This window comes from Nonomuraea candida, assembly GCF_000725485.1.
In the GTDB taxonomy this organism is placed as follows: domain Bacteria; phylum Actinomycetota; class Actinomycetes; order Streptosporangiales; family Streptosporangiaceae; genus Nonomuraea; species Nonomuraea candida.
Window position 1 is genome coordinate 1 of record NZ_JOAG01000053.1, and the last position, 55773, is coordinate 55773.

The following is a 55773-nucleotide window of genomic DNA, read 5'->3' on the forward strand; positions in this document are numbered from 1 at the left end:
GGTTGTGGAAGATCACCCGTTCTACTGGATCTCCGTTCTTCTGTCCCGGTTTCCGTGAACCCTTGACGTCCCACCTCAAGCGTTAACTAACCGGCATTGGGGCTAGAGCAGCTCGGCCTTGAGGGTGATCGTGGTGCCGGCCAGGGCCTTGCTGACCGGGCAGTTGGCCTTGGCGTTCTCGGCGGCCTGCTGGAACTGCTCGGCCGTGATGTTCGGAACCTGCGCCTTGACCGTGAGCGCGATCCCCGTGATGCCCTCACCCGGCTGGAACGTCACGTCGGCGCTGGTCTGGATCGACTCCGGCGGAGTGCCGGCCCCGGCCAGGCCGTGGGAGAGCGCCATCGAGAAGCAGGAGGAGTGGGCGGCGGCGATGAGCTCCTCGGGGGAGGTCTTGCCGTTGGCGGCCTCGGCCCTGGAGGGCCAGGAGACCTCGAACGTGCCCACGCCCGAGGTGTCGAGCGAGACGGTGCCGGAACCGTCGAGCAGGGCGCCCTTCCACTGGGTCGTGGCGGTGCGGGTGGTGGCCATGGTGGTGCTCCCTCCGTTGCGGACTTCCGACGATAGCGCGGGCCTCGAAGGCTCTTGAAAGGCGGTCATCCGGCTCTACATTTGGCGCGAATAGTGTCATGCTCGGGTCGCGGCGCACGTGCCGCCTTGGTCCGGATTACACGGGAGTGTGGTGCCAGTGGAGGCACCGTACGACGACCGCCTGCTGCACCAGCGGGTGGTCGGCGGCGATGAGTCCGCGCTGGGCGAGGTTTATGATCGGCTCTCCTCGCTGATCTTCGGTCTCTCCCTGCGGATCACCAGGGACCGGGTGATCGCAGAGGACATCACTCAGGAGGTGTTCCTGGTCTTCTGGGAACGGCCGCTGGCCTACGACCCGGACCGGGGGACGTTGCGCGCCTGGCTGGCCACGATCGCGCACCGCCGGGCCGTCGATCACGTGCGGGCCGAGGAGCGCAGGCGGGTGTCCACGCTGGGACCCAGGCTGTTCGAGCGCGAGCCGGCGCGGCTGGAGGACACCGTGCTGACCGCCGACGAGGCCCGGCGGGTGCGCCGGGCGGTGGTCGCGCTGCCCGACGGCTTACGCCAGGCCGTCGAGCTGGCCTATTTCGGCGGAAGGACGTACCGGCAGGTCGGCGAGGAGCTCGGCGTGCCGGAGGGTACGGCGAAGTCGCGCATCCGGCTGGCGCTGCGGCGCCTGGCGGACGCGCTGGCGGAGGAAGAAGTGTGATGGACGCCCGGCTGCCGCACACAGTACGGGCGGACCTATGCGCGCACGGCACGCTCCGGTCGGACGCGCCCGCGCAGGAAGAGGTGTGATGGACCCCGTCGAGCGTCTCTACCTGGACGCGCTGATGGAGGACCAGGAGGTGCCGGCCCACTCGCTGCGGCCCCAGCTCCTGGCCGGGGCCCGGGCACGGCGCCGGCCGGCGGCTCCCACCGCCGCCTGGGCGGAGCCGTACGCCGCTCGCGTGGCCGCCATGGACGCGCTGCTGGCCTCGGCCGTGGACGACGACTGGTCGCGGATCATCGTCGAGGGCTGGACGCTCCAGGAACTCGTCGCCCACCTGGCCGCCAAGGACGGTCTCCTGGCCGCCTCCGTCGGCGCCCCGGTCCTGGGCCCGCCGATCGGGGTGACCGACTCGGCGAGCCGGACGAGCGACGTACAGGCTTATGAGCGGGCCCGCAGCCCCGAGCAGACGAGGAGGGACTGGCGCGCCCAGGCCGACGCGCTCTGCCGCCATCTCGCGGACCTGCCCGCCACCACCCTGGCCTCCCTCGACGGCATGGAGACCGTGGTCGGCGACCACATCCTGGCCAGGGGCCTGGAGACGTGGGTGCACACCGTGGACGCGGCGCTGACGGCGGGCGTCCGCCTGCCCGACCCGATCCCCCGGCACATCCACCCGACCGCCGACCTGTGTGCCCGGCTGCTGCCGTACACGATGCTCTTCGGCGGCATCGACGGCGCCGGCCGCACCCTGCGGCTCACGCTCACGGGCGAGGGCGGCGGGGAGTGGCGGATCGCGCTGGGCGTGGCGGACGCGGAGCCGGGCGAGCCCGACGCGCACATCACCGCGGACGTGGTGAAGTTCTGCTTTCTGCTCGGCGGCCGGGGCGATCCCGCCGATTTCCCCGCCGAGCTGGACGGGGACCTGGCGCTGGCCGGGGACGTCCTCGCCACTGCTCCCTCCCTTTCAGGTCCTTAGCCCGCAAAAGGGATGAATTCCGCTTAACCATTTATCGCTTATGTCGGTAAATGAGGGATAGGAAGGCTCCTGACCGGCTGCTCCTTGTCAATGAACAGCGCTGTGATTTGACGGGTTGTTTGGGTTAGTAGAGGTAAATGGGATTACGTGCATGGGTACGTCTGCCTCTGTCCGAGTGCCTGAAGAAACGGGCTCCGGGCTCCGGGTCGAACTACCCAGGACGGAAAGAATGCACGTGAATACCGAAAAATCACAGAAACGAGCGGGCAGGCGGATCGCGGCACTGGCTCTGGCGGGCGCCGCCGCCGGCATCATGCTCCTTCCCGCGGGCCAGGGGGTCGCCGTCGCGGGCGCGGGCACGGCCGCCGTCACGACCGGCGTCGGATACGTCTCGGGCGAGAAGCCCGTGCTCGGCTGCGGGGACCGCTGGTGCGGCCGCGGCTGGTGGGGCCGCCGCTGGTGGGGGCACCACCATCACCACCACGGGCACCACTATGACCACGAGTGGCACTCCGGGCCCCGGCACCACCACAACGAGCACCGCCCGCGCGTGGAGCGGGAGCACAAGGTGGTGCCGGACCACAAGGAAGACCCGTACAAGAAGGATCCGTACAAGAAGGACCCGTACAAGAAGGACCCGTACAAGAAGGACCCGTACAAGAAGCATCCGTACAAAGAGGATCCGTACAAGGAGGAGCCCTACAAGGAGGACCCGTATAAGTGGGGCAAGCCGGACAGGCCGTATGACCCGCGGCCCGGCTGGGGTGACTGGTCGCCGTTCCGGGAGGACGACGACCAGTAGGAGCCCGGGACCGGGCGCCGATCGTCTTCGCCGCCCGGGAACGACCGTTCGACGAACGCCGCGGCCTCTCGACCGGCCGCGGCGCTCACCCTCCGGGGAGGCCGGCCGGTGCGCCCGGCGCGCCCTTCCCGGAGGTCCGGGCGCGCGGCGTTCGCCCTCGGGGGAAGGGCGGCCGCCGCCCTGCCGGCCGTCCGTCGTCTAGGCTCGGCGCATGACGAGAGGGGGTCCTCGTGGCGGATGAGGTGACGGGGCTCGCGGGGTTCCTGTACGAGTTCGGGCTGCTCAAGCGGTACAAACGGACCGGCTGGCTGGTCGCGGGCGTGCGCGACCCCGAGAGCATCGCCGAGCACTCCTTCCGCGCGGCCGTCATCGCCGCCGTGATCGCCGCCATGGAGGGCGGCGACCCCGAGCGGGCCGCGTTCATGAGCCTGTTCCACGACACGCAGGAGACCCGCGTCACCGACATCCCCTACATCGGCAAGCGCTACCTCAAGGCCACCGCCAACGAGGACGTCACCGCCGACCAGGTGCGCGGCCTGCCGCCCGAGGTGGCGGGCCTGGTGAGCGGCGCGGTGGGCGAATACGAGGCCAAGGCCACCCTCGAAGCCGTCTGCGCCCGCGACGCCGACAAGCTGGAGTGCCTCATCCAGGCGGTCGAATACCGGGAGCAGGGGCACCACAACGTCCAGGGGTGGATCGACAGCTCGCTGGCCGCCATCACCACCGAGACCGGCAAGCGCCTGGCCGAGGAGGCCCTGAGCACGGGGACCCTGGACTGGGTGATCCGCGTGCTCAACGGCGACTGACCCCGGCCCCCTTCGGCCGCGGGGCCCGGACGGGTCGGCCGGGTCCCGGCAGGCTTCCCCGTCCGGTGCCGGTCAGGGGTGTGTCATTCGGCGGTGGCCTGGGTGACGAGGTCCCTGGCGTAGTCGTCGTCGCTCTCCGCCAGCACCCGCTCGGTCCCGCGCGCCGCCCGCTCGTCCCCGCGCCGCGCCAGCCCGCGCGTGGCCTCGGCCACCGTGCGCAGGTCGGGGTCGGAGAGGCGGGCCGCCAGCGCCTCCCTGATCCGCGGCGTGTCGGCGGAAAGCCCCGCCAGCCCGGAGGTCGCCCAGTCGCGGATCTCCGAGTCGTCGTCCTCGGTCATGGAGATCAGCAGCTCCAGCCCCTCCTCGTCGTCCGGCGGCAGCACGTCGGCCAGCGCGATCGGGTCGGTGATGGTGCGCTTGTGCCCGGGACGCCGCAGGATGTCCAGCACGTACGGCAGCGCCCGCGGATCGCCCTGGTGGCCGAGCGCGGCCAGCACCGAGCGCAGCACCTGCGGGTTGCCCTCCGTGGTGACCATCTTCTGCAGCAGCGGCAGCGTCCGCTCCAGGTACGGCTTCTCCCCGTCGGCGAAGCCGAACTGGGCGATGGCGTCCACCCCGAACTCCCGCTCCCTGGCGTCCTCGCTCACGCACAGGCGCACCAGCGCTTCGTACGTCTCCTCGTCGGCCCGCCTGCCCAGCGAGTCGGCCACGACCCACCAGGTCTCGGCGTCCTCGTCGATGTCGCGGTGGGCCAGGGCGCGCGCCACGAGCTGCTCCACCGGCGGTTGGACGCCCGCCGCGTCCTCCAGCAGGGTCGCGATGGCGGCGTGGCCGCGCTGCGCCTGCACCTGCTCGCTCTCCGAGCCGTCGGCCGAGCGGCCGGCCACGGTGACCAGCTCGGTGCCGTCCTTGGCGTACTGGCGGGCCACGACGTATTCCCAGCCGTCCTGCTGGATCTGGTCGAGCAGCGCGCTCTCCAGGTGCACGCCCACCCAGTCGACGGCGATCTCCAGCGGCGAGTCGCCGTCGCCGTCGTACTTCTGGTGGTCGGCGCCGGCCTCCAGCAGGGCCTGCACGACGCCCAGCGCGCCGCGCCTGGCGGCCAGCGTGAGCGCGGTGTCGCCGTCGTCGTTGGTGGTGTCGACGTCGGCCCCGGCCTCGATCAGCAGGCGGGCGACGGCGGCGTGGCCGTTGGCGGCGGCCCAGAGCAGCGCCGTCCAGCCGCCGGACTCCCGGCCGTCGACCTCGGCGCCGGCCGCGAGCAGCGCCTCGGCCACCTCCGTGCGGTCCCAGGCGGCGGCCGCGCACAGCGGCAGCCCCTCCTCTTCGCCCTCGCTGGGCCGGTTGGGATCGGCGCCACTGGCGAGCAGCTTGCCGACGGTCTCGGTCTCGCCGTTCAACGCCGCGCGGTAGAGCTGTTCCTCATGCATGACAGGGACCCTAGCCTGGTCCGGCCGCGCCCCGGGCCAAGGCCGGGGCCCCGTGTCATGGCGTGGTACGCACGCGGCCCGCGCGCGGGTTCAGATTCCTCTACGGATGTGCATGTTTCGACGGATAGGGGGATTCCTCCTCAAGGAGGAGCTGCATCCCGCGGCAAACGCGATATGTTGCGAGTATGAGTGACCCTGGTGAGCTCCGCGCGTCGGACGCCGAGCGAGAGGCCGTCGTCGAACAACTCCGTGTCGCCTCGGTCGAAGGCAGGCTCACGCTCGCCGAGCTGACCGACCGCACGGAGGCAGCCTACACCGCCACCACCCACGCCGAGCTGGCCCTGCTCACCCAGGACCTGCCCTCGGCCGGCGCCGCCATGCCCGCGCCCGCCCCCGCGCGCGAGGGCAGGAAGCGGCGCTGGTTCGTCGGCGTCATGGGCGACTCCAAGCGGCGTGGCACCTGGCGGATCGACCAGGAGCTCGGCGCGGTCGCGGTGATGGGGGACGTGCTGCTCGACCTGCGCGAGGCCGAGGTGCGCACGGACACGGTGAACATCCTGGCCGTCGCGGTGATGGGCGACGTCAAGATCATCGTCCCCGACGGCGTCTACGTGGACCTCGACGGCATGGCGATCATGGGCGACAAGAAGGTGAAGGTCGACCAGGCGTCGCCCGGCATGAACGTGCCGGTGATCCGCGTGCAGGCGTACGCCGTGATGGGCGACGTCAAGGTGGTCGGCGACTCGCAGGCCCAGCCGGTGCAGCGCGGGTTCGCGGCCTGGCGCGAGCACTGGCGGCGGATGCACGGCGACGACTGGCGCGAGATCGGCCGCCGCCTGCACGCCGAGGGCCGCGAGATCCACCGCCAGATCCGCGACGACACGCGCGAGATCAACCGGCAGATCCGCGACGACACGCGCGAGATCAACCGGCAGATCCGCGACGACACGCGCGAGATCAACCGGCAGATCCGCGACGACATGCGCCGGATGGGTCACTGACGATCCCGTGCAACGTCCGGGCCCTCCCACCGCGTAGTGATCGGTGAACATCACCGAGCAGTGAGGACCCTCGATGCGGGATCGAGCCGACTTCGAGCACTACGTCGAGCAGCGCTCGGCCCGCCTGCTCAGGACGGCGTACCTGTTGTGCCGCGACTGGGGCACGGCCGAGGACCTCGTCCAGACGGCGCTGGCCCGCGCCTGGCTGGCCTGGCGCCGCGTGGGCGCGAACCCCGACCCGTACGTCTACCGCATCCTGACCAACACCCACGCCTCCTGGTGGCGGCGCCGGTGGCGGGGCGAGGTGGCCACGGGCGAGCTGCCCGACAGCGCCTGCCCCCAGGACGCGCAGGCGGCTCTGGGCACGCGTGAGGCGCTGCGGAAGGCGCTGGCCGCGCTGCCGCCCAAGCAGCGCGCCGTGGTCGTGCTGCGGTACTTCGCGGACCTGCCCGACGAGGAGATCGCCGGGATCGTGGGCTGCTCGGTGGCCACCGTACGCAGCCAGGCCAGCCGCGCGCTGGCCAAGCTGCGGCTCGACCCGGCGGCCAGGGCCGCGATGGAGACGGGAAGCTGACCGTGACGACCAGACAAGAGCAAGAGCTGCGCGAACTGCTCGCAAGTGACAGCGACGGCGCGCCCCCCGGGGGCGTGACCGTGGCGCGCGTGGACGCCAGGGCCCGCGAGATCCGCCGGCGGCGGGCCCGGGTGACCGGCTCGGTCGCGGTGGCCGCGCTGGCCGTCGTGGCCGCCGCGGGACTGCCGCGCGCCGGCGCCGCGCCCGCCGACCGGGAGGAGCTCTGGACCGGCGTGCTGGCCCAGCCCCGGCAGGAGCAGCGGTTCGTGCCGGTACCGCCGCTCTTCCACCGCTACGACCAGGGCGGCAAGAAGGAGACGTTCTCCTTCCTGACCCCCTCCGCCACGAAGGTGTCGTTCGGGATGAGCTGCCCGGACGACGGCTACGCGCTGATCTGGCTCGACGGCCGGCTCGTGGCCAGTGGCCGCTGCGGGCCGACCGTCAAGGCGCCGCCCGGGTGGCTGAAGCAGGCCCCGGCGGTCGCCGAGGGCGTGCACGAGGCCACGGTGGCCGTGGTGCCCGCCTCCGCCGCCGGGGCGGCCCCGATGACCGTGGCGCGCGCCGAGCGGGTGCTGGCCGGGCTGCGCCCCTACCGGGCGAGCTGGCGGGTGACCGTGCTGGACGGCCGCACGCTGGAATGCCGGGCCGACGTGGTCCGCGTCGACCCGGAAAGCGGCGCCATCATGCCGCGCTGCTCGACCCGCCGCGACTGACAGGGGGCGGCCCGCGCCGGGCACCGGCCCAGCCCGCCGCCAGGCATCGGCCCAGCCCGCCGCCAGGCATCGGCTCAGGCCCGCGCCGGGCAGTGACCGAGCCCGCGCCGGGCATCGGCCCAGCCCGTGAGTGGCACGGGCGTCAGCCCGCGACGGGCACCGGCTCCCGGCGGGCCGCCTCGTAACGTTCCAGGATCACGTCCACCAGCTCGGGAGCCGGCCCCAGCACGTCGGAGACCACCTCGGCCCCCGCCGCCAGCGCGTCGCGCCGCACCTTGTCGGCGAAGTAGCCGGGAGCCAGCAGGTACGGCGCCACGACCACCCGCGGCGCCCCCGCCCGCAGCAGCCCGGCGACCGCCTTGGCCGGGGTCGGCGCGGCGGCCGAGGCGTACGCGGGCGCCACGGTCCACCAGCCGGACCGCCGCCACCCTCGGGCCAGCTCCGCGACCACCGCGTTGGCGCGGGCGTCGCTGGAGCCCGCCGACACCAGCACCACGGCCGTGTCCGGGTCGCCCGCCGGCACCCCCGCCTCGGCCAGCCGCCGCTCCAGCGCGGACAGCAGCAGCGGATGCGGGCCGAGCGTGCGCCCGTAGCGGACGCGCAGGCGCGGCTCGCGCGCCCTGACCTCGTTCAGCGCCGCCGGCAGGTCCACCCGGCTGTGGTAGGCCTCGGTGAGCAGCAGCGGCAGCACCACGGCCTCCCGCAGGCCGCCCAGGGCCTGGCCGAGGGTCGGGGCGCAGTGGTCCAAGTACGCCACCCGCACGTCCATCGGCACCCGGCCGGCGAACGCGTCGAGCAACGCGGCCACGGTGGCGGCGGCCCGCGGGTCGCGCGACCCGTGCGCCACCGCCACCAGTGGCACGCGGCCGGGGGCCGCCCCGCCTGCCAACGGGACGGGACCCCCGCTGGGGATCACAGGTGAATGCCGCATTCGACCTTCCCCAGGCCCGCCCAGCGTCCGCTGCGCGGGTCCTCGCCCTCCGCGACCTGCCGCGTGCACGGCGCGCAGCCGATCGAGGGGTAGTTGTCGTAGTGCAACGGGTTGATCAGCACGCCGTTGTCGGCGATGTAGTTGTCGACGTCCTCCTGGGTCCAGGCGGCGATCGGGTTGACCTTGACCATCTGCCGCTTGGCGTCCCACTCCACGACCTTGGTGCCGGTCCTGCTGGGCGACTCGTCGCGGCGGATGCCGGAGATCCACGCCAGGTACGGCTCCAGCGCCCGGTTCAGCGGCTCCACCTTGCGCAGGTAGCAGCACAGGTCGGGGTTGCGCCCGAACAGGCGCGGCCCGAGGTCGCGATCCTGCTCCTCGACCGTGCGCGACGGCTTGATGTCGATCACGTTCACGTCATAGACCTGCCGCACGGCGTCGCGCGTGCCGATCGTCTCGGCGAAGTGGTAGCCGGTGTCGATGAACAACACGTCCACGCCGGGCTTGACCCTGCTCACGAGGTCGATGAGCAGGGCGTCGCTCATCGAGGAGGTCAGGCACAGCCGGTCGCCGAACGTCGCCGCCGCCCACCTGATGATCTCCCGGGCGGGCGCGCCCTCCAGGAACTTCGCGGCGGACTCGACGATGTCCTGGAGGTCGAGCGCGCCGCCCTGCTGTCTCAAACCGACCTCGATGTCGACCAGCGTCATATCTTCACTCCGATTCCAAGGAATTTCAGCTTGAAGGCACGAGCGCAGGCGCGGCAGTACCAGCCGCCGCCGCCAGTCGCGGGCCCGGCGGCGGCGTTCAGCTCGCCCTCGTAGGGCTCGAGGTCCTCGTCGCCGCAGTACGGGCAGTGAAAGGGAACCGCTCGTGTGGTCATTTCAGGTCGGCCTCGTCCGCTCGCTGGACCCAGTCCGCGAAGGACTCGCCTTCCTTCTTCTGGCTGTCGTAGTTGGACACGACGCGCGCCACGTAGTCGGGCAGCGCCTTGGCTGTGGTCTTGAGGCCGCGTACTTTCCTGCCGAAGCCGGCGTTGACACCGAGGGAGCCGCCCAGGTGGATCTGGTAGCCCTCGACCTGCTCGCCGTTCTCGTCCACGACGAGCTGGCCCTTCAGCCCGATGTCGGCCACCTGGATGCGGGCGCAGGAGTTGGGGCAGCCGTTGAGGTTGATGGTCAGCGGCTCACGGAAGTCGGGCAGCCGCCGCTCCAGCTCGTCGATCAGGTCCATCGCGGTGGCCTTGGTCTCGACGATGGCCAGCTTGCAGAACTCGATGCCGGTGCAGGCCATCGTCTGGCGGCGGAAGGTGGAGGGGTTGACCTGGAGGTCGCCCGCCTCCAGCTCGGCCACGAGCGAGTCGACCCGGTCGGGCGCGACGTCGAGGATGACCATCTTCTGCTCGACCGTGGTGCGGACCCGGTTGGAGCCGTGCCGCTCGGCGATGTCGGCGATCAGGTGCAACTTGTCGCCGTCGACCCGGCCCACCTTGGGCGCGAAGCCGACGTAGAAGTTGCCGTCCTTCTGCGGGAAGACGCCCACGTGGTCGCGCCGGTTGTCGCGCGGCGCCTCGGGGGCGGGCCCGTCGGGCAGCGGCTCCTTGAGGTATTCGGTCTCCAGGATCTCCCTGAACTTCTCCGGCCCCCAGTCGTTGACCAGGAACTTGATGCGGGCCCGGTGGCGCAGCCGGCGGTAGCCGTAGTCGCGGAAGATGCCGACCACGCCCTCGTGCACGTCGGCCGCCTTCTCGGGGCTGACGAACACGCCCAGCCGCTTGCCCAGCATCGGGTTGGTCGACAGGCCGCCGCCCACCCACAGGTCGTAGCCGGCCTCGCCGCGCTCGTTGACCACGCCGACGAAGGCGACGTCGTTGATCTCGTGCACCGTGCAGTGCGCCGGGCAGCCGCTCAGCGCCGTCTTGAACTTGCGCGGCAGGTTGGAGTAGGCCGGGTTGCCGACGACCCGGTCGTAGATCTCGCGGATCTGGTCGCTGGCGTCGAGCACCTCGCCGGTGTCGATCCCGGCCAGCGGGCAGCCCATGATCACGCGCGGGGTGTCGCCGCACGCCTCGGTCGTGGACAGGCCCACGGCCTCCAGGCGCTCCCAGATGTCCGGCACCGACTCGATCTCGACCCAGTGGAGCTGGATGTTCTGCCGGTCGGTGATGTCGGCGGTGCCGCGGGCGTACTCGTTGGAGATGTCGGCGATCGTGCGCAGCTGGGCCAGGTCGAGCTGGCCGCCGTCGATGCGCACGCGCAGCATGAAGTAGCTGTCGTCCAGCTCCTCCGGCTCCAGGATCGCGGTCTTGCCGCCGTCGATGCCGGGCTTGCGCTGGGTGTAGAGGCCGTACCAGCGCATGCGCCCGCGCAGGTCGGCCGGGTCGATCGAGTCGAAGCCCCGCTTGGAGTAGATGTCGATGATGCGCTGGCGGACGTTGAGACCGTCGTCGTTCTTCTTGTTCTCTTCGTTCTTGTTCAGCGGCTCACGGTAACCGAGAGCCCACTGACCTTCGCCGCGCGGGCGCTTGTGGTGCCGGCTGGCAGGAGTCCGGCTGGCAGGGGTGCTCATTGCGCGTCCTTCGGATCATGGGCGCGCGCAGCGATCCTCCTGCCTCGTCGTCGAGGGCAGGGCTGGAGAGGAGGAGTGCGACGCGCTCAGCGGTAAAGAAGATGGGGTTAGCGGGCGTCGCAACAGATGGCACTGCGGACACGCTGAAGGTCGACGTGGCGTCGACCGGTGAGCATCGGGTCCGCTGGCATGCTTCGAGGTTACTCCGGCCGTCCGGGATGTCCAAGACCGGGTCCAGACTGTGGGATAGTGTCAGCCTTGACGCGGCCAGTCCAGCTCCGACTCCCCGGGCCGCGCCTGCTCCTGGTGCTGGCAGTCGCACCACGAGCCGCCGCGGCAGTCCTCGTGGCGCTTGTCCTTGCAGCTCTCGCAGATCACGCCTGCATTATCCCTCTTCGCGCCGCGACAATCAGGGGCGGATCAGGGTCTTACCGGATGACACGACCGGCATGGCCGGTGACATGCTGTGAGCATGCGCACAATCCTGAACGTCATCTGGCTGGTGTTCGCGGGGATCTGGCTGGCCATGGGTTACGCGCTGGCCGGGATCATCTGCTGCATCCTCATCGTCACGATCCCGTTCGGCATCGCCTCGTTCAGAATCGCCGCGTACGCGCTGTGGCCGTTCGGCCGGACCGTGGTGCGCGACCCCGACGCGGGCGTCTTCTCCCTCCTCGGCAACATCATCTGGTTCGTCGTCGCCGGGATCTGGCTCGCCATCGGCCACGTCGTGACCTCGATCCCGCTGTTCATCTCCATCATCGGCATCCCGCTGGGCGTGGCCAACATCAAGCTGATCCCCGTGTCTCTCCTTCCTCTGGGCGCGCGCATCGTCGACAACGACTAGGGCAGGACCTGGGACGTAAGCTGTCCCGAAGAGTCACTGCGAATACCGTTGGGTGCCATGACGTCCACCGATGCGCCGCCCAGGCCCAAGCGAGGGCTCGTCTCCCACGCCCGGGCCCGGCTGAACTGGGTGCTCGACACCAAGTCGTGGGCGATCGTGCGCGCGGCCACGAACGCCGGCGTCACCTACCGGGTGACCGGCCTGGCCGGCGAGGCGGCGTTCTTCGCGCTGCTGTCCCTGCCGCCGTTCGTGCTGGGCCTCATCGGCGTGCTGGGCAAGCTCGGCACCTGGCTCGGGCCGGGCGTGGTCGCCGAGGTGAAGACCTGGGTGATCGAGCAGGCGGGGCTGCTGTTCACCGACGACGCCGTCAACAAGGTGATCAACCCGCTCATCACCGACGTGCTCAGTGACGACGCGGGCAAGGTGTCGATCATCTCGCTGGGCTTCCTGCTGTCGCTCTGGTCCGGCTCCCGGGCCCTTTACGTCTACGTCGACCTCATCTCCGTCGCCTACGGCCTGGGCGAGGAGCGCGGCATCATCCGCACCCGCCTGATGTCGTTCGGCCTCTACGTCATCGGACTGATCATCGGCATCATCGTCATGCCGATCCTCGTCGTCGGCCCCACCCTGATCAAGGACGCGCTGCCCGCCGACTACGGCATCGCGATCGACCTGCTCTACTGGCCGGTGGTGATCATCGGCTCGGTGCTCTTCCTGACCGTGCTCTACCACGTCAGCGTGCCGGTGCGCACCAAGTGGTACCGCGAGCTGCCCGGGGCCATCCTGGCGCTGTTCCTGTGGATCGTCTGCGCGGCCGTGCTGCGCGCGGTGCTGGCCGCCTGGTTCTCGCCCGTCTCGGTGTACGGCTCGCTCGCCGCGCCCATCGCACTGCTGCTGTGGCTCTACATCACCGCGCTGGCCGTGCTCATCGGCGCCATCCTGAACGCGGAGGTGGACCGGCTCTGGCCGGGCGTCGGCAGGACCAGATAGCCCATACCGCCAAGGGCCCATGTCCGGAATAATCCCCTCGATGAACGTGCAGCGAAGGGTCGGCCCCTACCTCCTGGTCAGGAAACTGGGCGAGGGCGGGATGGGCATCGTCTACCTCGCCCAGGACCCGGCCTCCGCCCCCGTCGCGCTCAAGGTGCTGCGGCCCGAGCTGGCCGGCCGCGAGGACTTCAGGCGCCGCTTCACCCGGGAGGCCGAGGCCGCCAGGCAGGTGGCCAGGTTCTGCACCGCGCCCGTGCTGGACGCCGGGTTCGACGACGGCACCGCCTACCTCGTCACCGAATACGTCGAGGGCCCCGACCTGTCGGCCCTGGTCGAGACGCGCGGCCCGATGCGCGGCGCGAACCTGGAGGCGCTGGCCGTCGGCGTCGCCACCGCGCTGGCCGCCATCCACCAGGCCGGCGTGGTGCACCGTGACCTCAAACCGTCGAACATCCTGCTGAGCGCCGTCGGGCCGCGCGTCATCGACTTCGGCATCGCCCGCCTCGCCGAGCCGGACGCCACCCAGTCCGCGGCCGTGGTGGGCACGCCCGCGTACATGGCGCCCGAGCAGGCCGGCGGCGGGCCCATCACGGCGGCCAGCGACGTGTTCGCCTGGGGCGGCGTGGTCACCTACGCCGGGACGGGCCGGCCGCCGTTCGGCACCGGGCAGGTGCCGGAGGTGCTCTACCGGGTGGCGCACCACGTGCCGCGCCTCGACGGGCTGGACGAGCGGCTGCGGGTGCTGGTGGAGCAGGCGCTGCGGAAGGAGCCGGCCCGGCGGCCGACCGCGCAGCAGCTCCTCGACCGCCTGCTCGGCCGCGAGCACGCCACGGTCTCCTGGGCCACCCGCGCCGTCAGCGACGCCTGGACCCCGCCCGCCGCCCCTGAGCCGCCCGTGGCGCCCCCCGGATCGCCGCCCACCACCGCCCCCGGCCAGGCGCCCGCGACGCCCCCGGGCACGCTGTCCGCGCCCGGCCGGACCGTCGCCGGGCAGGCGGGTCCGGGGCAGGCAGGCTCCGGGCAGGCGGGTTCCGGGCAGGCGGGTTCCGGGCAGGCGGGTCCGGGGCAGGCAGGTTCCGGTCAGACGGGTTCCGGGCAGGGCGGGCGCTGGGTCGCGCCCGCCGTCGCGGCCGTGCTCGCCTCCGTGCTGACGATGGGCGGCGCGCTGGCCCTGTGGCGGCCGTGGCAGGGAAGCGGGACGGCCGCGGTGACGCGCACCGTGTACGAGACCGTCACCTCCGTCCCCGACTCCCCGGCCGCGGACGCCACCGCTTCCGATCCCACCGGCTCCGATCCCGCCGGTTCCGGTCCCACCGGCTCCGATCCCGCGGACTCCGGCTCCGATCCGGGTTCCGAGGCCGAGGAGACGTCCGCCTCCCAGGCGCGCACCGACCCGCCGGCCACCGTCACCCCCGGCAGCAAGCAGGCGGCCGTGTCCAAGGAGATCAACAACGGCTGGAGCACGTTCCCGGCCGTCATCAGGATCTCCTCCCTGCGCCGGCAGGGCGAGAACGTCAGGCTCGAGTTCACCCTCAAGAACAACCACTCGCAGACCTCCCTCGGGCTCTACGGCCTCACCGAGTCCAACTCCTCCAACCTCGGCGACATCGAGATGGTCCTGCCCGGCCGGCCGCTGCCCGTCAAACCCCTGTGGGAGAACGACCAGTGCGCCTGCTCCGGCATGAGACCCGGCGACTTCATCCCGGCCGGCCAGGAGCGGCGCCTGTTCGCCGTCTTCCGCGGCGTGCCCGAGAACGTGACGACGGTCGACCTGGACATGAAGAACCTCGGACACTTCGCGAACCTGCTGATCACGAAGAGGTAGGCCCCCGCGCATCCGATAAGGTCTAGGTCGAGACGCGACTGGCGCATTGGGTGGGATCGACCACCAGGGAGCGAAGGGAGCGGAGGCCGTGCGCCTGGGTCTTCGCACATCGTCAACGATGACAGGAGAGTCATGAGTTCTCTCGCTAGCGTCGACCCGCAGATCGCCGAGCTCATCAAGGCGGAAGAGCGCCGTCAGTCCGACACGGTCAAGCTGATCGCGTCGGAGAACTACGTGTCGAAGGCCGTTCTTGAGGCCACCGGCACCGTGCTGACCAACAAATACTCCGAGGGCTACGCGGGCAAGCGTTACTACGAGGGCCAGCAGGTCATCGACCAGATCGAGAGCCTGGCCATCGAGCGGGCCAAGGCCGTGTTCGGCGTCAACCACGCCAACGTGCAGCCCTACTCGGGCTCGCCCGCCAACCTCGCCGTCTACATGGCGTTCCTGCAGCCGGGCGACACCGTGATGGGCATGGGCCTGCCGTTCGGCGGCCACCTCACCCACGGCTGGTCGGTCTCGGCCACCGGCAAGTGGTTCAACCCGGTCCGCTACGGCGTGCGCAAGGACACCGGCCGCATCGACCTCGACGAGGTCCGGCAGCTCGCCCTGGAGCACCGGCCGAAGCTGATCTTCTGCGGCGGCACCGCCATCCCGCGCACGATCGACTTCGAGGGCTTCGCCTCCATCGCCCGCGAGGTCGGGGCCGTGCTGGCGGCCGACATCGCCCACATCGCCGGCCTGGTCGCGGGCGGCGCGCACCCGTCCCCGGTGGGCCACGCCGACGTGATCTCCACGACCACGCACAAGACGCTGCGCGGCCCGCGCGGCGCCATGCTGATGGCCACGAGCGACGAGCACGCCACCGCGCTCAACAAGGCCGTCTTCCCCGGCCTGCAGGGCGGCCCGCACAACCACACCACCGCCGCCATCGCCGTCGCGCTCCACGAGGCCGCCCAGCCGGCCTTCCGCGACTACGCCCACCAGGTGGTGCGCAACGCCAAGGCGCTGGCCGACGAGCTGTCCTCGCGCGGCTTCGACCTGGTCTCCGGCGGCACCGACAACCACCTGATCCTGCTCGACCTGACCCCCAAGGGCATCGGCGGCAAGCCGGCCGCGCAGGCGCTCGACCGCGCCGGCCTGGAGACCAACTACAACACGGTGCCGTTCGACACCCGCAAGCCGTTCGACCCGTCCGGCATCCGCATCGGCACGCCGTCGGTCACCTCGCGCGGCATGGGCGAGACGGAGATGCGCCAGATCGGCGCCTGGATGGACGAGGTCGTCACGGCCGTGGCCAAGGGCGACGCCGAAGACGTCATCCGGCGCGTGCACCACGAGGTCAGCGAGCTGACCTCGCAGTTCCCCGCCCCGGGCCTGTCCTAGCGCCTCCGGTCCCGGCGCGGGCCCTCTGGGTCCCGTTCCGGCGCGGCCTTCTGGGCCCTGCTCCGGCGTGGCCTTCTGGGCTCTGCTCCGGCGCGGCCTTCTGGGCTCTGCTCCGGCGTGGCCTTCCTCTTCCTTTACGGCAAGCCGGCGAGACGGCCACCCGCCGCACGTGGCGGGTGGCCTCCAGGGAGACGCTTCTGGACCCGCACATGTCCGGCCGCCGTAACGGCGCACCCTGGCCATGACGGTGGTGACCATCCCGTGCCGTCGGTCCGGGACACGCAGGCGAGCGCCCCACCGCACGGGCTCCCTTGTGCGGCGGGGCGCTCGGCGCGAGCGGGGTGGGCCGGAGTACCCCGTCGCGGTGTCCGGCCGGCGACCCGGAGAATCGGGCCCGCCCGGCCGGGGACGGCCGGGGAAAGGACGGAACCGAATCGTCCCCTCCCGGCCTCTCGAAGCCTTGCTGTCCCGGTTTGGCAGTACGGCAAGCAGTACGCGCGGCGGGCCGATGAGGTTCAATCCGCCGATCCGCGAATTTCCCCTCCGGGCGCATTCGGCCCGCCCCGAAACGCCGGAAAGCCCTCCCACCAGCGGTGAGAGGGCTCGTTCCGGGGGCCGTAAAGCCTCGGCTCGTGCGGGGAGCCGGCCGGCGGTGGCCGGGCACGACCGCCCGGCGGTCACGCCCGGATGGTGAGCAGTTTCTTGCCCGTCGAGGTGACCACCTCGAAATGGTCGACGTCCGGCAACTGCGTGGCGCTGCCGCCGTGCATGTAGAGCGGCTCGGGGGAGCCCGGCACTCCGTACCCGGCTGGAGGTACGGACCATCCGGTCATCACCCGCCGCTCGCCCGACTTGCCGACCGAGATCAGCTCGCACTCCAGCGGCCCCTTCACCCCGGCCAGTTTGAGCGCCGCGTGCGTGCCCCAGCCCTTCGACTCCACGACCAGCCCGCCGGTCACCCCGTCCACGCCCTTGCCCTCGATGGGCCTGCCCGTGGCGTAGAAGTGCTCGGCCGGGCCCATGCTCGCGTCCATGTGACCGCCGTGCCCCTGGGCGATCTGGGCCGTGCCGCCCGCGTCGGCGTCGAGCTGCGTGCCGACCGTCAGCCCGCCCGCCACCAGGGTGACCGCCGCCGCCATCCCGATCATGAACGTCCCCCGGCGCGCCTTCCTGTCGGCCGCCCGCTTGCGCCGGAGCAGGTCGATCACGTCACCTTGGCGGTCATAGGAAGGGGGGTCGGGATCCTCGACGGGCCCGATCCCCTGCAGCACGTCGGCCACGCCGGCCAGGTCGGACAGCTCGTAGCGGCAGGAGGGACAGCCGAGGAGATGGGCCTCGAAGGCCAGCCGGTCGTCCTCGTCCAGCAGCCCGAGCGCATAGGCGCCCACGTCAGTGTGCTCGACTCTCGAAGTCACGCCTTCACCCCCCTCTCCTCCAGTGCGATGCGCAGCGCGCGTACGGCGTAGTAGACCCGGGACTTCACGGTGCCGACGGGGATGCCGAGCACCGCGGCGGCGTCGTTGACCGACCGGTCCCGCAGGATCGTCTCGTTGAGGATCTCGCGGTGGGCCGGTGACAACGCCTTCAGCGCCTCGGACACGACCACCTGGTGCAGCAGTCCCTCCATCTCGTCGGGCACGGGCACGCTCTCCAGCGGCCCGTCGCCCGACTCCTGGGGGCGGGCGTCCCTGCGCCGCCGGTCATCGATCACGATACGTCTGGCGACCGTGGCGAGCCAGGGCATCAGCGAGACCGCGTCGGGGTCGAGCCGCTCGGCGCTCCGCCAGGCCCGGATCATGGTCTCCTGCACCACGTCTTCCGCCCACTGCCGATCGCCCGCGGTCAGCCGGATCACGAAGGCCAGCAGCGGCCTGTGGTATTCCCGGTAGAGCGCGGACACGACCACCTCGTCGTCCGGGCGTACGCGCCGGATCCAGTGGCGTAAGCGCGGCTTGCCCATCGGGGCGGCTCCCTCGGCCGAGGGCGGGGGACAAGCGCTGATTCGCATCTTTCCCCTTTCTCAGTCCGTCGGCAGGTGGTACGGCCGGCCGCCCTGGCCCGGTTCAACGGGGCGCGGAAGATAATCCGATTGCATCGCCGGGGACAGCATGCGTAGAGTGCTCCGGTAACTGATCGAGGAGGTGAGGACTATGCGGGTCTTCCTGTTCGGCATGTCCTCAGTCCACGTCCGGGCGCTCGTCTGACCAGCCCGTTCTCTCTTCCTGCACTTCCTTCTCGATCAAAGGTCTCACTGCGTTGTCTTACGATCTTTCTCTGCTCGGCTGGACCGCTCACCGCGCCGCCGAGCTGCCTGCCGACACCGTCCCCGCCCGCGTCTCCCGCGTGGACCGCGGCGCCGCCGAGGTGATCGCGGCCGACGGCCAGCACCAGGCCCGATACTCCGCGCGCGTGCGCCGCGCCTCGGCCGCCGATCCGGTGGCCCTGCCCTGCGTCGGCGACTGGGTCGCGCTCAGGTGGCTGCCCGAGGGCCGCTACGAGCTCGACGAGGTGCTGCCGCGCACGACCGCGTTCGTCCGCGGCGGCGTCAGCCGCGACTCGGTCGGCGGCCTGTCCGGCGACGGCCAGGGCCAGGTGCTCGCGGCCAACGTCGACGTCGTCTTCGTGGCCGAGCCGTCGATGCACTCGACGGACTTCGCCGACCTCGGCCGCATCGAGCGCCTCGTCGCCCTGGCCTGGGAGTCCGGCGGCACGCCCGTCGTGCTCGTCACCAAGTCCGACCTGTTCGAGGACGGTCTCGACGACCTGCTCGCCGACGTCCGGCTCGCCGCGCCAGGCGTGGACGTGCACGCCGTGTCCTCCCTGCACGGAGAGGGCGTCAAGCTGGTCGCCGACTACCTCGAAGGCTCCCGTACGGCCGTCATCCTCGGCCCATCGGGCGCCGGCAAGTCCACCCTGGTCAACGCCCTGGCCGGCGACGGCGTCATGACCACCCAGCAGGTACGCGCCGCCGACGGGCGCGGCCGGCACACCACCGTGCACCGGGAGCTGATCCCGCTGCCCGGGGGCGGCCTCGTCATCGACACGCCGGGGATCAGGCGGGTGGGCCTCTACGACATCGGGGAGGGCGTCGACCTCGTCTTCTCCGACATCGAGACGCTCGCCGAGCGGTGCCGCTTCGGCGACTGCGGCCACAACGGCGAGCCGGGCTGCGCGGTGCTGGCCGCCCTGGAGAGCGGCGAGCTGCCGGAGCGGCGGCTGGAGAGCTGGCGCAAGCTGCAGCGCGAGGCGTTGTGGATGGCCTCCAGGACCGACGCGCGGCTGCGCAAGGAACAACAGAGCAAGTGGAAGTCGATCACCAAGGAGATGCGCCGCTCCGGCCGCAACCGCCCCTGACACCCCACTGTCCCGTCCTGTGGCGGTGCGCCCGGGGGTGACGCCCTTCCGTTCCACCCCGTCCCCGGATGGGGTGGACGTCAAGGGACGCACGGTGTGACGCATGGTGCCGGGCAAGGGGGAGTGAGGGGAGGCGAGGAGTGGTTCCCGGCGGGTAGGCAGGGGTCATGGAGCTCTTCGCAGACCGGGCCGACGCGGGGGCGCAGCTCGCCGAGCGGCTGCGGGACGCGCGCGACCCGGTGATCCTCGCGCTGCCCCGGGGCGGCGTGGCGGTGGCCGTGCCCATCGCACGCAGGCTCGACGCCGTGCTCGACGTGCTCGTGACCAGGAAGATCGGCTATCCGCCGGCGCCCGAGCTGGGCGTCGGCGCGGTGGCGGAGGGCGGCGAGCCGGTGTTCGACCTGCCGCTGCTGCACCGCCTGGGCCTGACCCCGGAGTCCGTCGCCGACGTGGTGGCGGACGAGCGGCGCGAGCTGGCCCGCCGGGTGCGCGTCTATCGTGGCGACCGCCCCCTGCCGGCGCTCGGCGGCCGGGAGGTGATCGTGGTCGACGACGGCCTGGCCACCGGCGGCACCGCGCGGGCGGCGCTGCGGGCGGTCGCCACGGCCAAGCCCGCCAGGGTGACGCTGGCCGTCCCCGTCGGGGCGCGCGAGACCGTGCGCTCCCTGGGGGAGGAGTGTGACGAGGTGGTGGTGCTGCGGATGCCCGTCGACTTCAGGGCGGTGGGCCAGTGGTACGAACGCTTCGACCAGCTCAGCGACGCCGACGTCCTGCACCTGCTCGGCCGTGACTGACCACGCGACCTCGCGGCAGGCCGATCGGATCGGCCACTACGCCGGTCAGTCGGCGATGATGGCCCAGACGATCTTGTGGGAGCCGCCGGGGGAGAACCAGCCCCAGGCCGCGCAGAGGGCGTCGACCAGCCGCAGCCCCCGCCCGTACTCGGAGAAGACGTCGGGGGTGGCCGCCACCGGGACGGTCTGGCTGTGGTCGGTCACCACGCAGGCCAGCTCGGCGCCGTGCGAGACGAGCCGGAGCTGGGCGGCCCCGCCGCCGTGGCGCATCGCGTTGGTCACCAGCTCCGAGACCACCAGCTGGGCGTCGTAGGCATGCTCCAGCGCCCCCCAGGCGCTGAGCGTCTGGTCGACGAAGCGGCGGGCCGTCGCCACGCAGGCGGGTTCGAGCGCGGTGCCCCCGTGGAAGGGGAAGACGGCGTCGCAGTCTCCGGCATGCCCTTCCGCCAGAATGGTGGAAAGCCATCCTGGTGGCCGGGCACCGATGGCGGCTTGCGGCCGTGCGTCGAAAGTCGTCATTCTGGCCCCCGAAGCGCGGTCTGGTGATCCAATACCCATCTTTACGGGGAGTGCTTGGCGATGCAAGACTTTTCGTAGTTTACGGATGCGAACGCATCTGCACGTGCAGATGATCTAGGAGCGGTGGAGTGAGCGCAGAGAGCACGGAAGGGAAGCTTCTCAGCTATTCGCCGGGAAGCCCGACGGTGCTGCGGATCCTGCTCGGGACCCAGCTGCGCAGGCTCCGTACGGAGAAGGGTATCTCGCGGGAGGACGCGGGGTACTCGATTCGCGCATCTCATGCGAAGATCAGCCGGTTGGAGCTCGGCCAGGTCAGCTTCAAGCAGCGTGACGTGGCCGACCTGCTGACCCTGTACGGCGTCACCGACCCCGCCGAGCGGGAGCCCCTGCTCGCCCTGGCCAAGCAGGCCAACGCCCCCGGCTGGTGGCACAAGTACGGCGACCTGCTGCCCGCCTGGTTCGAGGTCTACATCGGCCTGGAGGGCGCGGCGTCCAGCATCCGCACCTACGAGAACCAGTTCGTCCCCGGCCTGCTCCAGACCCCCGCCTACGCCAGGGCGGTGATCGAGCTGGCCCACGAGAAGGCCCCCGCCTCCGAGCTGGACCGCCGCGTGGCGCTGCGCATGACGCGCCAGGAGCGGCTGGAGGGCGGCCTCACGCTGTGGGCGGTGATCGACGAGGCGGTCGTGCGCCGCACGCTGGGCGGCCCCGAGGTGATGCGCGAGCAGATCGAGCACCTGCTGGACGTCACCACCGCACGCAACATCACCGTGCAGGTCATGCCGTTCGAGCGGGGCGGCCACGCGGCGGCCGGCGGGCCGTTCAGCATCCTGCGCTTCCCCGAGCGCGAGCTGCCCGACGTCGTCTACATGGAGCAGCTCACCAGCGCCCTCTACCTGGACAAGCCCGCCGATTCCGACCACTACATGGAGGTCATGGACCGGCTGAGCATCCAGGCGGAGGAGCCGAAGGCGACCAGGCGCTTCCTGGAACGGCTCCTTTCCCGATGAGCTGCTCCATTTCCCTGTGATCCACTCCATAGGGTGATTTTGGTCGTCCGGTATATGGAGCAGTTCGTGCTGCCGTATTGTCGGCGCAAACGCGGATGCACGTGCATCCGTAAGATCGCGAGGAGCCGCCCCCATGCACGAGTTCCGGAACGGAGCCCCCGCCGGCCGCCTTCCCGTCGTCTGGCGCAAGAGCAGGCGGAGCAACCCCAACGGCAACTGCGTCGAGATCGCGAACCTGCCCACGGGGGAGATCGCCATGCGCAACTCACGCTTTCCCGAAGGTCCCGCGCTGGTCTACACGCGGGCCGAGATCACCGCGTTCGTCCTGGGGGCCAAGGACGGCGAGTTCGACGACCTCATCGTCTGACGCCTGGTCGTCTGACGTCGTCCTAGCTCGTCTGACGTCGTCTGAGCGCGGGTGACCTCTGCTCTCCCAGGGGGTTACGGTCGGGGCGGGCAGGGGTTTCGGTCACTGCTGGTGGGGTGGGGGCTCGTTGTGCCAGCACCACCGCGTCAGGCGCCGGCGGCCGGGCAGCTCCGCGCGCCCGGTGGCCCACAGCAGGGTGGTCCAGGGGTCGGCGCCGCCGGGCGCGCCGGGGAAGAGCCTGGCCAGCGCCCGGGCGCACAGGCGGGCGGGCGGCGTCCAGTCCAGGCCGAGGCCGCCCGCGAGGTCGTGCACGTGCACGAGCGTCTCGACGAGGCCCATGGCCGCGCAGGCCGAGGCGTCGGCCGGGCCGAAGATGTGGTGGGCGCGGGCGTGCGGCGGGGCGGTGCGCACCATGGCGGCCAGCAGCGCGCCGCTCGACTGGAGCACCTGCAGCAGCCCCGTGACCCCGGCGGCGGGGTCGGCGCGCACGGCGTTCCTCGGGCCGCCCGGCGTGCGGCTCTCCATGGCGAAGGGCACGTTGACGTCGAGCGGCGGCACCGTCAGCCCGAGCTGCACGGCGTAGGCGAACAGGTCGTCCGCCAGGTGCTCGGCGGTCTCCCAGCAGGTCCAGTCGAGTGATCCCGCCCTGGCCTGCCAGGCGGCGGGGCCGGACGCCCGGCGGAGAGTCTCGACGGCCAGCCGCACGGCCTCTTCCAGGTCTTCGGCGGTCACGGTCGCGCGCGCCGGGCCCGGCGACGACGAGGGGGAGCCCGCGGTCGGTGGGGGCGGCGGCGATGACGAGGGGGAGCCCGCGGCGGGCGGGCCCGGCTGCGATGACGGGGAGGGTGATGCTGGTTCTGGCATGGCAGGCCACCCTACTCGCGGGCCCGGCCGTCCGATGGCAGCGGGTGAGCCTCACCGCCGGGTGACACTTCCGTACGCGGACGGCCGCCGGCCTCTCGGGACCGGCGGCCGTGCCGGGGATCAGCGGTAGACGCGGGGGTCGGCCTGGAGGCCGCGCGTCAGCCGTACGGTGATGAACTCGTTGTCGTCCGGCTTGCCGGGCGTGCGGCCGTTGGAGAAGGGGAAGTTGTTGTCGTCGAGCACGCCCAGCGTGCGGTCGTCGAGGATGACCACGTCCTCGATCGTCTGGAACGGGAACCTGAACGTGCCGGGCGCGCCGCCGAGGCCGCGCGGGTCGGCGAGGTCGAGCAGGTCGGCGACCAGCGTCTTGTCGAGCGCGCCGTCGCGGTCCCTGTCGCGCGTGTCGGCCAGGTAGATCCGCTTGACCTTGGCGGCGTCGCCCTGGAGGTTGTCCCGCTCGATGATCAGGAAGCGGTTCCCGTCGACGGCGATCGCGTCGCCGATGGCGTGGGAGGGGTCGTCCAGCCGGTAGGTCCAGCGGCGGTCGGTGTAGGAGCGTGCGCGCAGGTCGAACTCGTACATGCGCAGCGTGCCCGCCGGGTCGCCGCTCACCGTGCCTTCGAGCAGCGGATAGAGGCGGCGGCCGTCCACCGACCTGGCCATGCCCTCGAAGCCCTTGCTGCTGCCCAGGTTCGGCTGCCCGCCGTTCAGGTCGGGGTTCTCGGGGGCCTTGACGCCGGGGAGCGCGACCGGCGCCTCCATGAGGCGGCCCTTGCGGTCGAAGTGCAGCAGGTAGGGGCCGAACTCGTCGCCGATCCAGTACGTGCCGTCCGTGGTGCGCACGATCGACTCGACGTCGAAGTCGGCGCCGGTCAGCGTGCGGTCCTGCCGGGTGAGCGGGAAGGGCACCAGGCCGCGCGGGTCGGTCAGGTGGAAGCCGCCCAGCAGCCGGACGGACCTGTTCCTGAAGTCCGGCTTGATCCGGTGGACGCGCAGCAGGAAGTCGGAGCTGTTGGCCTTGTTGCCGTACCCGTTGTCCGACAGCACCTCGAAGGTGCCGTCGTGGCGGCGCACGATGCCGCTGAAGCCCTGCACGGGCTGCCCGCCGAAGGGCGGGGTCACGCCGTTGACGGGCGCGGTGCCGAGCAGCGACCCCGACGGCTCGCTGCCGGGGACGAAGGTCAGCGCGGGCAGGGAGGCGAAGCCGGTGAGCGTGGCCCGGCCGAAGGCGCCCCGGTCGCGGTCCGCGCTCGCGGGGACGGCCGCCAGGCCGAGGGTCAGCGCGCCCGCGCACATCAGGATGGCGATGCGTTTCATGCCGGGCACGTTAGGGCGGCCACATGACGCGCTCCCGAACGGACGGCAACCTGCGATGACGTCCGGATGTCGGGCTGTGACGCGAGTCCGTCACGCGGGCGCGGCCGGGACCGGCGGGCGTCGCCCTGGTCCCTCACGCGGGCGCGTGTGTGCGGCCGGCTCGGCCGGGAACGGGCGGGCGTCGCCCTGGTTCGTCACGCGGGGGCGCGAATGCGGCGTTCACCCGGCGGACGGAGAAATGTCAGAGTGGCATGCCATGCTGGCGGCATGACCGAGGTGATGGAGGTTTGATCCGCCTGATCAGGCAGTTGCCCCGACCGGGTTCGCCAGAGCCTGGGCATGGAGGGCCAGGCTCCGGTTCATCGGGACAACTGCGTGATCACGCGATGCTGGTGACGCTGCCGGGTGTGTCAGGCGGCGGAGATGCCGGCGCTGGCCGCGCGGCGCATACGACGGCGACGCTCGCTGGCGCGCTCGTCCTCGTTGAGACCGCCCCACGTGCCGTACTTCTCGGGCCGCGACAGCGCGTAGTCAAGGCACTCGTTACGGACGGGGCACTGGGCGCAGATCGCCTTGGCCTTCCGCTCGCGTACGTCACGCTCGGGCTGCCGCTCCCCATCGGGGCCGAAGAAGAGCACGAGGTCCTCACCCCGGCACGCGGCATCATCCTGCCAACCCCAGCTGGGGCGCGGGCGGGCGAGCTGCCGACGTACCTGAGACATGAGAAAACCACCTTCGTGAGAGGTATTTCGGTAATTGAGCCGCATTGGACGCTTTTGGCGTCACTGTTCCAACGCAAGGCCGGGCCGTGATGTTCCCTGTTCAGGCGAGGGCAGGCGTGGCGTACCGCACAGGCGTGAGCCTGTCCAGCGAAACCAGCCGGTAGGTGGTGATCGTCTCGGCGCAAGCCGTACCACACGGCGCGGTGAACGCCGATGGCTCGATCACAACCTGGAGCCGGACGTCGCCGCAGCGCACAATGGCTTCGGTGACGTCGCCGTCCGTCCTGGAGGATTCCACGGCCACCGCACCGACGGAGCACTCTCCCGTATGGGCTCGGGCGAAGTGCTCGACGGCCTGCAATGGCTCAGGGATGCCTGCGCGCCCCCGGTAGCGGTCGAGAATGATCTCGCCCGACCGGTACGCGTTAGCCGCTGCCGATGCAGCAGCCTGAGACATGCTGCCGTAGAAAATTCCGTGTGGCAAGCACACGAGGTTGGCGGCGTAGCGATCGCCGCCAACGTGTGACGTTTCCCACACTCTGTCCGGCAACTTTTCGGCCAGGGACCGAGCGAGGGGTAGTCCAATGCGGGCGCAGCACACATTGCGCTTGGCGTGCGTGCAGACCAGAAATACCGGCTCGTCTTCAAGTATGCAGGACTCCGGGACCACTCCGGCCACGAGCGCGTCCAGGTCAAGATCGTCAGGACCTGCGATGACGCCGGCGGCCACCCAGGGCCGCTCGCCCGCCGCGTACGCCACTAGCACACGGATTCCCTGCTCCCGTGGGCGGGTCCGCCTTCCCGGGCGGCGGATGAGCTGGGGCCTGATACCGCGTTCGAGCGCCCGGCGGACGAGTTTCGCGATTTCTTCAGGAAGTTCGCAGTTTTCCAGGCGGGAGGGCCACGCTCCGGTGTATTCGATGAGCAGCCACAGCCGGGCCCCCACGGTGGCGCTCGCCAGTGTGGGCAGCTCGCCGCTGTGGCAGCCGACCGGATGCTCGCAACCCCTGGCCACCGTACATGCCCCTTCCCGATCCGCTTGTTAGGTAAGACTAACCTAACGGATCGGTGCGTCAGCGGCGCGGGGTTCGCTCCAGCACCTCCCGTGTCGCGGGCAGGGCCCGCTCCCTGTCCCGCCCGACCAGGCCGATCCTGGTCCGCCTGTCGAGCAGGTCGCCCTCGTCGAGCGCGCCCTCGTGCAGCACCGACCAGAGCAGGTCGCCCGCGGTGAGGCCGAGCCCGACCTCCTGCGGGTGCGCCTTGACCAGCTCGTGCACGGCCCCGGCCTCGGAGCCGTAACGGTCGGCCAGGCGCGGCGGCACCCCGCCGGGCCGCGGCCCGGCGCCCACGAGCGGGAGCCCGCGGGTGCGGCAGCGGCCGGCCCGGAGGCCGGCGTGCGAGATCGCCCGATCCACCGCGTCCTCGGCCATGCGGCGATATGTCGTCAGCTTGCCCCCCACCACGGTCACCACACCGCCGTCCGCGAACACCGCGTGCTCCCGGGACAGGTCGGCCGTCCTGCCGTCGGCGGCCAGGAGCGGCCTGAGGCCCGCGTACGCGCCCGCGACCGCCTCTCTGGTCACCGGAGCCTCAAGGACCCCGTTCAGCACCTCCAGGAGCGCTCTGACGTCCTCCTCGGGCGCTTCGGGGACGTCCGGCACCGGCCCGTCCACCGGCTCGTCCGTCAGGCCGACGTGAATCCGGCCGTCCGGCTGGGGGAGGACCAGCGCGAACCGGTTGCTCTCGCCCGGGATCGGCAGGTGCAGGCCCGCGATCAGGCCGGGCAGCGTCCCCGGCGCGAGCACCAGGTGCGTGCCCCGGGACGGGCGCAGCCGCACCCGGGGGTCCAGCGTGCCGGCCCACACGCCCGTCGCGTTGATCACCACCCTGGCGCGGATCGTGAACTCCTCGCCCGTCAGCTCGTCGCGCACCCGGGCCCCCTGCTCCGTCAGGCGCAGCGCGCGGCAGCGGGTCAGCACGCGCGCCCCGTGGCCGGCCGCCGTCCTGGCGATGGCCACGACCAGGCGGGCGTCGTCGAGCAGCCGCCCGTCCCACGACAGCAGCGCGCCGCGCAGCCCGCCGGCGCTCAGGACGGGGGCCAGCGTGTGCGCGCGGGCCGCGTTCAGGCGGGCCGGGCCGGGCAGCAGGCGGCGCGGCGTGCGGGCGGCGGCCCGCAGCGCGTCGCCGAGCCGGTAGCCGGTCATCACCAGCGCCGCCCGGCGGCGGGAGACGGCCGGGGTCAGCGGCAGCACGTACGGATGCGCCCTGACCAGGTGCGGAGCGGTTCTGCGGAGCAGGATGCCGCGCTCGACCGCGCTCTCGTACGCCACGCCCGCCTGCCCCTTGGCCAGGTAGCGCAGGCCGCCGTGCACCATCTTGGAGCTCCATCTTGACGTGCCGAAAGCCAGGTCGTGCGCGTCGACGGCCGCTACGCTCAACCCCCGGGAAGCGGCGTCGAGCGTGGCGCCCGCCCCGGTCGCGCCGATTCCCACCACCAGCACGTCCACCCGTTCCTCCGTGACCCGGCGCAGCTCCCGGGCGCGTCTGGCGGCGTTCAGCGAGCTATCCAAGGTAGGCCTCCAGCAGGGCGGCGAGCTCGGCGTCGAGGTCGTCGAGCGTGACGGGGTCGGGCATGGTCGGAGCGTCGGGCATGGTCGGGGCGTCGGGCATGGGCGGGGCGTCGAGCATGGTCGGGGCGGACAGCAGGAACGACTGGGCGACCAGCAGCACGGCCCTGGCCTTGCGCGGATCGCCGACCGCCGGCTCCAGCACCTCCAGGACGGCCTCGTGGCTGGCGCCGCGCCGGTCGAGCAGGTACGGCAGGAGCAGCTCGGGATCCGCCTCCACGATCTTGCGCCACAACGGGTGCCCGCGCAGCCCCCTGACGCCCGCCACGACCGCGCGCACCGGGTCGGACAGGTCGAGCCCGGCGATCACCCGCACCCACTCCCTGGTCATCAGGTCGGCCACCAGCGTGCGCACGTCGGGCCAGCGGCGGTAGATCGTCATCCGCGACACCCCCGCCCGGCGCGCCACGTCCGTCAGCGTCGTCCTGCGCACCCCGTAGGCCAGCACGCAGTCGCGGGCCGCGTCCAGCACGGCGTCATTGTGACGATTCGACGTCATGTGTCACAGTGTAAGCGTGACTGGACAACCAATGTCGTGGTCGGGCTGGGGCGACCCGGCCAAGGCCCGCGAGCTGCCCGAGGGCGTCCGGGCGCTGCTGCGCGACCTCCTCGGCGTGCGCGCGCCCGCCGAGCCCGCCGCCACCCTGGAGTCGGTGCGGCTGCCGCCGGTCGCCCTGCCCGCGCCGCTGCTCGGCGCGCTGGCCGGGGTGGTCGGCGCCGGCCACGTGCTGACCGGGCACGAGGCCCGCGTCCGGCACACGCGCGGCAAGTCCACCCCCGACCTGCTGCGCATGCGGGCCGGCGACGGCTCGGCCGCCCCCGACGCCGTGGTGCTGCCCGGCTCCCACGAGGAGGTGGCCGAGCTGCTGCGGCTGTGCTCGCGCGAGCGCGTCGCGGTCGTGCCCTTCGGCGGCGGCACCTCCGTGGTGGGCGGGCTGGCCGCCGCCCGCGCCGGCTTCGCCGGGGTGATCGCGCTGGACCTGGGACGGCTCGACCGGCTGCGGTCGGTGGACGAGGAGTCGATGACGGCCGAGTTCGAGCCGGGCGTGCGCGCCCCCGACGCGGAGCGGCTGCTCGCCGCGCGCGGGCTGACGCTGGGGCACTTCCCCCAGTCCTTCGAGTACGCCACGCTCGGCGGCTTCGCCGCGGCCCGCTCCAGCGGCCAGGCGTCGGCCGGGTACGGTCGCTTCGACGACATGGTCGTGGGCCTGACCCTGGCCACCCCGGCGGGCACCCTGGAGCTCGGGCGCGCCCCCAGATCGGCGGCCGGGCCCGACCTGCGCCAGCTCGTGCTCGGCTCCGAGGGGGCCTTCGGCGTCATCACCGCGCTGCGCCTGCGGGTGCGGCGCGCGCCGGCCGAGCGCCGGTACGAAGGATGGCGCTTCGCGTCGTTCGCCGAGGGCGCGGCGGCCGTGCGCGCGCTGGCCCAGGAGGGGCCGCTGCCGACGGTGCTGCGCCTCTCGGACGAGACCGAGACGATGATCGGCCTCGCCGGACCGGACACGATCGGCTCGGCCACCCCCAGGGGCGCGAAGGGTTCCGGCGGTTCGGGCGGGTGTCTGCTGATCGCCGGTTACGAGGGGGCCGGGGCGGGCGAGCGGCAGGCGGGCGCGACCGCCGTGCTGGCGCGGATGGGCGGGCGGGCGCTCGGGCCGGAGCCGGGGCTGACGTGGGAGCACGGCCGCTTCGCGGCCCCGTACCTGCGCGACTCGCTGCTGGCCGCCGGGGCGACGGTCGAGACGCTGGAGACGGCCGGGTTCTGGTCGAACCTGCCCCGCCTCTACGGCGCGGTGCGGCTGGCCCTGCTCGGCGCGCTCGGCGCGCCGCTGGTCATGTGCCACATCTCCCACGTCTACGAGACCGGCGCCTCGCTCTACTTCACCGTCGTGACCCCGCAGGACGCCGACCCCGTGGCCCGGTGGGAGCGGGCCAAGGCGGCGGTGAACGCGGCCATCGTCGCGGCGGGCGGCACGATCTCGCACCACCACGGCGTGGGCCGCGACCACCGCGACGCCTACGGCGCCGAGATCGGGCCGGTGGGGGCGGGCATCCTGCGCGCGGTCAAGGCGGAGCTCGACCCCGCCGGGATCCTCAACCCCGGCGTCCTCGTCCCCGGCGGCTGAGGTCTGAGGGAGCCTCCGGCCGGCGCGCCGCGCTCCCCCCGGGGCAGGGCGGTCAGTCGGCGGTGGCGAGTTTCTCGGCCTCGGCGTACGTGGCGGCGGCCTCGCCGTAGCGGCGCACGGCCTCCTGGGCCCGCGCCAGGCAGATCAGCGAGACCACCAGGTCGCCGCCGCCGAGGGCGCGGGTGAGCGCGACCGCCTCCTGGGCCAGGGGCAGCGCCTCCAGGCCGCGCCCCCGCTCCAGCTGCAGCTCCGCCGTCGTGCGCAGGCATCGGGCCAGCAGCGGGGTGTACCGGCCCGGCGACCTCCCGGCCAGCGCCCGGCTCCGCGCGATCGCCTCGCTCGCGTCGCCGAGCGCCGCGCTCACGGCCCAGCGCGGCCGTGACCGGGCGAGCGCCAGCAGGCCCTCGACGGCGCTCACGGCGGGCCCGCCGTCGCGGGTGGCGTCGTCCGGGCTGTGAGGGGTCATGGGAGTCTCCCCTTCGGCGGTCCCAACCGCTTGCTTGGGGGGTGAGGGTACACCATGGCCAACCTTCCGTGTTCCCCGCGGTACGGAGCGTTCGGGATGCACAAAAGGGAGATGACGGTAAAGATGTGGTCATGGTGGAAGTCGCGGCGGAACGGGGAAAACAGCTTTCCTCCCGGGTCTCGGAGGAGGGCGCAGGATGGGCGTGCTCGCAGACAGGTACGTTCGCGCAGCTCAGGCCCAATAAGCAAGGCTTCAGCTGGCTGAATTTACGGACGCTCTGGCTCTCGCGCAACGAGATCCTCGCCGGGCTGTTCGGGGACCCGTCGGGGGAGGTCCGGTCGCGGTGGGTGAAGTCCCAGGAAGCGCGGGGGATTGACCCGGAATTTCGTATCAAGCAGCCTCTCGGGGGTAATTTCAGTTTCCTTCTGCTCGGCGACACCGGCGAGGGGGACGCCTCCCAGTACGCCGTCGTACCCGGCATGCTCAAGGTGGGGCAGGGGACGTCCTTCGCCATCATCGCCAGCGACGTCGTCTATCCCACGGGGTCCGCCAACGAGTACGGGGACAAGTTCTTCCGCCCGTACAAGGACTATGACGCCCCCATCTACGCCATCCCCGGCAACCACGACTGGTACGACGGGCTCGGCGGGTTCATGCGGGTCTTCTGCGACGCGCCGCCGCTCAAGCCGAAGCCGGACCGGGGGCTGCGCGGGCTGCTGTGGCGCAAGCCGGAGACGATCGACGAGGCGCGGCTGGCCGAGGCCAGGAAGCTGCGCGGCAAGGAGTCGCAGCAGGCGACGCAGCCGGGGCCGTACTGGGTGATCGAGAGCGACAGCCTGCTCATCGTGGGCGTGGACACCGGCATCACGAACGTGATCGACCGGGCCCAGACGGCGTGGCTGCGCCGGGTCTCGCTGGACCCCCGGCCGAAGATCCTGGTGACCGGCAAGCCGATCTACACGGCGAACACGTACAAGCCGTCGGCGCTGGAGGAAGGCGGCACGATCGACGACATCGTGCGCGACCCCGCACACCGCTATGTCGCGGCCATCGGCGGCGACGTGCACAACTACCAGCGCTATCCGGTCAAGGTGGGCGACCGGGTGATCCAGTACGTCGTGTCGGGCGGCGGCGGGGCCTTCATGCACGCCACGCACACGATCGGGCGGGTGGACGTGCGCGGCGTGCACGAGGACGACTTCAAGTGCTACCCCCTGCGTGGCGACTCGCTGTCGTTCTACAGCCAGCTCTACTCCGAGCGGCTGCGGATGAAGTGGTTGTGCCTGACGCCGTCGGAGGCGCTGTGCCTCATGTCCGAGCGCATCAGGAACGAGCCGGTCAGAGGGCCGTCGGGGCCCGTGCGGATCACGGCGCGGATGCGCTGGGCGGCGCGGCTGCTGGGGGCCTGGCCGTGGCCGCTGCGGCTGCCGGTGGAGAGGGTGTTCCACCACTTCCTGTCGGAGCTGTCCGACTGGGACACGCCGCCGTTCTTCAAGCAGTTCCTGCACATCGCGGTGACCCCCGGCGAGCTGACCCTGCGCTGCTTCGCCGCCACCGGCTGCCTGGCGCAGGAGCTGCAGCCGCCGATGGAGGACGAGGTCCGGATCAGCCTGGCCTAGCGCCTTCGCCGTGACCTGGGCCGGTGGCTGATTCTGTCGGGGGCGTTTGGCACCCTGGGACACGTGTACGTGGTGGTCGCGGGGGAGACGGTGCTGCCCGTCGGTGGCACGGCGCGCCGTCCGGCCGACCTGGCGGAGGCGGTGCGTGAGCTGGAGGCCGCCGAGGGGCCGCGATGGGTGTGGGCCGACACGCGGGAGGCGTACACGCCGCTGCTGGAGCGGGGCGTGCGGGTGGCGCGCTGCCACGACCTGGCGCTGACCGAGGGGCTGCTGCTGGCCCACGAGGGCCGCCACGGCGAGCCGCGCTCGGCCCGGGCCGCGCACGCCAGGCTGCACGGCCGGCCGGCGCCGGAGGAGCAGCCGAGCGCGCCCGGCACGCTGTTCGCGCCCGAGCCGCTCGGCGCGGAGGCGGTCGCCGAGGTGCTGGCCGACCAGCTCCGGCGCGTCGCCGCGCTGCCCGAGCCCGGCCGGTTCCGGCTGCTGGTCGCGGCCGAGTCGGCCGGCGCGCTGGTCGCGGCCGAGATGTCGCACGACGGCATGCCGTGGCGCAGAGACGTGCACGACGCGCTGCTGACCGACCTGCTCGGGCCGCGCCCGGTGCACGGCATGCGCCCGGCCCGGCTGCAGGCGCTGGCCGACGAGGTCGCGGCGGCGTTCGGCCATCCGGTCAACCCCGACTCCGTGCAGCAGCTCGTCAAGGCGTTCAAGGGCGCGGGGGTGGCGCTGAAGACGACCAGGTCGTGGGAGCTGAAGCGGATCGACCATCCCGCGGTGGCGCCGCTGCTGGCCTACAAGGAGCTGGCCAGGCTGTTCAGCTTCCACGGGTGGGCGTGGGCCGACCAGTGGGTGCGCGGCGGGCGCTTCCGGCCCGAATACGTGGTGGGCGGGGTGGTGTCCGGGCGATGGGCCACCAGCGGGGGCGGGGCCCTGCAGATCCCCAAGGTGATGCGGCGGGTGGTGGTGGCCGACGACGGGTGGGTGCTGGTCGTGGCCGACGCGGCGCAGCTGGAGCCGCGGGTGCTGGCCGCGATGGCCGGCGACGTGGGGCTGGCCAGGGCGGCGGGGGAGATCGACCTCTACTCCGCGCTGGCGCAGTCGTTCGGGGGCGAGCGCGACAACGCCAAGATCGCGATGCTCTCCGCCATGTACGGCGGCACCAGCGGCGACGCCTCCAAGCTGCTGGCCGTGATGCGGCAGCGCTTCCCGAGGGCCTACCAGTTCGTCGAGGACGCCGCCAAGGCGGGGGAGGAGGGGCGGCTGGTGCGCTCCTGGCTCGGGCGCACCAGCCCGCCCCCGTCGGAGCGGTGGAAGGAGCTGGTGTCGGGGCCGGAGGGCGGCCGGGCGGCCCGCGACCGGGGCCGCTTCACGAGAAACTTCGTGGTGCAGGCGACGGCGGCGGAGTGGGCGCTGGCGCTGCTGGCCGTGTTGCGGGGGCGGCTGCCCGAGCCGGCGCGGCTGGTGTTCTTCCAGCACGACGAGGTGATGGTGCACTGCCCCGCCGAGCTGGCCGATGAGGTGATCGGGGCCGTCACCGACGCGGCGGCCGAGGCCAGCAGGCTGCTGTTCGGGCGCACGCCGGTGCGGTTCCCGATGGAGGCGGTGGCGGTCAAGTCCTACGCCGAGGCCAAATAGCGCCGGCCGGCCGCGGTCGAGCGCGCCGGGCAGCGCGTCAGGCGGGGGCGGTCGAGCGCGCCGGGCGGCGTCAGGCGGCCGCGGGCCCGCCGCGCCTCCTGACGAGGGTGAGCCAGAGGCCGGCCAGGGCGACCATGACGCCGACCACCAGGCCGAGCACGCCGTAGCCGAGCAGGCCCACGATGACGCCGGCGATGATCGTGCCGGTGGCGCCGCAGACGTTCATCAGCAGGTCCGACAGCCCCTGCACGGCGGGGCGGCGCTCGATCGGCACCGACTCCGTGACCAGCGCGGAGCCGGCCACCAGCCCGCAGGACCAGCCCAGGCCGAGCAGCACGAGCGCCGCCGTCACCTGCCACACCCGGTGCCCGGCCGTGCCCGCCAGGGCGGCGGCGGCCAGCAGCAGGGCCGAGCCGAGGATCAGCACCGGCACCTTGCCGGCCCGGTCGGCCAGCCAGCCCACGACCGGCGACATGACGTACATGCCGGCGATGTGCAGGCTGATCACGAGGCCGATGACGTCGAGGTTGGAGCCGTCGTGGTGGAGCTTGACCGGGGTCATCGACATGACGGAGACCATCGCGGTGTGGCTGACGGCGATCATGACCAGGGCGCGGCGCGCCATCGGGGTGGTGCGCAGGGTCTGCCAGGCGGTGCTGATCGTGCGGGTGCGGCCGGTCTCCCCGGCCCGCCTGCCGTCGGCCTCGCGGGCCAGCCTGAGCGGGTCGGGCCGCAAGAAGCCGACGATGACGACCAGGGCCAGGGCGAAGGCCAGCGCCGCGAACGCGAACGGGCCCGCCTTCTCCGCCAGCCCGAGCCGCATGCCGATCCGGTCGGCGGGCTCGGCCAGGTTCGGGCCGGCCACGGAGCCGATCGTGGAGGCCCACACGACCAGCGACAGGTGCCGCGCCGAGCGCTCCTTCGGGGCCAGGTCGGTCGCCGAGTAGCGGGCCGCCAGGCCGCCCGCGCTGCCGCCGCCGACCAGCACCAGCCCGGCCAGCAGCAGCGGCCACGTGCCCAGGCTGATCGCCAGCACGGAGATCGCGCAGCCGGTCAGCGCCGCCACGTACGCCAGCGACAGGCCGGCGCGGCGGCCGCCCATGCCCGACGCCTTGGCGGTGGGCAGGGCCAGCAGCGCCGCGCCCAGCACGGTGGCCGTGCCCGCGAAGCCGCTGATGACGGTGGAGCCCGACAGCTCGTCCACGACGACCGAGCTGAGCGCGAGCCCGACGGCCACCCCCACCCCGCCCACGATCTGCGCCGCCGAGAGGACCGCCAGGGTGCGGCGCTGGACGCTCCGGAATCGGTCAGAGGGCGAGACAGCGGGCTTGGCGGGGGCACTGGTCACGCGTGAAGTGTCGCATAACCCCTAACATCGCCCCAAAGGGGACGGTGCACCTCTTTGGCCAGGAAAGCCGTCTTTTCCGATAGATTTCAGAGCACGGTGACGGGGTCGCCCACCGCGATCCGGCCCGGGGCCTCCGGGATCAGGTTGATGCCGAACCAGACCTTCCCGTCGCGCTTGCGATGGCGGGAGAGCGTCCTGATCGGCTCCTTGCCCTTCGTGTACGTGGCCGGGTCGATCGTCGTCAGCACGCACCGGTCGCAGCCCTTGGTCACGCGGAACTCCACCGCGCCGACGCGCAGCCGCTTCCACTCGTCCTCGGCGAACGGCTCGGCCACCCCGTCGATCACCAGGTTGGGCCGGAACCTGCGCATGGGCAGCGGCTCCGCCGGCTCCTCGCCGCGCTCCAGCGCGGTCTCGGCGATCCAGTCGTTGAGCCGGGCCAGCGAGGCGCTCGTGGCGAGCAGCAGGGGATAGGCGTCGGCCAGGCTCACCCGGTCGTCCGGCCGGCCGTACGCGGGGTCGACCGGCCGCCGGGTCGGGTCGTCGAGCCACTTCAGCCTGAGCGGCCGCCCCACCAGCGCGCTCAGCCAATCGGCCGCGGCGTCGCCGCAGTCGGTGAGCTCGACCAGGTCGCGCGGCCCGACCCGCACCGTGGCGCGCCCGGCGGTGGGCACGACCGTCAGCGGGGCGGCGTGCGGGCCCGTCAGCGTGAGCGTGCCGCCGTCGAGCCGGGCGACGCAGGCCAGCAGCAGCGGCTCCTCGCGGGCGGTGACCGTCGTGCCGCCCTCGTCGGCGACCAGGTAGCGCCGGTCGCCCGCCAGCCCCCACGGCTGCACCTCGGCCTCGGCGACGTCGTGACCCGCGGTGGACTTGACGGGATAGAAGGAGATGCTGCCCAGCCTCATACGGCAGACCGTACCGCATGGGCCCCGGCCGGCTCCCGGACGGCCGGCGCCCTGCGCTCCAGGACCGCGGAGAGCGTGACCGCGCCCAGGCCGAGCAGGCCGATCGCGGCGCCCACCCAGGCCACGGAGGCGTAGCCGAGGCCCCCGTCGATGGCCAGCCCGCCGAGCCAGGGGCCCACGGTGATGCCGACGTTGAAGGCGGCCACGTTCATCGCGGCGGCCAGCGTGGGGGCGTCCTTGGCCAGGGCGAAGGGGCGGGCGTTCAGCGCGGGGTTGGTGCCGAAGCCGAACGCGCCGAGCAGGAAGATCAGCGGGACGGCCAGCAGCGCGACGGAGGCGCCGAGGGCCAGGGCGGCCGAGGTCAGGACGAGGCCGATGACGCCGGCGTACAGGAGCGGGAACGGGCGGGCGTCGGCGATCCTGCCGCCGAGGGTGATGCCGAGGAGCGAGCCGACGCCGTACAGGCCGAGCACGGCCGGCACCCAGACCGCGTCCAGGCCGGTGACCTCGGTGAGCAGCGGGCTCAGGTAGCTGAACGAGGCCAGCAGCGCGCCCGTGGTCAGCGCCGTGGTGCCGTAGGCGAGCCAGAGGCGCGGGCGGGCCATCGCGCGCAGCTCCGTGGCCAGGCCCGGCGTGGCGCCGGAGGCGGGACGGCCGCCGGGGATGGTGGCGGCCACGCCGATCCCGGCCAGCGCCGACAGCGCGGCGACCGCCCAGAACGCCGCCCGCCAGCCGAGGTGCTGGCCGATCAGCGTGCCCGCGGCCAGGCCGACGATGGTGGCCACGGTCAGGCCGCCGGCCAGCACGCTCATCGCCTTGGCGCGGGCGGTGGCGGGCACCAGGCCGACCGCGGTGGTGGCCGCCACGGCCCAGAAGCCGGCGTACACGAAGGCGCCGACCACGCGGGTGGCGAACAGCACCGCGTAGTTCGCCGTCAGCGCGCCCGCGACGTGCGACAGGGCGAAGATCGCCAGGAACGCCAGCAGCACCGTGCGCCGGGGCCAGCGCGAGGTGGCGGCGGCCAGCACCGGCGCGCCGACCAGCATCCCGATCGCGAACGCCGAGATCAGCAGCCCCGCGTCCGGCACCGACACCCGCAGATCGGCGGCCAGCTCCGGCAGCAGCCCGGCCAGCATCAGCTCGGAGGTGCCCTGAGCGAAGATCGCGATTCCGAGTATGTAGACCGCCAAAGGCATGGCGACCTCCTTAGGCAAGAGTTTTAGGATGATCAGTACAAAATGAGGGCGCGAAAAGTCAGAAGAGGTCCAGCGCGGTGTTCGCGATCGACTCGAGCGTGGCCTGGGCGGCCCCGCCGCGCTTGGCGACCTGCAGGCCGCTGACCGTCGCGGTGACGAAGTGGGCCAGTGCGAGCGGGTCCTTGCCGGCGTCGAGCTCGCCGCGCGTGCGCGCGTCCTCGATCGCAGCCCGCATGATCCCGACCCGCTTGTCGTTGTCGCGGCGCAGCAGCTCCGCGATCTTCGCGTCGCGCGGGCCCAGCTCGACCAGCGAGTTCACCACCAGGCAGCCGGCCGGGTCGCCGGGGTCGGGCTCGACCGCCCACCACAGCACGGTCCTGACCTTCTCCCTGATGGGCAGGTCGCCCTCCATCAGCTCGGCCAGCCGGGCGTCGCGCTCGTCCATGTAGTGCCGCAGCCCGCGCTCGAACAGCTCGTGCTTGCCGGCGAAGGTGTTGTAGATGCTGCTGCGCCCCAGGCCGGTCGCGGCGCACAGGTCCTGCGTCGAGGTGGCCTCGTAGCCCGCGTCCCAGAACGCGCGCATGGCCGCCTCGACCGCCCGGTCCTCTTCGAACTTCCTCGGTCGCGCCATGGCAGGGACATTACACGTTTTGGATCGATCGGTGCAATACCCGTCAGGTCGCCTGGCGGAACGTGTCCAGGAACACCTTGCGGGTGTCGGCCTGGTCGTCCCACTTCAGCTCGGGCAGGTCGAACGTGATCTTGAACGCGGTCTTGTCGTCCATGGACACGTACCTGGCCAGCGCGTGCATGGGGACGCCGGCGGCCGTGGTGTAGGTGTACTCCCAGTCGGCGGCCTGCCACGAGCGGTACTTCACCGCCTGCAACTGCACCTGGATGTAGCTCTCCAGCCCGCCGTCGGCCTCCTGCCTGCCCAGCTCCGACAGCCCGCCGTCATCCTGCGGCGCCGCCCGCTCCACGGTGATGCGCATGCCGGAGTCCTTCGGCCCGCTGAACGTGGCCACGCCGTCCGACGTGTCCAGCCGCCACTCCTGCGGCACCGCGGCCGAGAAGCCGGGGCCCGTGTGCTCCTTGTAGCCCTCGGGCACGATCGAGGAGTCGGGCGTCCCCTCGGCGCCGGCGCTCTCGCTCGCCGCGGTCGTCGCGCCCGGCGCCGCCTCCGGCGATCCGCCGCCGCCGGTCAGGATGACCAGCACCGCGCCCGTCACGACCGCGAGGGCCAGCAGGGCGCTGACGATCGTCAGCGGCGTCGGCCGGCCGCCGCGCATCCAGGGCCCGTCGTCCGCCTCCACCCGGCGCCGGCTCCTGCCCTTGCGCGCCCCCGCGGCCGGCAGCTTGGTCAGGCGGGAGTGGGAGACGTCGTGCGACAGGTCGCGGGACTGCTCGCGCAGGGCGTCGGGCGAGGCCAGCGGCCAGGGGGTCGCCCCCGAGGACGACGTGCGGCTGTCGGTGGTCAGGGGGAGGATCGGCTGGGGGCGCGGGCCCGTGGGGTGGTCCAGGTCGTCGTCGAGGTCGCGGGGCATCCTGGCGCCCGGGGGCGCGCTGAACGGCGTCCGCTGCGGCGGGGCCGGGGCGCCCGGAAGGGAGTCGTACGGGCCGGACGCGCCGCCGAGCGAGTCGTAGGGGCCGGAGGTGCTCCTGAGCGCGTCGTACGGGTTCGGCGGGGCCGGGGAGTCGTGCGGGCCGGAGGCGCCCGCGAGGGAGTCATAGGGACCCGACGTGCTCGCGAGGGAGTCGTAGGGGCCGGAGGTGCTCTTGAGGGAGTCGTACGGGTTCGGCGGGCCGGAGTCGGCGCGGGGCAGCGGCGGCAACTGGTCGGTGTGATGGCTGCCCGACGGGCTCGTCATCCCGTCGTAGGGCATCGAATAGCCGCCCGACGGGCTGGTCAGCGGGTCGTACGGCACGCGTACCGGGCCCGAGGGCGTCTCCACGATCCGCGAGGGCAGCGGCCCCGACGGCGGGTCCAGCGGCGGCAGCAGCCCGGCGGGAGTCGGGTCGGACCGGCTGGGCAGCGTCTCGGGCGTGCGCGGCCTGGGCGAGCCGTGCGCGCGCAGCACCCCCTCCAGCATCTCCATGACCTGGGCCGAGGTCAGCCGCTCGGCCGGGTTCTTGCGCAGCAGGCCCTCGATCACCGGCATGAGCGCCCCGGCCCGCTGCGGCCTGATCGGGTCCTGCGTGAGCACCGAGCCGAGCACCGCGACCGGGTCGGGCCCCTCGTAGGGCGGGCGGCCCTCGACGGCGGCGTACAGGGTGGCGCCGAACGACCACAGGTCCGCCGCCTGCGTGATCGGCTGCCCCGACAGCCGCTCCGGCGGGATGTACGCGGGCGACCCCATGAGCAGCCCGGTCTGCGTGATCGTGACGTCGCCCTCGATCGCCGCGATGCCGAAGTCAGTCAGCACCACCCGGTCGGAGGTCAGCAGCACGTTGCCCGGCTTGATGTCACGGTGCAGGATGCCGGCCGCGTGGGCGTGCCTGACCGCGTCGAGCACCCGGACGCCGATCTCGGCGGCCTGGATCACCGGCAGCGGGCCGCTCTGGCGTACGGCCTGCTCCAGCGACCACGCCCGGACCAGCTCCATCACGATCCAGGGCCGGCCGTCCTCCTCGACCACGTCGTGCACGGTCACGATGCCCGGATGCGTCAGCCGCGCGGCCGACCTGGCCTCGCGCAGCATGCGCCGGTGCGCCACCTGCTTGCCCGCGTGGTCGAGGCCGTAGGGCAGGATCAGCTCCTTGACGGCCACGTCCCGGTCGAGCAGCACGTCGTGCGCGTGCCACACCATGCCCATGCCGCCCCGGCCCACGGGGGACATCAGGCGGTATCGCCTGCCGATCAGGCGACCCTGGCTCTGCGAAGCGCCCCCCGCGGCTCCTCCCTCTGGGCCGGGTCCGCTGAGCAAGCGGTCGGCTGCCATGTTCCCGCCCCCATCTCGCCTCATCCGTCACGTGCGTTCTTCACGCTACTTGCAGATTATGAGGATCGTTACGATAACGGCGCGGATTGTCCAATGGAAGGTGAACTTGTCTTACAACCCCCATGACGTGGGGATATCTCCGTTTTAAAATTGATCACTTACTCACCTCGGCCAGCGCGAGCAGCGCGCTGGTGAACGCTTCTACGGGCGGCTCCACCAGGCCCGCGCCGACCTGCCCGGTGCCCGCGACGCGGCCCGCGATGCCGGTGTTGACCACGGGCAGCAGGCCCGTCCTGGCCACCAGCGTGACGTCGATGCCGACCGGCGTGCCGCGGAAGCCGAGACCCGGGATCTGGTAGGCGGGATGCTCGGCGAGCGTGATCTCGTACATCGAGCGGGTCGCCCGCACCGCGTCGGCCACCTCGCCGCCCACGAACCGCACGATCGCCGGCGCGGCGGCCATCGCGAATCCGCCCAGGCCCGACGTCTCGGTGATCGTGGAGTCGCCGATGTCGGGGTTGGCGTCGGCGGGGCCGTACGAGCCGAGGTAGAGCCCGTCGGGCACCCCCGCCGGGCCGGTGAACCAGCGCCCGCCCAGCCCCGAGACCTGCACGCCGAAGTCCGTGCCGTTCCTGGCCATCGCCACGACCAGCGAGGAGCCGGGGACGTCGCGGGCCGCGTCGGTGGCGGCCTTGCCGGCGGCCATGCCCACGTTGAGGAAGAAGTGGTCGTTGCCGTTGATGAAGCGCAGCACCGCCGCCGCGTCCCCCGGGGCGGCCTCGACCACGGCCGGGGCCAGCTCGCGCAGCAGGAGCGAGGTGGCGGCCCGGTTGCGGTTGTGCAGCTCGTCGCCCATCTGCAGGGCCTGCGCGATCAGCGCGCGCAGGTCGATCGGGCCGGTGCGCTCCAGCGCCGCCGCCAGCGCAGGCCCCAGCACCCGGTCCATCCAGCGCAGCCGCTCCAGGACCTCCGGTCCGTACGCGCCGTACCGCAGCACCTTGCCCAGGCCCTCGTTCAGCGAGCAGTACGCGGTGCCGCCGTGCTCCTCGTCGCGCACCTCGAACAGCCACATCGACGGGCTCACCACGCCCGCCATCGGGCCCACGGCCCCGTGCTCATGACAGGGGCGCAGCGCCACCGCGCCCGCCGCCAGCGCGTCGCCCGCCGCGCGCTCGTCGGCCGCCAGGCCCTCCAGCAGCATCGCGCCGATCAGCGCGCCGCGCATCGGGCCCGAGGCGCGCTCCCACGTGATGGGCGGGCCCGCGTGCAGGAACGTGCCCGCCGCCAGCACCTCCGAGGCCCGCCGCAGGCCCACCAGGTACGGGCGGGCGCCGGTCAGCCGGCCCACGGCCAGCTCGTTGGCCGCCCGGCGGCGCGGATCGGCCAGCACCGCGGCCAGGGCCTCGGCGGTGCCGGGCAGGGGCGGGCGCCAGGACACCGGGGTGGTCGGCACGGCCTGGGCGCGCAGGGCCTCGTCGAGCACCCCCGCCCCGACGGTGATGACCCGCGGCACGGCACTGAGCAGGCCGGCACTGAGCAGGCCGGCACTGAGCAGGCTGGTCACAGGCGCCTCCCGAGCACGCGGAAGAAGATCGCAGAGGGCTTGCCGGGGGTCACAGGAGGCTCCTGGCGTGGCGGGCGGCCTGGGCGTTGGAGGTGAACACCGCCGCGCCCGCCTCGTGGAAGGCGGCGGCCTGGCGGTGCAGGTCCTGCGGGTCGCCCTCGGTGCCGATCAGGGAGATGACGACGGTGGCCGGCGTGCGCGCGACCGCGGGCGCCAGCACGGCGGCCGGATCGAGGTCGGCGCCGTGGCCCAGGACGACGTCCATGAGCACCACGTCCCGGTCGCCTGCCCGGGCCAGCGCCTCGACGCGCAGGGCCGGGTCGATCATCGGGTGCGCCCTGCCCCTGGTGTAGGCGTCGTCGCCGAAGTCGGTGAACTCGCCCTGCCCCGCCACCGCGGCGGCCTCCGCGCTCAGCGTGCCGCCGGCGTACAGGCCCCTGATGCGCTTGGGCGCGGCGCGCGGGCCCCGTCTGGCCGGCCAGCACGGCCACTCGGGCACCGGCCTGCCCAGCGCCCGCAGCACCTGCTCCGTGGCCTGGGTGAGGTCGGGCGCGCCCGGCCCCAGCAGGGCGGGCACCAGCGGCGTGGACAGCGCCTCCCCGGCCAGAGACCGCGCCGCCCCGCCCCCGGCTCCAGCTCCGCCCCCGGCCACGGCTCCGCCCCCGGCCACGGCTCCGCTCCCGGCTCCGGCCACGGCTCCGCTCCCGGCTCCGGCCACGGCTCCGCTCCCGGCTCCGGCCCCGGGCGGCTTGGAGATGAGCACGATCAGCTCGGTGGCCGGGTCCTCGTCGAGCAGGCGCAGGGCGCGCCGCGTGGACAGACCGCCCACCTCGGCCGACAGGTCCCTGCCGCCCACCCCGAGCACGTGGCTGACGCCGACCCCGGCCCAGTCGAGCAGGCACGTCACCTGCTGCGCCCCCGTGCCCGACGCCGCCACCACGCCGACGGGGCCGGGGGTCAGGACGTTCGCGAAGCCCAGACCGGCACCGCCGATGACGGCCGTGCCGCAGTCGGGGCCCATCACCAGCACGCCCCTCGCCTCGGCCAGCTCCTTGAGCCGGCGTTCGGCGGCCAGGGTGACGCCGTCGCTGAAGATCATGACGGGCAGCCCGGCCTCGACGGCGTCCAGGGCCTCGAAGAAGGCGTACTCGCCGGGCGTCGAGACCAGGACCAGGCCGGCGGGGCCGCGGGCGGCGGCCGAGCGGGTGGTCAGCGGCGGCTGCGCGCCGGACTCGCCGGACTCGGCGGACTCGGCGTACTCGCCGGAGGGACGGTGGGAGGCGGCGAGCAGCCGGCCGGCCTCCTCGACCGCCGCGTCGAGGCCGGCCGCGCGTACGGCGATCAGCAGGTCGCCCGGGTCGGACTCGGGGACGGTGAAGCCCATCTCCCGCAGGATCGAGACGTTGAGCTCCGTCGCCATGGCGACCATGGCCGCCGCCACGCCGGGCAGCTCCGACAGGGCCCTGCTGACCCGCATCAGGGTGACCGAGTCGTGATAGGCCCCCCGCCGCACCAGCACCGCCTGCGGCAGCCCGCTCATCTCCCGCCGCCCCTCACTCGTGCCGTGCTGTCCCAGGCTCATGTCGCTGCGCTCAGTGCGAGGACCGAGGTCACCCCGATGGCGATGCCCTGGGCCAGGTCGGCGCCGGAGGTGTGGCCGAGGCGGTACAGGTGGCGCAGGGCCGGTTCGAGCGGCTGCCGCCCGGCCGCGCCGCGCAGCACGGCGATCACCTCGGGGCTCGCCTCGCCCCTGGCCGCGCAGTGCAGGAGCGTGGCCGAGAGCGGCGTCGTACGCGTGCGCGCGTCGTACGTCACGGTCGCCGCCAGCCAGTCGGCCAGCCGGACCGCCGGCTCGGTCCCGGTCGCCAAGCCCAGGTGCCGCAGCGCCACCAGCAGCCCCGCCAGCACGTCGTCACCGCTCGGCGTCAGCCCGGGGCCCAGCCCGACGAGCTGCTCGGCCGCCGTCACCATCCCCAGCAGCCAGCCTTTCGCGCAACTGCCGGCCAGCAGGGCCACCGCGCCGTTGCCGGCCAGCCCCGCCCCTGGTGGTGCGCCCGTCCCGGCCGGCCCCGCGCCTGGTGGAGCGCCCAGCAGGGCCGCCGCGCGCGCCAGGCGGGCCGAGTCGAGCCGGCCCAGCGGCGGCGCCGGGTCCCACCAGCGGCGTACGCTCAGGCTCAGCGGCCCCAGCTCGATCACCCGGTCGCCCACCGCGGCGTCGTCACCCACCGTGACGTGCGGCAGCGGCCCGGCCAGCAATACGGAGTTGGGCAGCCGCGTCGCCTGGCCCGTGATGACCGCGATCACCGAGGGCTCCAGCTCGGTCCTGACCTCCAGGTACACCCCGGCGGGGAAGACCGCGAGCACCCGCGCGGGACGGCGCTGGCTCTCCAGGACGGGGCGGACCGCGGTGCTGGCCGCGCCCGTGACGTGGACACGCGTACGCCGCGCGTGAGTACTGACGGTCACCGGACCTCCCTACGGACCCTGGACCTGACCGTAGAACGGCCGGTGAACCCTCCGTACGGAGAAATTTGCCAACAGTCAGCGGGAAGGTTGGCTCTTCCTGACAGACCTGATCCGGGGTCACAATCTCCCCATGGAGCCCCCCGTGCGTCTCGCCAGCACCGGAACGATCATCCACGGCGTGTCCGTGGGCGAGGTGCTCGGCGTGTCCACGCTCGCCGAGGCCAGGCTGATCGCGGGGGAGAGCGGGCTGGGCCGCATCGTGCAGCGGCTCAACGTCATGGAGGTGCCCGACATCCTGGCCTGGGTCAAGCCGCACGAGCTGCTGCTCACCACCGGCTACCCGCTGCGCAACACGCCGCAGTCGCTCGGCCGGCTGGTGGCCGACCTCGACGAGCGCGGGCTGGCCGCGCTGGCCATCAAGCTGGGCAGATACGTGGACGAGCTGCCCGGCGAGATGGCCGAGCAGGCCGACCGGCTCGGCTTCCCGCTCATCCTGCTGCCGAACGACGTCGGCTTCGACGACATCCTCAACCAGGTGCTGACGGACATCCTCAACCGCCAGGCCGCCGTGCTGGCCCGCGCCGAGGAGGCGCACCGGGCGCTGGTGCAGGTGGTGCTGGCCGGGGGCGGGCTGGCCGAGGTCACGGCGGAGGTGGCGCAGCTCCTCGACGTGTCGGTGGCGGCCGTGGACGGCACGGGGCGCGTCCTGGCCACCGCCGGCCCCGCCGAGCACGTGGCGGCGCTGCGCGAGTCGATCTCCCGCGAGGGCCCGCCGTCCCGCACCCCGGCCGTGCGCGAGCCGGCCCCGTCGCGCACCCCGGCAGCTCGTGAACCGGCCCCGGCCCCTCGTGAACCGGCCCCGTCCCGCACCCCGGCCGTGCGCGAGCCGGCCCCGTCGCACATCCCGGCCGCGCGGGAATCGGCCGCCCCGCCGCCGCGCCCGGCCGCCGCCGGTGAGGGCGCTCCCGAGGCGTCCGGCCGTCCCGCCGCCGACCCCGCGCGGGCGCGGGCGTTCGCCTCGGTGCCCGTGCTGGCCGGCGGGCACCACCACGGCAGGATCGTCGCCTACAGCCCGTCGGGCACGATCAGGGACAGCGACGTGGGCATCCTGGAACGTGCCGCCACCGTCGCCGCGCTCGTCGTCACCCGGCAGGAGGCGGTCAACGCCGTCGAGAGCAAGTACCGCGCCGACTTCCTGCGCGACGTGCTCACCGGCCGGGCCGGCACGGCGGAGCGGATCACGGGGCGGGCCGGCGCGTTCGGGTGGGACCTCGCGCGGCCGGTGACCGTGCTGGTGGCCGAGCTCGACCCCGACGGCGACGAGCGCAGCGCCCAGGACCGGCTGGTGGCGTGCTGGACCGCCGCGATCAGGCGGCACGACCCGCGCGGCGCGGTGGCCGGGTTCTCGCACGAGGTGGTGGCCGTGGTGGACGCCGGGCTCGACGCGGCCCGGGTGGCCAAGGACGCCGCCTCCGCCTTCGCCGACATGCCGCCCGCCACGTTCTCGACCGGCACCTCACGGCCCTGCCCGGGGGCGGAGACGCTGCCGGAGGCGTACTCGCAGGCGCTCAAGGCGGCCCGGGTGGGGCGGCAACTGCACGGGCCCGGCGCGGTGGCGCACTTCGACCAGCTCGGGGTGTACCGGCTGCTGTCGCTGGTCAACGACACCGAGGAGCTGCACGCGTTCGTCCGCGAGACGCTCGGGCCGCTGGCCTCCGACGACGACGCCGAGAACGCCGACCTGCGGCGCACGCTGCAGGCGCTGCTGGAGACCAACCTGAACGTGGCCGAGACGGCGCGGCGCCTGCACTTCCACTACAACACGCTGCGCTACCGCATCGGCAAGCTGGAGCGGTTGCTCGGCAACTTCACCGACGACCCTCACCTGCGGCTCAACCTGACCCTGGCCCTGCACGTGCTGCGCATGCGGGGCATCTAGGCTGCTGCGTTGTGGACGATCTGGAATTCGAGCTGGCCTCCGACTACATCCCCCTGTGCGACCTGCTGAAGTACTGCGGGATCACCGAGACCGGCGGGATGGCCAAACACCTCGTGGCCGAGGGCCTGGTCGCGGTGGACGGCGAGGTGGAACTGCGCAAGAGAGCCAAGATCCGCTCCGGCCAGGTGGTCAGCGGGGAGGGCTTCACGATCCACGTGCGCTGACCGGGGGCATTCACGAAAAGTCAGAAGACGAGGGTGGTGACGGTGTTCCCGCCGGGTAAGGGTGCCAACGGGCTGCGGGAGTGCAGTGACGCGTGGTTTCCCCTGGGGCACGGGATCATCCGTAAGTCTCAGTTGCCCGACGTCGTCCGCGCGCCCGGTGGGGGCGTTTATCGACGCCCGGCGCACTGGAACTGATCCACACCCTCTATTGTGCTCTCCGACATCGGAGCAGAAGACATACCCGCTGTTCAGGCGGGGGATCGGGGAGCGGGCGTGGCGTTCGGGTGGAAGGTGCACGGCGATGGGAAGCGCCTGACGCCGGGTGAGGTGGTCAAGCCGGACGAGCGGCTGAGCTGGCCCAGGATGGTCGGGATCGGGGCGCAGCACGTCATCGCGATGTTCGGGGCCACGTTCGTGTTCCCGCTCGTCATGGGGCTGGACGCCAACCTGGCGGTGATGATGTCGGGGGTCGCCACGATCCTCTTCCTGCTCATCGTCAAGGGGAAGATCCCCAGCTACGTGGGGTCGAGCGCGTCCTTCGTGGGCGCGGTGGTGGCGATCAGGGCGGCCGGCGGCGGCGACGCGACCGTCACCGGGGCGCTGCTGGTGGTCGGGGTCGTGCTGGCCGCCTGCGGGTACGCGATCCACAAGCTGGGCGTGGGCGTCATCCACCGGGTCTTCCCGCCCATCGTCACCGGCGGGGTGGTGATGCTCATCGGGTTCGGCATGGCGTACGTGGCGGCGGACGTCTACTGGCCCAAGGACCCGTGGGTGGCGCTGCTGACGATGGCGGCGACGTTCGTGTTCATCGGGGTGTTCCGCGGCTTCCTCGGCCGGATCGGCGTGCTGCTCGGGCTCGTGTTCGGGTTCGTGCTGTCGTGGGTGTGGGACCTCGTCGGCGGCAGGATCGTGGCGCCCGACGACAGCGGGAAGGTGACCGAGCACTTCCGGGTCAACCTCGACGCGGTGGCGCAGGCCGACTGGATCGGGCTGCCGTCGCTGCACGGCCCCGTGTTCGAGGTCTCGGCCATCGTGCTGGTGCTGCCCGTGGTGATCGCGCTGATCGCCGAGAACGTCGGGCACGTCAAGGCCGTGGGCGAGATGACGGGGACCGACGTCGACGCGTACATGGGGCGGGCGGTGCTGGCCGACGGGGTCGGGACCGTGGTGGCCACCTCCGTCGGGGGGTCGGCCACGACGACGTACGCCGAGAACATCGGGGTCATGGCGGCCACCAAGGTCTACTCGACGGCCGCCTACTACATCGCGGCCGTGATCGCGATCCTGTTCGGCCTGTGCCCGAAGTTCGGCGCGCTGGTCGCGGCGACGCCGGGCGGCGTGCTGGGCGGGGTGACGACCATCCTGTACGGCATGATCGGCCTGCTCGGCGCCAAGATCTGGATCGAGAACAAGGTGGACCTGTCCCACCCGCGCAACCTCGTCCCGACCGGCGCCGGGATCATCTGCGCCATCGGCCCCGTCGCGTTCCCGATCACCGACACGTTCGCGCTCAGCGGCATCGCGCTCGGCACGATCGTGCTGCTCGTCGGCTATCACCTGCTGCGTGCCGTGCGCCGGTAAGGGCCTCACACGGGAGCCCGTCCCGTGTGCGCGAGGTTTCCTCTGGTCGGCGGGTCAGATTTGGCAGATCATGCCCGTGTAGGAGCGTGCCGGCGGGCCTAATGTGCCCGCAACGGAACGTGTCGCCGGCTCAGCGCCCGGTACAAGAGGGGCTCGCATGGTTTCGGGACGGACCAAACCCTTCGCGGGGTGGACCAAACACGGTGACGGAAAGCGACTGGCCCCCGGCGAGGTGGTCAGGCCCGACGAGAGGCTGAGCTGGCCCCGGATGGTGGGGTTCGGAGCCCAGCACGTGGTCGCGATGTTCGGCGCGACATTCGTCTTCCCCCTGGTCATGGGGCTGGACCCGAACGTCGCCGTGATGATGTCCGGGGTCGCGACGATCCTGTTCCTGCTGATCGTGAAGGGGAAGGTGCCCAGCTACCTGGGCACCAGCGCGTCCTTCGTGGGCGGCGTGTTCGCGATCAGGGCGGCCGCGGGCGGCGACACCGGGGGCGCCGACGCCGTCGTGACCGGCGCCATCCTGGTGGCCGGGTTCGTGCTGGCGCTGGCCGGGCTGGCCATCCACGTCCTCGGCGTGGGCCTCATCCACCGGATCTTCCCGCCCGTGGTCACCGGCGCGGTGGTGATGCTGATCGGGTTCGGGCTGGCGTTCGTGGTGGCCGACGTCTACTGGCCGCAGGACCACTGGGTCGCGCTCGTCACGATGCTGATCACGTTCGTGGTGATCGTGCTGTTCAAGGGGTTCATCGGGCGGATCGGGGTGCTGGTCGGGCTGGTGGCCGGGTTCGTGCTGTCGTGGCTGCTGGACCTGACGGCCGGGCCCGTCACGTCCGTGCTGCCGGGCGCGAACCTGCGTGACGCGGCCGGGGCCGCCTGCCCGGTCGAGGGGCCGTACTGCGTGGCGACCGCCTTCCCGCACGACCGGGTGAGCTTCGACGCGGTGGCCGCCGCGCCCTGGTTCGGGCTGCCGAGCTTCCACGCCCCCGACTTCAGGACCTCGGCCGTGCTGCTGGTGCTGCCCGCGGTGATCGCGCTGATCGCCGAGAACATCGGGCACGTCAAGGCCGTCGGCGAGATGACGGGCACGGACGTCGACCCGTACGTCGGGCGGGCCGTGGCCGCCGACGGCGTCGGCACCATGGTCACCAGCGCCGTCGGCGGCTCGCCCACGACCACGTACGCCGAGAACATCGGCGTCATGGCGGCCACCAAGGTCTACTCGACGGCCGCCTACTACATCGCCGGCGTCATCGCGATCCTGTTCGGCCTGTGCCCGAAGTTCGGCGCGCTGGTCGCGGCCACGCCGGGCGGCGTGCTCGGCGGCGTCACCGTCATCCTGTACGGCATGATCGGCCTGCTCGGCGCGAAGATCTGGATCGAGAACCGGGTGAACTTCGCCGATCCCGTGAACATGGTTCCGATCGGGGCGGGCATGATCCTGGCCATCGGACCTGTGAGGCACGCCATCGGCGGCGATTTCACCCTGGAGGGGATCGCGCTCGGCACAGTCGTGGTGCTGGGCGGATACCACCTGCTGCGGGCCATCGCCGGGCGCGAGCCGGAGCTGCTCAAGGGCCCGGTCGGGTGAAGCCGCCGCCGTTCACGTACCACGCGCCGCGCGATCTCGCGGCGGCGGTGCGCACGCTCGCGGAGGTGGACGGGAAGGTGCTGGCCGGCGGGCAGAGCCTCATCCCCATGCTCAACATGCGGCTGGCGGCCCCCGCGCACCTGGTCGACATCAACCGCGCCGAAGGGCTGGGCGGGATCGAGGCGGATCCCGCGGGGGTGCGGGTGGGGGCGCTGGCCCGGCACTCGGAGGTGGAGCGGTCCGGGGCGCACCCGCTGCTGACCCGGGCGCTCCGGCTGGTCGCCCATCCGGTGATCCGCAACCGGGGCACGGTGGTGGGCAGCCTCGTGCACGCCGACCCGGCCGCCGAGCTGCCCGCCGTGCTGGCCGTCCTGGGCGGCGCCGTACGGGTGGCCCGCTGGGACGGCGGCGCCGTGGCCGTCAGGGAGGTGCCGGCGGCGGAGTTCTTCGTGGGGCCCATGGAGTCGGCGGTGGCGCCGGGTGAGCTGGCCGTGTCGGCGTTCTTCCCTGCGCTGGGCGCGCACGACGGGGTCGCGTTCGAGGAGGTGGCGCGCAGGCACGGCGACTACGCGCTGGCGGGGGTGTGCGCGGTGGTCACGCCGCGCGGCGCGAAGGTCGCGTGCGTCGGGGTCGGGCCCGTCCCCGTCGTGGTGGACCTGGGAGACCTCGTGAACCTGGACAGCGGCGCGCCGGACCCGCGGGCGGCGGCGGACCTGCGGGCGGCGGCGGACCTGCGGGCGGCGGCGGAGGCCGTGCGGGAGGCGACCGAGCCGGAGGCCGACATCCACGCCTCGGCGGCCTACCGCAGGCACCTGGTGGGCGTGCTGGCCGAGCGGGCGCTGCGCGAGGCAGCGCGGGAAGGGGCTGCGGCCCGTGGAGCATGAGATCACGCTCATCGTGAACGGCACGGCGCGGCGCGCCCGCGTGCCCGCGCGGCGGTTGCTGTCCGACTGCCTGCGCCACGACCTCGGCCTGACCGGCACCCACGTGGGCTGCGAGCACGGCGTCTGCGGCTGCTGCACGGTGCTGCTCGACGGCCGCCCCGTACGGTCGTGCCTGACGTTCGCCGTGACCGTGGACGGCGCCGAGCTCACCACCGTGGAGGGGCTGGCGGGGCGCGACGGCCGGCTGTCGGCGGTGCAGCGGGCCTTCGCCGAGTGCCACGGGCTGCAGTGCGGGTTCTGCACCCCCGGGTTCCTGTGCACGGTGACCGCGCTGCTGGCGGAGAACCCGGCGCCCACGGACGACGAGGTGATCGACGGCATCTCGGGCAACCTGTGCCGCTGCACCGGCTACCAGAACATCGTCAAGGCCGTGCACCGGGCCGCCGAGCTGCTGGCGGAGGAGGCATGACGACCCGGCTGTTCGGCGAGCGCGTGCCGCGCAGGGAGGACCCCAGGCTGCTCACGGGGCAGGGGCGCTACCTCGACGACCTGGGGCGGGAGGCGCTGGCGGCGGCGTTCGTGCGCGCGCCGCACGCCCACGCCCGCATCCGCGACATCGACGTGGCGGGCGCGCTCGACGTGGCGGGGCTCGTCGCCGTCTACACCTGGGAGGACCTGCCCGAGCGGGCCGGCCGGGCGCTGCCGCTGCTGATCCCGCACCCCGCGCTCACCCACGGCCGCACCGCCTACCCGCTGGCCAGGGACGTCGTCCGGCACGTCGGCGAGCCGGTGGTCATGGTCGTGGCCACCGACCGGTACGCCGCCGAGGACGCCTGTGCCCTCATCCAGGTCGACTACGAGCCGCTCAAACCCGTCGCCGGGCTGGAGGAGGCCGTCCAGGGGGTGCGCCTCGTGCACGAGGACGTGCCCGGCAACGTCGGCGCGCACCTCGTCCAGGAGGTCATGACGGCCGACGGGCGCGGCGCCCGGGAGGCCATCGAGACCTCGCCGCACACGCTGGCCTTCCGGCTCGACATCGAGCGCAGCGCGAGCATGCCGCTGGAGGGACGCGGCGTGTACGCCCGCTGGGACGGCCGCGACCTGCGCGTCTACTCCAGCACCCAGACCTCGACCAGCGTGCGCATGGCCGTGGCCGCCGCGCTCGGGCTGCCGCTGCCCCAGGTCGAGGTGATCGCGCCCGACGTGGGCGGCGGCTTCGGCGTGAAGATCGTGCACCCGTGGCCCGAGGAGGTGCTGGTCCCGTGGGCCGCCATGACCCTCGGGCGGGAGGTCAAGTGGAGCGAGGACCGCAGGGAGCACTTCGTGTCCTCGGCGCACGAGCGGGGGCAGGTGCAGTACGTGCGGGTCGGGTTCGACGACGACGGGCGCGTGCTGGGCCTCGACGTGACGATCCTGCACGACCACGGCGCCTACACCCCGTACGGCATCATCGTGCCGATCGTCACCTCGACGCAGCTGCCGGGGCCGTACAAGCCGGGGTCGTACCGGGTCGAGTTCACTTCCGTCTACACCAACACCGTGCAGGTCACCCCGTATCGCGGGGCCGGGCGGCCGCAGGCCGTGTTCTGCATGGAACGCACCATGGACAAGATCGCCCGGTACCTGGGCAAGGACCGCACCGAGGTGCGCGCGGCCAACTTCATCCGGCCCGAGGAGTTCCCGTACGACCAGGGGATGACCTTCCAGGACGGGCGGCCGCTCATCTACGACAGCGGGAACTACCCCGAGATGCTGCGGATGATCAAGGAGCTGATCGGCTGGGACTCCTTCGAGCGGCGGCCGGGCCGGGGCATCGGGATCGGCTGCTACGTCGAGGGGACCGGCGTGGGGCCGTACGAGGGCGGGCACGTGCAGATCACCTCCGACGGCCGCGTGCACGTCTCCACCGGCCTGACCTCGCAGGGGCAGGGCCACGAGACGGCCTTCGCCCAGATCGCCGCCACCGAGCTGGGCGTGCCCATCGAGCGCGTCAGCGTGGTCACCGGCGACACCCGCAGGTTCGGCTACGCCGTGGGCACGTTCGCCTCCAGGGCGGCCGTCGTCAGCGGCAACGCCATCGCGCTGGCCTGCCGGAAGGTGCGGCGCAAGGCGCTGCGCATCGCCGCCGACGCGCTGGAGGCCAACCCGGACGACCTGGACATCGCCGACGGGATCGTGCACGTGGCCGGCGCGCCGTCCGCCGCGATCCCGCTGTCCACGGTGGCCGTGCTGGCCAACCCGCTGCGCTACGCCTTCGACGACGAGACCGCCAGGGCCACCCAGTTCGCGGGCGCCGCCTCCCCCGACCGGCCGCCGGTCGCCGAGGGGGAGGAGCCGGGGCTGGAGGGGCGCGACTACTACTCGCCGATCAGGTCCACGTTCGCGGCCGGCATGCACGCGGCCGTCGTCGAGACCGACCCGGACACCGCCGAGATCAAGGTCGTGCGGTACGCCGTGGTGCACGACTGCGGGCGGCTGATCAACCCGATGATCGTGGAGGGGCAGATCCACGGCGGCGTGGCCCAGGGGATCGGCGGCGCGCTGTACGAGCGGATCGTGTACGACCAGCACGGGCAGCTCGTCAACGCCTCCTTCATGGACTTCCTCATGCCGTACGCCACCGAGATCCCGCACATCGAGACCGGGCACCTGGAGACGCCCTCGCCGCTCAACCCGCTCGGGATCAAGGGGGCGGGCGAGGCCGGCGTGATCCCCGTCTCCGCCGTCATCGCCTCCGCGATCGAGGACGCCGAGGGCATCGAGATCGACCGCATGCCCCTCTCCCCGTCCGACCTGTTCGACCTGAGAACCACCCACCGCCCCTGACCACCCCGCGACACCCCCGCGCCGCCCCGCGCCGGCCCCGCGCCGACCCCCCGCGAGGCGGGCCGCGTGGGAGGATCGGGCGCATGCGCATGCCCGACTCCGGCCTGACGGCCTTCCCCGACGTGCCCGGCGACGTCCGGGTGATCGACCTGGCCTGGAACCGGATCTCCGAGGCGCCGCCGTGGCTGGCCGGGCTCACCGCGCTCGAGGAGCTGCGGCTCGACGGCAACGGCCTGCGGGTGCTGCCCGACCTGTCCGGCCTGACCGCGCTGCGCGCCCTGCACCTCGACGGCAACGAGCTGACGTCCTTCCCGGCCTGCCCGCCGAACCTGGAGACCCTCTTCCTGTACGGCAACCACGTCGGCGCCCTGCCCGGCCGCCTCCCCGCGACCCTGCGCCACCTGGCCGCCGGCGCGAACGGGCTGACCGGCACGCCCGCCGCGTTGTGGAAGCTGACCGGCCTCGAATCGCTCAACCTGGCCCAGAACGCGCTCACCGAGATCCCCGCCGCCATCGGCGGGCTGACCCGGCTGCGCATGCTCGACCTGGGCCACAACCGGCTCACCGAGATCCCGCCCGAGCTGGGCGACCTGCCGCTCACCGACTATCTCTACCTCAGCGACAACCTGTTCACCGAGGTGCCCGAGTCGATCGGCCGGCTCGACCGGCTGACCTACCTCAACCTGACCGACAACCGCCTCACCCGCCTGCCCGACTCGCTCGGCTCCATGGCCTCGCTGGTGGAGCTGCGGCTCTACGGCAACCGCCTGGAGGCGCTGCCCGAGTCGATCGCCGGCCTGTCGCGGCTGCGGGAGCTGCACCTGCGCGGCAACCGGCTGCGCGAGCTGCCCGCGCGGCTGCCCGCCGGGCTGCGCCACCTCGACCTGCGGGACAACCTGCTGCGCGCGCTGCCTCCGGCGCTGCCCGCCGGGCTCAAGCAGCTCGACCTGCGCAACAACCGGCTGCGGGAGCTGCCCGCCGACCTGCCCGACCTGGACAAGCTCGACCTGCGCTGGAACAAGCTCGACGGCGAGCCCGAGGTCCTGCGCCGCCTGGAGGCGCGCGGCTGCGTCATCCTGCGGTGAACCGGGTGGTGCGGGGCTGCGTCATCCTGCGGTGAACCGGGTGGTGCGGGGCTGCGTACCCTCGCACATGACGACATTTCCACGTCTGGCCGCTTTCGCGCTGCTGGCCGGACTGGTCGCCGGCTGCTCCTCCGGGGGCGGCTGGAGCGACTACGTCGCAGCAGGCAAGTCCCAGCCCGCCGCCGCCCCCCTCACGATCGAGCAGATCTCGGACAAGGTCGGCTGCAAGCCGAAGATGCAGGTCGACGCCGAAGAGGTGCGTACGGCGTACTGCAAGACGCAGGACGGCGAGTTCTTCGTCAACACCTTCAAGACCGAGCAGCTCAAGGACGAGTGGATGGACCGGGCGCCGGAGTACAACCCGCACCTGGTGGGCCCCAGGTGGACCGTCCTGGGGCCGCTGAAGGTGCTGGAGGCGCTGCGGGGGCCGCTCAACGGGGACCTGCACCTGACCGACCACCGGGTCTCCCAGACGCCCACACCCAAATAGCAGGCTCCTGAACCCGGGAGGGAGAAGCCGCGTACCTCCGCACATGACGACGATTTCCCGCCTGGCCGCTGTCGCGCTGCTGGCCGGACTGGTCGCCGGCTGCTCCTCAGGGGGCGGCGGCGGTCATGTCGCGGCGGGCGCGCAGCCGGCCGGCGCCGCCCCCCTCACCGTCGAGCAACTCTCCGCCAAGGTCGGCTGCGAGCCGCGCATGCAGGTCAACGCCGCCGAGATCCGCACGGGGTACTGCAAGACCCCGGACGGCCAGTTCTTCGTCACGACGTTCACCACCCAGTCGGGCAAGGACGCCTGGATGGACGCCGCGCCCGAGTACAACCCGCACCTGGTCGGGCCCCTGTGGACGGTGCTGTCCAGCCGCGAGGTGCTCGAACTGCTCAAGGAGCGGCTCGGCGGCGACCTGCACCTGACCGACCACCGGACGAAGCAGATGCGCGTCGTCGGTTAGCCCCCGCCGAGACCCGGGCCGTCAGCCGGCCACCAGCACGCGCTTCCTGAACACCCAGTACGTCCACCCCTGGTACACCAGCACGAAGGGGAGCGCGATGAGCCCGATCCAGGTCAGCATGGTCAGCGTGTACGACCCCGAGGCCGCCTCGGCCAGCGTCAGCCCCGGCAGCGGCCGGACCCGCAGCTCCATGAAGACCGCCAGCGTGGCCAGCACGATCGCGCCCGCCGTGGCCGCGAACGCCCAGCCCTCCCTGCGCCGCCAGATCAGCGCCGTGGCCGCGGCCAGCGCCGCCATGGAGGCCAGGGCCGGGATCGTGCCCAGGCTCGACAGGGCGGCCACGGCCACCGGCACGGCGACGCCGGCGGCGGCCAGGGCGGCGACGCGGGCGCGGCGGCGCACCGGGCCGGTGGTCTTCAGCGCCAGGAAGACCGCGCCGTGCAGGGCGCACACCGCCAGCGTGAACGCGCCGCCCACCACGGCCGCCAGTGCGCTGTTGAACAGCAGGTCGGCGAAGACCGAGCCCCACAGGAAGGCCGGCAGCGCGCTGCCCACCACGATGCCCAGGTCGCACCAGCGCGGGTCGGTCACCTTGCCGCGCCACTCCAGGCCGACGCCGCGCACGATCAGGCCGACCAGCACCAGCGTCACGGGCAGGTAGAAGGCGCTGAACACGCCCGCGTACCAGGCCGGGAAGGCGGCGAACATGGCGCCGACCGCGGTGATGAGCCACACCTCGTTGCCGTCCCACACCGGGCCGATGGTCTGC

The 55773-nt window shown here is 72.7% G+C and carries 55 protein-coding genes and 1 riboswitch (1 of these 56 only partly in view); of the genes, 28 read left to right on the forward strand and 27 right to left on the reverse strand.

All coding sequences use genetic code 11. The features are described from left to right. Positions 1-102 precede the first annotated feature (102 nt). Positions 103-528 carry an OsmC family protein gene (locus IO39_RS37190; protein ID WP_043633970.1) on the reverse strand — a complete coding sequence of 142 codons (426 nt, stop codon included), beginning with the start codon at positions 526-528 and terminating at the stop codon, positions 103-105. Between the two features lie 151 nt (positions 529-679). Between IO39_RS37190 and IO39_RS37195 the strand changes: the two genes are divergently transcribed. From IO39_RS37195 to IO39_RS37210, 4 genes are all read left to right on the forward strand, one after another. Further along, the gene (locus IO39_RS37195) at positions 680-1237 is read left to right on the forward strand and encodes a sigma-70 family RNA polymerase sigma factor (protein WP_211267303.1); all 558 of its coding nucleotides are present in this window, start codon (positions 680-682) and stop codon (positions 1235-1237) included. 88 nt (positions 1238-1325) lie between these two features. Then, positions 1326-2216 (forward strand): maleylpyruvate isomerase family mycothiol-dependent enzyme, encoded by an 891-nt coding sequence (locus tag IO39_RS37200; RefSeq protein WP_043633974.1) that lies wholly within the window; start codon positions 1326-1328, stop codon positions 2214-2216. Positions 2217-2451: 235 nt separating this feature from the next. After that, positions 2452-3018, forward strand: a complete 567-nt coding sequence (locus tag IO39_RS37205; protein WP_157549482.1) for a hypothetical protein — start codon at positions 2452-2454, stop codon at positions 3016-3018. Between the two features lie 230 nt (positions 3019-3248). Further along, entirely contained in the window at positions 3249-3824 is a 576-nt protein-coding gene (locus IO39_RS37210) for an HD domain-containing protein (RefSeq protein ID WP_043633978.1), read from the forward strand. Between the two features lie 83 nt (positions 3825-3907). Here the strand turns inward: IO39_RS37210 and IO39_RS37215 are convergent, their stop codons facing one another. Further along, positions 3908-5254: an ankyrin repeat domain-containing protein gene (locus IO39_RS37215; RefSeq protein WP_245642510.1), complete on the reverse strand. Its 1347-nt coding sequence runs from the start codon at positions 5252-5254 to the stop codon at positions 3908-3910. Between the two features lie 185 nt (positions 5255-5439). Between IO39_RS37215 and IO39_RS37220 the strand changes: the two genes are divergently transcribed. The 3 genes from IO39_RS37220 to IO39_RS37230 all read left to right on the forward strand — a co-directional run bounded on the left by IO39_RS37220 (position 5440) and on the right by IO39_RS37230 (position 7542). Next, on the forward strand, positions 5440-6255 hold the full coding sequence (locus IO39_RS37220; RefSeq protein ID WP_084774142.1) for a DUF1707 SHOCT-like domain-containing protein: 816 nt from the start codon (positions 5440-5442) through the stop codon (positions 6253-6255). A gap of 73 nt (positions 6256-6328) precedes the next feature. Next, positions 6329-6829, forward strand: a complete 501-nt coding sequence (locus IO39_RS37225) for a SigE family RNA polymerase sigma factor (protein WP_043633983.1) — start codon at positions 6329-6331, stop codon at positions 6827-6829. A gap of 2 nt (positions 6830-6831) precedes the next feature. After that, positions 6832-7542 (forward strand): hypothetical protein, encoded by a 711-nt coding sequence (locus IO39_RS37230; protein ID WP_157549485.1) that lies wholly within the window; start codon positions 6832-6834, stop codon positions 7540-7542. A gap of 142 nt (positions 7543-7684) precedes the next feature. Here IO39_RS37230 and IO39_RS37235 read toward each other — a convergent pair whose 3' ends face one another. From IO39_RS37235 to IO39_RS59190, 6 genes are all read right to left on the reverse strand, one after another. Next, the gene (locus IO39_RS37235; RefSeq protein ID WP_084774144.1) at positions 7685-8473 is read right to left on the reverse strand and encodes a sirohydrochlorin chelatase; all 789 of its coding nucleotides are present in this window, start codon (positions 8471-8473) and stop codon (positions 7685-7687) included. Further along, positions 8455-9183, reverse strand: coding sequence for a phosphoadenylyl-sulfate reductase (locus IO39_RS37240; protein WP_043633991.1), 729 nt, complete (start codon positions 9181-9183; stop codon positions 8455-8457). The genes IO39_RS37235 and IO39_RS37240 overlap by 19 nt, the downstream gene beginning before the upstream one ends. Further along, entirely contained in the window at positions 9180-9356 is a 177-nt protein-coding gene (locus IO39_RS58250; protein WP_084774146.1) for an Insertion element protein, read from the reverse strand. Before IO39_RS58250 ends, IO39_RS37240 begins: the two co-directional genes overlap by 4 nt. Next, a complete protein-coding gene (locus tag IO39_RS37245; RefSeq protein WP_043633993.1) occupies positions 9353-11041 on the reverse strand; it encodes a nitrite/sulfite reductase in 1689 nt (562 codons plus the stop codon). Before IO39_RS37245 ends, IO39_RS58250 begins: the two co-directional genes overlap by 4 nt. A 107-nt stretch (positions 11042-11148) precedes the next feature. Beyond that, positions 11149-11232, reverse strand: a complete 84-nt coding sequence (locus tag IO39_RS59760; RefSeq protein ID WP_357922150.1) for a putative leader peptide — start codon at positions 11230-11232, stop codon at positions 11149-11151. Positions 11233-11293: 61 nt separating this feature from the next. Beyond that, positions 11294-11419 carry a hypothetical protein gene (locus tag IO39_RS59190; RefSeq protein ID WP_281200351.1) on the reverse strand — a complete coding sequence of 42 codons (126 nt, stop codon included), beginning with the start codon at positions 11417-11419 and terminating at the stop codon, positions 11294-11296. 94 nt (positions 11420-11513) lie between these two features. Here IO39_RS59190 and IO39_RS37250 point away from each other — a divergent pair, with 94 nt between their 5' ends. The 4 genes from IO39_RS37250 to glyA all read left to right on the forward strand — a co-directional run bounded on the left by IO39_RS37250 (position 11514) and on the right by glyA (position 16089). Next, positions 11514-11888: a YccF domain-containing protein gene (locus tag IO39_RS37250; RefSeq protein ID WP_043633996.1), complete on the forward strand. Its 375-nt coding sequence runs from the start codon at positions 11514-11516 to the stop codon at positions 11886-11888. A 57-nt stretch (positions 11889-11945) separates the two neighbouring features. Continuing rightward, entirely contained in the window at positions 11946-12878 is a 933-nt protein-coding gene (locus IO39_RS37255; RefSeq protein ID WP_245642511.1) for a YihY/virulence factor BrkB family protein, read from the forward strand. Between the two features lie 40 nt (positions 12879-12918). After that, positions 12919-14703, forward strand: a complete 1785-nt coding sequence (locus IO39_RS57020; protein WP_052423866.1) for a serine/threonine-protein kinase — start codon at positions 12919-12921, stop codon at positions 14701-14703. 24 nt (positions 14704-14727) lie between these two features. Then, positions 14728-14810: riboswitch (ZMP/ZTP riboswitch) on the forward strand. A 25-nt stretch (positions 14811-14835) separates the two neighbouring features. Further along, positions 14836-16089 (forward strand): serine hydroxymethyltransferase, encoded by a 1254-nt coding sequence (gene glyA / locus IO39_RS37265; RefSeq protein WP_043633998.1) that lies wholly within the window; start codon positions 14836-14838, stop codon positions 16087-16089. A gap of 677 nt (positions 16090-16766) precedes the next feature. On the opposite strand, the gene IO39_RS37270 is transcribed toward glyA, so the two are convergent. Together IO39_RS37270 and IO39_RS37275 are read right to left on the reverse strand one after the other, a co-directional pair. Continuing rightward, positions 16767-17504 (reverse strand): anti-sigma factor family protein, encoded by a 738-nt coding sequence (locus IO39_RS37270; protein ID WP_084774150.1) that lies wholly within the window; start codon positions 17502-17504, stop codon positions 16767-16769. Beyond that, complete coding sequence (locus IO39_RS37275; protein ID WP_043634005.1) at positions 17501-18049, reverse strand: sigma-70 family RNA polymerase sigma factor; 549 nt, start codon at positions 18047-18049, stop codon at positions 17501-17503. The genes IO39_RS37270 and IO39_RS37275 overlap by 4 nt, the downstream gene beginning before the upstream one ends. A gap of 296 nt (positions 18050-18345) precedes the next feature. On the opposite strand from IO39_RS37275, the gene rsgA reads away from it, so the two are divergent. Together rsgA and IO39_RS37285 are read left to right on the forward strand one after the other, a co-directional pair. Continuing rightward, positions 18346-19443: a ribosome small subunit-dependent GTPase A gene (gene rsgA / locus IO39_RS37280; RefSeq protein ID WP_043634008.1), complete on the forward strand. Its 1098-nt coding sequence runs from the start codon at positions 18346-18348 to the stop codon at positions 19441-19443. Between the two features lie 167 nt (positions 19444-19610). Continuing rightward, positions 19611-20237 (forward strand): phosphoribosyltransferase, encoded by a 627-nt coding sequence (locus IO39_RS37285; protein ID WP_043634011.1) that lies wholly within the window; start codon positions 19611-19613, stop codon positions 20235-20237. A gap of 45 nt (positions 20238-20282) precedes the next feature. On the opposite strand, the gene IO39_RS53400 is transcribed toward IO39_RS37285, so the two are convergent. Continuing rightward, entirely contained in the window at positions 20283-20756 is a 474-nt protein-coding gene (locus IO39_RS53400) for an ATP-binding protein (protein ID WP_169789190.1), read from the reverse strand. Positions 20757-20884: 128 nt separating this feature from the next. Between IO39_RS53400 and IO39_RS37295 the strand changes: the two genes are divergently transcribed. Together IO39_RS37295 and IO39_RS37300 are read left to right on the forward strand one after the other, a co-directional pair. Beyond that, positions 20885-21766, forward strand: coding sequence for a Sco1979 family transcriptional regulator (locus IO39_RS37295; protein WP_043634017.1), 882 nt, complete (start codon positions 20885-20887; stop codon positions 21764-21766). Between the two features lie 133 nt (positions 21767-21899). After that, positions 21900-22133: a DUF397 domain-containing protein gene (locus IO39_RS37300; RefSeq protein WP_043634021.1), complete on the forward strand. Its 234-nt coding sequence runs from the start codon at positions 21900-21902 to the stop codon at positions 22131-22133. Positions 22134-22235: 102 nt separating this feature from the next. Here IO39_RS37300 and IO39_RS37305 read toward each other — a convergent pair whose 3' ends face one another. The 6 genes from IO39_RS37305 to IO39_RS37330 all read right to left on the reverse strand — a co-directional run bounded on the left by IO39_RS37305 (position 22236) and on the right by IO39_RS37330 (position 28162). Continuing rightward, on the reverse strand, positions 22236-22865 hold the full coding sequence (locus IO39_RS37305; protein ID WP_043634024.1) for a maleylpyruvate isomerase N-terminal domain-containing protein: 630 nt from the start codon (positions 22863-22865) through the stop codon (positions 22236-22238). A 252-nt stretch (positions 22866-23117) separates the two neighbouring features. Then, positions 23118-24314, reverse strand: a complete 1197-nt coding sequence (locus IO39_RS37310; protein ID WP_043634026.1) for an esterase-like activity of phytase family protein — start codon at positions 24312-24314, stop codon at positions 23118-23120. Positions 24315-24724: 410 nt separating this feature from the next. Further along, positions 24725-25036, reverse strand: coding sequence for a WhiB family transcriptional regulator (locus IO39_RS37315; RefSeq protein WP_080036407.1), 312 nt, complete (start codon positions 25034-25036; stop codon positions 24725-24727). A 100-nt stretch (positions 25037-25136) separates the two neighbouring features. Further along, complete coding sequence (locus IO39_RS37320; RefSeq protein WP_043634029.1) at positions 25137-26051, reverse strand: sucrase ferredoxin; 915 nt, start codon at positions 26049-26051, stop codon at positions 25137-25139. 58 nt (positions 26052-26109) lie between these two features. After that, positions 26110-27606, reverse strand: a complete 1497-nt coding sequence (locus IO39_RS37325; RefSeq protein WP_043634031.1) for a glycerol-3-phosphate dehydrogenase/oxidase — start codon at positions 27604-27606, stop codon at positions 26110-26112. Next, positions 27599-28162, reverse strand: coding sequence for a TetR/AcrR family transcriptional regulator (locus IO39_RS37330; protein ID WP_043634036.1), 564 nt, complete (start codon positions 28160-28162; stop codon positions 27599-27601). Before IO39_RS37330 ends, IO39_RS37325 begins: the two co-directional genes overlap by 8 nt. 31 nt (positions 28163-28193) lie before the next feature. Between IO39_RS37330 and IO39_RS37335 the strand changes: the two genes are divergently transcribed. After that, complete coding sequence (locus IO39_RS37335) at positions 28194-29786, forward strand: FAD-binding oxidoreductase (RefSeq protein ID WP_043634039.1); 1593 nt, start codon at positions 28194-28196, stop codon at positions 29784-29786. A 52-nt stretch (positions 29787-29838) separates the two neighbouring features. Here the strand turns inward: IO39_RS37335 and IO39_RS37340 are convergent, their stop codons facing one another. Further along, entirely contained in the window at positions 29839-30252 is a 414-nt protein-coding gene (locus tag IO39_RS37340) for a hypothetical protein (RefSeq protein ID WP_043634042.1), read from the reverse strand. 347 nt (positions 30253-30599) lie between these two features. Between IO39_RS37340 and IO39_RS37345 the strand changes: the two genes are divergently transcribed. Further along, entirely contained in the window at positions 30600-31871 is a 1272-nt protein-coding gene (locus tag IO39_RS37345; RefSeq protein WP_245642512.1) for a metallophosphoesterase family protein, read from the forward strand. A 63-nt stretch (positions 31872-31934) separates the two neighbouring features. Then, a complete protein-coding gene (locus IO39_RS37350; RefSeq protein ID WP_043634045.1) occupies positions 31935-33503 on the forward strand; it encodes a bifunctional 3'-5' exonuclease/DNA polymerase in 1569 nt (522 codons plus the stop codon). Positions 33504-33573: 70 nt separating this feature from the next. Here IO39_RS37350 and IO39_RS37355 read toward each other — a convergent pair whose 3' ends face one another. The 8 genes from IO39_RS37355 to IO39_RS59195 form a co-directional block, all read right to left on the reverse strand. Then, a complete protein-coding gene (locus IO39_RS37355) occupies positions 33574-34851 on the reverse strand; it encodes an MFS transporter (protein WP_043634048.1) in 1278 nt (425 codons plus the stop codon). Between the two features lie 86 nt (positions 34852-34937). Further along, entirely contained in the window at positions 34938-35756 is an 819-nt protein-coding gene (locus IO39_RS37360) for an MOSC domain-containing protein (protein WP_043634050.1), read from the reverse strand. Next, a complete protein-coding gene (locus IO39_RS37365) occupies positions 35753-36952 on the reverse strand; it encodes a Cmx/CmrA family chloramphenicol efflux MFS transporter (protein ID WP_043634053.1) in 1200 nt (399 codons plus the stop codon). The genes IO39_RS37360 and IO39_RS37365 overlap by 4 nt, the downstream gene beginning before the upstream one ends. 58 nt (positions 36953-37010) lie before the next feature. Continuing rightward, a complete protein-coding gene (locus IO39_RS37370; protein ID WP_043634055.1) occupies positions 37011-37583 on the reverse strand; it encodes a TetR/AcrR family transcriptional regulator in 573 nt (190 codons plus the stop codon). 43 nt (positions 37584-37626) lie between these two features. Continuing rightward, on the reverse strand, positions 37627-39789 hold the full coding sequence (locus IO39_RS55255) for a serine/threonine-protein kinase (RefSeq protein ID WP_052423867.1): 2163 nt from the start codon (positions 39787-39789) through the stop codon (positions 37627-37629). 256 nt (positions 39790-40045) lie between these two features. After that, positions 40046-41455 (reverse strand): YlbE family protein, encoded by a 1410-nt coding sequence (locus tag IO39_RS37385; RefSeq protein ID WP_245642513.1) that lies wholly within the window; start codon positions 41453-41455, stop codon positions 40046-40048. Positions 41456-41504: 49 nt separating this feature from the next. Next, a complete protein-coding gene (locus tag IO39_RS37390) occupies positions 41505-43037 on the reverse strand; it encodes an AllF/FdrA family protein (protein WP_245642514.1) in 1533 nt (510 codons plus the stop codon). Further along, complete coding sequence (locus tag IO39_RS59195) at positions 43034-43921, reverse strand: oxamate carbamoyltransferase subunit AllH family protein (RefSeq protein WP_052423868.1); 888 nt, start codon at positions 43919-43921, stop codon at positions 43034-43036. The genes IO39_RS37390 and IO39_RS59195 overlap by 4 nt, the downstream gene beginning before the upstream one ends. A 130-nt stretch (positions 43922-44051) precedes the next feature. Here IO39_RS59195 and IO39_RS37400 point away from each other — a divergent pair, with 130 nt between their 5' ends. From IO39_RS37400 to IO39_RS37445, 10 genes are all read left to right on the forward strand, one after another. Further along, positions 44052-45860, forward strand: coding sequence for a PucR family transcriptional regulator (locus IO39_RS37400; RefSeq protein ID WP_052423869.1), 1809 nt, complete (start codon positions 44052-44054; stop codon positions 45858-45860). An 11-nt stretch (positions 45861-45871) separates the two neighbouring features. Then, positions 45872-46084 (forward strand): RNA-binding S4 domain-containing protein, encoded by a 213-nt coding sequence (locus IO39_RS37405; protein WP_043634062.1) that lies wholly within the window; start codon positions 45872-45874, stop codon positions 46082-46084. Positions 46085-46357: 273 nt separating this feature from the next. Then, complete coding sequence (locus IO39_RS37410) at positions 46358-47665, forward strand: uracil-xanthine permease family protein (protein WP_043634065.1); 1308 nt, start codon at positions 46358-46360, stop codon at positions 47663-47665. 157 nt (positions 47666-47822) lie between these two features. Next, positions 47823-49256, forward strand: coding sequence for a uracil-xanthine permease family protein (locus IO39_RS37415; protein WP_052423870.1), 1434 nt, complete (start codon positions 47823-47825; stop codon positions 49254-49256). After that, complete coding sequence (locus IO39_RS37420) at positions 49253-50140, forward strand: FAD binding domain-containing protein (protein ID WP_043634072.1); 888 nt, start codon at positions 49253-49255, stop codon at positions 50138-50140. Before IO39_RS37415 ends, IO39_RS37420 begins: the two co-directional genes overlap by 4 nt. Further along, positions 50130-50609, forward strand: a complete 480-nt coding sequence (locus tag IO39_RS37425; protein WP_043634074.1) for a (2Fe-2S)-binding protein — start codon at positions 50130-50132, stop codon at positions 50607-50609. Before IO39_RS37420 ends, IO39_RS37425 begins: the two co-directional genes overlap by 11 nt. Next, the gene (cutA, locus tag IO39_RS37430; RefSeq protein WP_043634077.1) at positions 50606-52966 is read left to right on the forward strand and encodes an aerobic carbon-monoxide dehydrogenase large subunit; all 2361 of its coding nucleotides are present in this window, start codon (positions 50606-50608) and stop codon (positions 52964-52966) included. Before IO39_RS37425 ends, cutA begins: the two co-directional genes overlap by 4 nt. Positions 52967-53049: 83 nt before the next feature. Then, positions 53050-54051 carry a leucine-rich repeat domain-containing protein gene (locus IO39_RS37435; RefSeq protein WP_043634079.1) on the forward strand — a complete coding sequence of 334 codons (1002 nt, stop codon included), beginning with the start codon at positions 53050-53052 and terminating at the stop codon, positions 54049-54051. A gap of 67 nt (positions 54052-54118) precedes the next feature. Next, positions 54119-54541, forward strand: a complete 423-nt coding sequence (locus tag IO39_RS37440; RefSeq protein WP_043634081.1) for a hypothetical protein — start codon at positions 54119-54121, stop codon at positions 54539-54541. A gap of 43 nt (positions 54542-54584) precedes the next feature. After that, entirely contained in the window at positions 54585-55004 is a 420-nt protein-coding gene (locus IO39_RS37445) for a hypothetical protein (protein ID WP_043634083.1), read from the forward strand. A 21-nt stretch (positions 55005-55025) separates the two neighbouring features. On the opposite strand, the gene cydB is transcribed toward IO39_RS37445, so the two are convergent. Beyond that, positions 55026-55773: the 3' portion of a cytochrome d ubiquinol oxidase subunit II gene (gene cydB, locus IO39_RS37450; protein ID WP_043634086.1), read on the reverse strand. It continues 131 nt past the right edge of the window; only the last 748 of its 879 coding nucleotides appear in the window; its start codon lies beyond the right edge, outside the window; the stop codon is at positions 55026-55028.

Excerpts from the sequence above, each read along its gene's own strand:
- IO39_RS37190 (WP_043633970.1), bottom strand. The coding sequence starts at position 528 with ATGGCCACCACCCGCACCGCCACGACCCAGTGGAAGGGCGCCCTGCTC.
- IO39_RS37200 (WP_043633974.1), top strand. The coding sequence starts at position 1,326 with ATGGACCCCGTCGAGCGTCTCTACCTGGACGCGCTGATGGAGGACCAG.
- IO39_RS37215 (WP_245642510.1), bottom strand. The coding sequence starts at position 5,254 with ATGCATGAGGAACAGCTCTACCGCGCGGCGTTGAACGGCGAGACCGAG.
- IO39_RS37220 (WP_084774142.1), top strand. The coding sequence starts at position 5,440 with ATGAGTGACCCTGGTGAGCTCCGCGCGTCGGACGCCGAGCGAGAGGCC.
- IO39_RS37225 (WP_043633983.1), top strand. The coding sequence starts at position 6,329 with ATGCGGGATCGAGCCGACTTCGAGCACTACGTCGAGCAGCGCTCGGCC.
- IO39_RS37235 (WP_084774144.1), bottom strand. The coding sequence starts at position 8,473 with ATGCGGCATTCACCTGTGATCCCCAGCGGGGGTCCCGTCCCGTTGGCA.
- IO39_RS37240 (WP_043633991.1), bottom strand. The coding sequence starts at position 9,183 with ATGACGCTGGTCGACATCGAGGTCGGTTTGAGACAGCAGGGCGGCGCG.
- IO39_RS58250 (WP_084774146.1), bottom strand. The coding sequence starts at position 9,356 with ATGACCACACGAGCGGTTCCCTTTCACTGCCCGTACTGCGGCGACGAG.
- IO39_RS37245 (WP_043633993.1), bottom strand. The coding sequence starts at position 11,041 with ATGAGCACCCCTGCCAGCCGGACTCCTGCCAGCCGGCACCACAAGCGC.
- IO39_RS59760 (WP_357922150.1), bottom strand. The coding sequence starts at position 11,232 with ATGCCAGCGGACCCGATGCTCACCGGTCGACGCCACGTCGACCTTCAG.
- IO39_RS37250 (WP_043633996.1), top strand. The coding sequence starts at position 11,514 with ATGCGCACAATCCTGAACGTCATCTGGCTGGTGTTCGCGGGGATCTGG.
- IO39_RS37255 (WP_245642511.1), top strand. The coding sequence starts at position 11,946 with ATGACGTCCACCGATGCGCCGCCCAGGCCCAAGCGAGGGCTCGTCTCC.
- IO39_RS57020 (WP_052423866.1), top strand. The coding sequence starts at position 12,919 with ATGAACGTGCAGCGAAGGGTCGGCCCCTACCTCCTGGTCAGGAAACTG.
- glyA (WP_043633998.1), top strand. The coding sequence starts at position 14,836 with ATGAGTTCTCTCGCTAGCGTCGACCCGCAGATCGCCGAGCTCATCAAG.
- IO39_RS37275 (WP_043634005.1), bottom strand. The coding sequence starts at position 18,049 with ATGGGCAAGCCGCGCTTACGCCACTGGATCCGGCGCGTACGCCCGGAC.
- IO39_RS37285 (WP_043634011.1), top strand. The coding sequence starts at position 19,611 with ATGGAGCTCTTCGCAGACCGGGCCGACGCGGGGGCGCAGCTCGCCGAG.
- IO39_RS53400 (WP_169789190.1), bottom strand. The coding sequence starts at position 20,756 with ATGACGACTTTCGACGCACGGCCGCAAGCCGCCATCGGTGCCCGGCCA.
- IO39_RS37300 (WP_043634021.1), top strand. The coding sequence starts at position 21,900 with ATGCACGAGTTCCGGAACGGAGCCCCCGCCGGCCGCCTTCCCGTCGTC.
- IO39_RS37310 (WP_043634026.1), bottom strand. The coding sequence starts at position 24,314 with ATGAAACGCATCGCCATCCTGATGTGCGCGGGCGCGCTGACCCTCGGC.
- IO39_RS37315 (WP_080036407.1), bottom strand. The coding sequence starts at position 25,036 with ATGTCTCAGGTACGTCGGCAGCTCGCCCGCCCGCGCCCCAGCTGGGGT.
- IO39_RS37330 (WP_043634036.1), bottom strand. The coding sequence starts at position 28,162 with ATGACGTCGAATCGTCACAATGACGCCGTGCTGGACGCGGCCCGCGAC.
- IO39_RS37335 (WP_043634039.1), top strand. The coding sequence starts at position 28,194 with ATGTCGTGGTCGGGCTGGGGCGACCCGGCCAAGGCCCGCGAGCTGCCC.
- IO39_RS37340 (WP_043634042.1), bottom strand. The coding sequence starts at position 30,252 with ATGACCCCTCACAGCCCGGACGACGCCACCCGCGACGGCGGGCCCGCC.
- IO39_RS37360 (WP_043634050.1), bottom strand. The coding sequence starts at position 35,756 with ATGAGGCTGGGCAGCATCTCCTTCTATCCCGTCAAGTCCACCGCGGGT.
- IO39_RS37365 (WP_043634053.1), bottom strand. The coding sequence starts at position 36,952 with ATGCCTTTGGCGGTCTACATACTCGGAATCGCGATCTTCGCTCAGGGC.
- IO39_RS37370 (WP_043634055.1), bottom strand. The coding sequence starts at position 37,583 with ATGGCGCGACCGAGGAAGTTCGAAGAGGACCGGGCGGTCGAGGCGGCC.
- IO39_RS55255 (WP_052423867.1), bottom strand. The coding sequence starts at position 39,789 with ATGTCCCCCGTGGGCCGGGGCGGCATGGGCATGGTGTGGCACGCGCAC.
- IO39_RS37390 (WP_245642514.1), bottom strand. The coding sequence starts at position 43,037 with ATGAGCCTGGGACAGCACGGCACGAGTGAGGGGCGGCGGGAGATGAGC.
- IO39_RS37400 (WP_052423869.1), top strand. The coding sequence starts at position 44,052 with ATGGAGCCCCCCGTGCGTCTCGCCAGCACCGGAACGATCATCCACGGC.
- IO39_RS37415 (WP_052423870.1), top strand. The coding sequence starts at position 47,823 with ATGGTTTCGGGACGGACCAAACCCTTCGCGGGGTGGACCAAACACGGT.
- cutA (WP_043634077.1), top strand. The coding sequence starts at position 50,606 with ATGACGACCCGGCTGTTCGGCGAGCGCGTGCCGCGCAGGGAGGACCCC.
- IO39_RS37435 (WP_043634079.1), top strand. The coding sequence starts at position 53,050 with ATGCGCATGCCCGACTCCGGCCTGACGGCCTTCCCCGACGTGCCCGGC.
- IO39_RS37440 (WP_043634081.1), top strand. The coding sequence starts at position 54,119 with ATGACGACATTTCCACGTCTGGCCGCTTTCGCGCTGCTGGCCGGACTG.
- IO39_RS37445 (WP_043634083.1), top strand. The coding sequence starts at position 54,585 with ATGACGACGATTTCCCGCCTGGCCGCTGTCGCGCTGCTGGCCGGACTG.